Raw genomic sequence first — 45,315 nt, forward strand, 5'->3', positions numbered from 1 at the left:
AGCCCTGCGCGGCTGGTGTTTGCCGATTCGAGGGAAGGGGAGCGTTGGTTGGCGGCGATGTCTTCCCGATTGGCACGTTTCATTCCCGATGAGGGCGAGCGCCGCCGCCTGTTGGTTAATATTCAATATGAAAGCAGTCGTGCCGGACTCAATACTCAAGTGATTTTGGGCTTGATTGAAGTGGAAAGTGCGTTTCGCCAATATGCCATCAGCGGCGTGGGTGCGCGCGGTTTGATGCAGGTGATGCCGTTTTGGAAAAACTATATCGGCAATCCGTCGCACAACCTTTTCGATATCCGCACCAATCTGCGCTATGGCTGCACCATTCTGCGCCATTACAATAATATCGAAAAAGGCAATATTGTCCGCTCTTTGGCAAGGTTTAACGGCAGCTTGGGCAGTAATAAATATCCGAACGCCGTGTTAGGCGCGTGGCGAAATAGATGGCAGTGGGGTTGATTAGGGATAAATGGGATAGGGCAGATCTTGCGTGACGTTGTTTTTTGTTAAAACCGTTTTATACCGATGAAGCAGGTTTGCGATAAACAGCTTGCGATTTGACCCCATGCAATTCCTTTGAATCCTGTATAATCAGAAAATCTGTTAATTCACACTTTCAGACGGCCTTTCGCAAACTTAAGGCCGTCTGAAACATTATTTATGGCAAGAGATAACCGCATTCAAATGTTTCCGCACGAGTGGCGTGCCAGTACCACACTTTCCGGTGTTTACGCACTGCGTATGTTGGGGATGTTTTTGGTGTTGCCTGTCTTGGCGATGTATGCCGCTTCGTTGCCCGGCGCAGAAAACAATAAAGCGCTGGTCGGTATGGCGATGGGTATTTACGGGCTGACACAGGCTTTGCTGCAGCTGCCTTTGGGTATGGCTTCCGACAAGTTCGGTCGTAAAAAAGTGATTTATGCCGGCTTGATTGTGTTTGCGGCAGGTAGTTTTTTGGCCGCAGTTGCCGATAGCCTGCAGATGTTGGTTGCCGCGCGTGCCATTCAAGGCGCAGGTGCCGTCAGCGCGGCGGTAACGGCTTTGCTAGCAGATTTGACCCGTAACGAAGTGCGGACGCGTGCGATGGCGATGATCGGTCTGAGTATCGGCTTGACCTTTTCCGTCAGCCTAGTGCTTGCGCCGATGATTGCCGGCTTTATCGGCGTATCCGGCCTGTTTGCGCTGACCGGTATTCTGACGGTAATCAGTATCGGCGTGGTTGCCTGGATGACGCCTGATCCGGAAGTGTCAAAAATGCACGAAGACACGCAGGCGCAGCCTTCTCGTATGGGCGAGGTATTGAAAAACCGCCAACTGCTCAATCTCGACTTCGGTATTTTTGCCTTGCATGCGGCGCAAATGGCTTTATTTACCGCATTGCCGTTTGCCATGACGCAGTTGGGTTTGGAAAAAATCCATCACTGGCGAGTCTATCTGCCTTCAACCATTACCGGCCTGATTATTATGGTGCCGCTGATTATCGTCGGCGAAACGCGCAACAAACTCAAACAAGTGTTTATCCTGGGTATCGTCTGCATTGCCGCGGCGCAAATCGGCTTGCTGTTTGGCATGCACTCGGTGTGGTTGATTACCGCTTATCTGATTGTTTACTTTATTGGTTTTAATGTATTGGAAGCCAGCCTGCCGTCTATGGTGTCGAAAATCGCTCCGTCCGATTTGAAAGGCACCGCTATGGGCGTGTATAACACCATGCAGTCGGTCGGCTTGTTTGTCGGCGGCGCAACCGGTGGTTTATTGTTCCAAAAATACGGTTTTGTAGGCGTATTTGCCTTTTGTAGCGTATTGATGTTGCTGTGGCTGGTATTGGCAGTCATTTCGCCTGCACCGAAACCCGTCAAAAACCTCAGCTACCCGCTTAACGCCGAATGGCAACAAAATCCGGATTTGCTCTACCAAAAATTGACCGAAATTGAAGGCGTTGAAAGCATTAGCTTTAGCGCAGACAAACAAACCATTTATATCAAGGCCTTGCAAAAAGGATTTGACCAAGAGGCCGCCGAAAAAATTATCACAGGAGTGTAAAATGTCATTGAATAAAGTTATCCTCATCGGCCGTCTCGGCCGCGACCCGGAAGTCCGCTATATGCCCAACGGTGAGGCCGTCTGTAACTTCAGCATTGCCACCAGCGAAACGTGGAACGACCGCAACGGCCAACGCGTAGAACGTACCGAATGGCACAACATCACCATGTACCGCAAACTCGCCGAGATCGCCGGTCAATACCTGCGTAAAGGCAGCCAAGTGTATCTGGAAGGCCGTATCCAAAGCCGCAAATACCAAGGCAAAGACGGCATCGAGCGCACCGCTTACGACATCATTGCCAATGAGATGAAAATGCTCGGCAGCCGCAACGACAACAGCGGCGGCGCACCATACGATGACGGCTATAATCAAGGCGGTCATTCAAGCCAAAGCAGCTACCAACAAGCGCCACAGCAGCAATACCAATCTGCCCCGGCTCAAGAACCCCCAGCCGCCCCGGCCCGTCGTCCTGCTCCGGCACAACCGACCGCTCCGGTTGATGATATCGACGACGATATTCCGTTCTAATTATTGGGCAAATAAAAAAGCCGTCTGAAAAATATACTTTCAGACGGCCTTTAAAATGATTTAAAAGAAAATCCTACATTTGCACCGAGCCGCTGACGGTCAGGCTGATCTCTTCCGAACCGGGGGAGGCAGGTATGCCATCTTCTATTCCTGCCGCCATCTCTGCGGCGGGGATTGCACGCAGCATTTTGGCGTGTGCAAAGTCGCCGCCGACTTGGCGGTTGCCGATATGGCCCAAGTTGAGTTTAACGATTTTGTAGCTGGAGAAGCCGAGTGTTTGGGCGAGGTTTTGGGCGCGGTCTTTGAAGCGCAGGATGACGGCTTTGCTCAGTTGGTCGACGGTGTCTTCGCGTTTTTCTTTGGATACGGAAAATGAGGAGCTTTCCAAAACGGCGATATTGATGCTGTCGGCAATCAGGCGGTTGAGTGCTTCAAAGTCTTTGCTTTCTACTTTGAAGTAGGCGTGTTCTTCCCAGCCGGTTTGGGTGCGTTTGCCGTTGGTGTATTGATAGCGCGGGGATGCGTTGCGCTCCATCAGCTTGGCTTTAAATTTGCTGTTTTGTGAGATTTTGTTGAACTGGTTGAATTTTTTCATGAAGGCTTGGTTGACGGCTTGACGGTCTTTACCTTCTGCGTTGACGCTGAAATGCGCGGTCATGGTGTCCCGCGGCACTTCCATATTCGCGGATTCGGAAAATTCAACGATGTTGTAGTTGAGGCTTTCTGCTGCAACGGGCAGGGAGGCGGCTAGGAGTAGGGCGGTAAGGGTTGGGCGGAGCATTTTGTTTTCCTTGTTATGCGGATTTTAAAAAAGTAATTTAGCATGAAAGATGGAAACGTTGGCTTTGGCAAGCGTAAGGATTTGTCTGGGTTGAGGCCGTCTGAAAAGAAGTTATTTTGTATCCATCAAGCCGACTTCATGGGGATTGGGGCGGGCTTTTTCTTCTTGACCTAAGCCGACCAATTTCCGCAAGCGGGTCATGTAGGCGTTGACATCAAGGCCCCGTTCGTAGCGTTGTGCTTCCCAGATGGTTTCTGCCAAGGCTTCCATCATATCGTGTTCGGCTTTGACCCAGTCGCCGTTGTAACGGGCGCAAAGTTGTTGGTGGATGGCACGGATGCCCGGTGGCTGGTCGATGGCGCTTTGCTCTTGTAGGGAAAGGTGTAGAGACATGTGCAGGAATGGGTTGCTTTCGCCGTCTTCGGGCAACCATTCTTTATCTAAATATTGTTCGATGTCTTCGAGATAGTGTCCGTATTCGGGATGGGCTTCGATGATGCGCAAAGCTTTTTGTTGCAGGCCGTCCAATTGGAGCGGTGCGAGCCTGTGTTGCCAGACGTGGGCAAAGAATCGGCGGACATCGTGGGTGTTTACGTCATACATGATGGGTGTGATTTGATTTTGGGATATGTGATTATATAGCGATTGCGATAAAAAAGGCCGTCTGAAAAATATGTTTTCAGACGGCCTTTGTTTTGCAGGATTTAGCGGCGGTCGATGATTCGGTAATACACTTCGCCGTCTTGGACATAGCCCAATTCGACGCGGGCAATTTCGGCGATAGCCTCTTGTCCGTGTGCCAAGTCTTCAACTTCTGCATTAAGGAAATTGTTGCGCAAAGTGAGCGTTTGGTTTTTTTCCTCCTGACGGACGAGCTGCTCCTGCAATTCTTCCGTATGCCCGACGCTGCCTTTACCAAACCAAAGGCTGTACTGACAGCACAAAAGTGCGAAGGTTAAAACAAAAGTCACCCACTTCATACAATCAATATCCTATATTCTGCTTATTTGCCCAGTTGGTAGAATGCGGCTTTGCCAGGGTAGTAAGCGGCTTCAGCCAATTCTTCTTCAATGCGCAGCAATTGGTTGTATTTCGCCATGCGGTCGGAGCGGGACAGGGAGCCGGTTTTGATTTGCATACAGTTGGTGGCAACGGCCAAGTCGGCAATGGTGCTGTCTTCGGTTTCACCGGAACGGTGGCTCATTACGCTGGCGTAGCGGTTGCGTTTGGCCAAGTCGACGGCTTGCAGGGTTTCGCTCAATGTACCGATTTGGTTGACTTTGACCAGCAATGCGTTTGCCACGCCTTTTTCGATGCCTTCAGCCAAGATTTTTGGATTGGTTACGAACAAGTCGTCGCCGACCAATTGAACTCGGCCGCCCAATTTTTCGGTCAACAGTTTCCAGCCTTCCCAGTCGTTTTCGTCCATGCCGTCTTCGATGGAAACGATTGGGAATTCGTTAACCAGGCCTTCCAAGTATTCGGCAAATTCTGCGCTGGTGTAAGAGCGGCCTTCGGCTTCCAGATGGTATTGGCCGTCTTTGTAGAACTCGCTGGATGCGCAGTCCAGGGCGAACAATACGTCTTCGCCTGCTTTGTAGCCTGCGGCTTCGGTTGCTTCGACGATCAGTTGCAGGGCTTCTTTGTGGCTGTTCAGGTTAGGTGCGAAACCGCCTTCGTCGCCCACGGTAGTTGGGAAGCCTTTGGCATCACACAGTTTTTTCAGTGCGTGGAAAATTTCGGCGCCGCAACGCAGAGCTTCGCGGAAAGATTTTGCGCCGACAGGCATGATCATGAATTCTTGGATGTTCAGGCTGTTGTTGGCATGTTCGCCGCCGTTGATAACGTTCATCATCGGAACAGGCAGAGCCATTGGGCCTGCGCCGCCCAAGTAGCGATATAGAGGCAGGCCTGCATCTTCGGCAGCTGCGCGTGCTACGGCCATAGAAACGGCCAAAGTAGCGTTGGCACCCAAGTTGCCTTTGTTTTCAGTACCGTCCAATTCGATCATGATTTGGTCGATATAAGATTGTTCGTTGGCATCGATACCGATGAGGGCTTGTGCGATTTGGTTGTTGACGTGGTCAACGGCTTTCAATACGCCTTTGCCCAAGTAACGGGATTTGTCGCCGTCACGCAGTTCCAAAGCTTCTTTTTGGCCGGTTGATGCGCCGCTAGGTACAGCTGCGCGTCCCATGACGCCGGATTCCAACAATACGTCACACTCTACGGTAGGGTTGCCGCGGGAGTCCAAAATTTCGCGTGCAAAAATATCAACGATTGCGCTCATGAATATCTCCAAATAGGATGGTAAAAGAAAAGTAGCTTTGTTACGTTTCAGACGGCCTTAAGGATGATTGCCAAAGTCTGATGAATGCAGACATTATACCGTCTTTGCCAAGTATGGTATCGGAGTCGGTATGAAACTGACTGTAAGTTTGTTTCACGTCAATATCGCTCAAACAAACATAAGCCGTATAGTGTAACATTTTTTACCCTTTTTAGGGTGAAAAGCTGATTAAATAAGGCATAAGGCCGTCTGAATAGCGGATTAGTCTTCGCCCAAAATCATTGAGCCTACGCCGTCATCGGTCAGCACTTCCAAAAGCAGGGCGTTGGGAACGCGACCGTCTATGATATGCGTGGCTTTGACACCGCTTTTGGCAGCTTCGACGGCAGAGGCAATTTTAGGCAGCATACCGCCGTACAGCGTACCGTCTTCAATCAGTTCGTCAATGCGGCTTGGCGTCAGGGTAGTCAGTAATTTGCCTTCTTTATCCAGTACGCCGGGGATATTGGTCATCATCAGCAGTTTTTCGGCCTGAAGTTTTTCCGCCAGTTTGCCGGCAACCAAATCGGCATTGATGTTGAACGCTTCGCCGTTTTGACCTACGCCGATGGGTGCGATGACAGGAATACAGCCGCGCTCGACCAGGCCTTCCACCAAACGGGTATCGATGTCGGCCACTGTGCCGACTTGACCGATGTCCACGCCTTTTTGTTCGGGCGTGTCGATCAGGAGTTTTTCCGCTTTGATGAAGTGGTTGTCCCGGCCGGTAATACCGACGGCGCGACCGCCGAAGGTGGTAATCATGGAAACGATTTCTTTATTGACGTGTCCGCCCAAAACCATTTCTACGATGTCCATGGTTTCGCTGTCGGTAACGCGCATGCCTTGAACAAACTCTCCTTTTTTGCCGACTTTTTCCAACATTTCATTGATTTGCGGGCCGCCGCCGTGAACGATAACGGGATGCAGGCCGATTAGTTTGAGCAGGACGACATCGCGTGCGAAACCCTCTTTTAAGGCAGGTTCGGTCATGGCGTTGCCGCCGTATTTGATGACGATGATGGAGCCGGAAAAACGGCGGATATAAGGTAAAGATTCGGCAAGGACGCGTGCCTTGATGGCAGGGGAGACAGATTGTTGCTGAGTCATGGTTTCAACCTTGTTTCATGATTTCGGCCTTTATCTTAATCCCAAAGGCCGTCTGAAACAATATTTCCAAGCGCTTGAAATCCTGTTAAATCAGTTAAATGGTTGAAACCAGCCTCATGCAAACGGTAAAATGACGGTTTGCTTCGGCCTCTTCGCCGATTACTAAGGATACCCATGATGAAAATCAGCACCCAATTCGATGCCGGCTCGGTCGTTGTCAAAGACTTGAGTAACCCTGCCGATATCCGCCTCGCCCTGCGTCCCGACAATGCTTCGGAGTTTGCCCAATGGTTTTACTTCCGTTTGCAAGGTGCGGCCTATCAAAACTGCGTGATGCATTTTGAAAATGCGGCGGACGCTGCGTATCCTTTGGGCTGGGAGGACTATCAGGCTTGCGCCTCTTACGATCGCCAAAATTGGTTCCGCGTGCCGACAAGCTATGAAAATGGCGTATTGACCATCAACCATACGCCTTTGTCCAACAGCGTTTACTACGCTTATTTCGAGCCTTATTCCTACGAGCAGCATTTGAACCTTTTGGGCGATGCGCAGGGCAGCGGCTTGTGCCGTATCGACGATTTGGGCAGTACCGTTCAAGGCCGCGATATCAATCTTCTGACCATCGGCAACCAAGTCGAAAGCGACATGAAAGTCTGGATTATCGCCCGTCAACATCCGGGCGAAACCATGGCGGAATGGTTTGTCGAAGGTTTGCTGGGCCGCTTGCTTGATCCGCAAGATCCGACCGCGCGCATGCTACTTGACCGCGCGACTTTCTACATTGTGCCGAATATGAATCCGGACGGCTCGGTTTTGGGTAATCTGCGCACCAATGCCGCCGGCGCCAACCTCAACCGCGAATGGGAAACCCCGACTTTGGAGCGAAGCCCCGAAGTCTTTACCGTCCGCGAAAAAATGATGGAAACCGGTGTGGATTTGTTCTTGGATATTCACGGCGATGAAGGTCTGCCGTTTGTCTTTGTGGCCGGTACCGAAGGCGTGCCGAACTACAACGAGCGCATCGAAGCTTTGGAAGACCAATTCAAACTTGCGTTGCTCAATGCCAGCCCCGATTTCCAAGACGATTACGGCTATGACAAAGATGCGCCGGGTCAGGCAAACATGACTTTGGCGACCAACTGGGTCGGCAATCATTTCAACTGCCTTGCCTATACTTTGGAAATGCCGTTTAAAGACAATGCCAACCTGCCGGACGACGATTTCGGCTGGAACGGCCAACGCTCGCTGCGCTTGGGCGAGGCAATGTTATCTGCGATTTTGAATGTGGTTGGCGATTTGCGTTAAACCATCCGACACCGCATACAGGCCGTCTGAAAGTTCAGGCTTTCAGACGGCCTTTGAGATAAGGAACACACATCATGATGATACATCCCCAGTTTGATCCGGTGCTGATCAGCATCGGCCCGCTTGCCATCCGCTGGTATGCCTTGAGCTATATTGTCGGCTTTATCCTGTTTACGATTTTGGGCCGCCGCCGTATCGCGCAGGGCAATTCTGTGTTTACCAAAGAAACACTCGACGATTTCCTGACTTGGGGTATCTTGGGCGTCATCTTGGGCGGCCGTATCGGCTACGTTTTGTTTTATAAATTTTCAGATTATCTTGCCAACCCGTTGGATATTTTCAAAGTTTGGGAAGGCGGCATGTCGTTTCACGGCGGCTTCTTGGGCGTGGTCGTTGCCATGTGGCTGTTTGGCCGCAAGCACAACATCAGTATCTTGAAACTGATGGATACCGTTGCGCCGCTCGTACCGCTAGGCTTGGCTTCCGGCCGTATCGGCAACTTTATCAACGGCGAACTTTGGGGACGTGTGACTGAACTCAATGCTTTCTGGGCGATGGGTTTCCCGCAAGCGCGTTATGAAGATGCAGAAGCTGCGGCGCACAATCCTTTGTGGGCCGAATGGCTGCAACAATACGGTATGCTGCCGCGCCATCCGTCTCAGCTTTACCAGTTTGCCCTTGAAGGCATTTGCCTGTTTGTCATCGTTTGGATTTTTTCGAAAAAACCGCGCCCGGCCGGTCAAACGGCGGCATTGTTCTTGGGTGGTTACGGTTTGTTCCGCTTTATTGCCGAATTTGCCCGCCAGCCTGACGACTATCTCGGCCTGTTGACTTTGGGTTTGTCCATGGGTCAATGGTTGAGCGTGCCGATGATTGTATTGGGCGTGATTGGTTTTGTTTGGTTTGGCCGTAAAAACAGTGTTGCCAAAGCGTAAATAAAACAAGAATAAAGGCCGTCTGAAAAGGTTTTCAGACGGCCTTTTTATCGCTTCAAGCAAACGGATTTTGGATTTAACCGAAAAAGCCCATTTTGACTTGAATGAGTTTTTCCAACTCCGGCAGGACGCGGCGGCGTGAGACGAAGAAGATAATGTGGTCGCCGTCTTGGAGGATGGTTTCGGTGTGGTGTCCCATGATGACTTCGCCGGTTGCGCCGCGGACGATGGCGGCGATGTAGCAGTCGCTTGGCCATTTGATGCCGCTGATGCGGCGGCCGACGATGGCGGAAGTGTTTTTATCGCCGTGTACTACCACTTCGATGGCTTCGGCCGTGCCGCGGCGCAAAGGATGGACGGCAACGATGTCACCGCGGCGGATGTGGGCGAGAATGGAGCCGATGGTAATCAGATGGGGGGAAACAACGATATCGATTTTGTTGCCTTCGAGCAAATCGACGTAGCTTGAGCGGTTGACGATGGTAATCACGCGTTTGGCGCCAAGGTTTTTTGCCAACAGACTGGACATGATGTTGTTTTCGTCATCGTTGGTCAGCGCGCAGAAGACGTCGATTTCGTCGATGTACTCTTCGTCCAGCAGAGTTTCGTCGGTGGCGGAACCTTGCAGGACGAGGGTGTTGTCCAGATTCTCGGCAAGCCATTCGGCGCGGTGGGGTTTGTATTCGATGATTTTGATGTCGTATTTGGACTCGAGCTGCTTGGCGAGGCGGTAGCCGATGTTGCCGCCGCCGGCAATCATGATGCGGCGGGTACGCGCTTCTTTCGGACGCAATTCGCGCATGATGGCTTCAACGCTGTTGATGTCGGCGGCAAACAGGACTTCATCGCCTTCGATGATGACGGTTTGCGGGGTGGGGACGATCAGGCGGTTGTTGCGGTAAACGGCGCAGATTTGGCAGTCCACACCTTCGGGCAGGTGCTGGTTGATGTCGGTAATTTCGCGGCCGATCAGTAAACCGCCTTTGCGTGCTTGAACAATCACCATGCGGACTTGGTCGTTGGCAAAGCTGAGTACCTGCAATGAGCTGGTGTAGTTGAGCAGGCCGACGAGTTGTTCGGTAACTAGCTGTTCGGGGCTGATGGTTTCGGTAATGCCGAAGATGTTGAGGCTGCCTTCTTCGGGTTTGTCGCTGCCGGCAACCGGATATTCGAGGTATTCGCTTGAGCGTACGCGTGCAATACGGCTGGGGATGTTGAACAGGTCGGCGGCGATTTTGGAGGCAACGATGTTGGTTTCGTCGCTGCGGGTCAGGGCAAGCAGGAGGTCGGAGTCCGCCGCACCTGCCTGTTCGAGGGTAAAGGGCGATGCGCCGTTGCCGACGATGGTTTGGACATCGAGACGGCTGCTGATACGGTTGAGCGCTTTTTCGTCGATGTCGATAATAGTGACGTCGTTGCTGGGAACGGAGGCAAGGTTTTGGGCGACGGTCGAGCCGACTTGGCCGCTGCCGAGGATAAGTATTTTCACGGTAATTGAGTGTGTCCGGTAAAAATGAAATTGTAACAAAAGGCCGTCTGAAATTGGAGTTTTCAGACGGCCTGAGGTTTAAATAAGTCAGAAGGTTACCAGTAGCCCAAAACTTTCCACCACAAGATACCGACAGTGCCGAAAATCAGGATTTCGACCACGCTCATGATGAAGCCTGCTTTCCACCATTCGGTCATGCTGACATAGTTCGAACCGTAGATGACGGGGGATGAACCGGAAGCGTAGTGGGTCAGCGACATCATGATGCCGGTGGCGGACGCCATAACCAGGGCGAACAGCATGGGCGGTGCACCCAAGGCTAAGCCTGCGCCGTAGAATGCGCCGAACATGGCGGTAACGTGTGCCGTGCCGCTGGCGAAAACGTAGTGGGCGTAGAGATAGGCAAGCATCAACAGGGCACAACCGGCTTCCCAACCCAAGCCCATGTGGGCGATACCGCTTTGCATGGAGTCGGACAACCAGCTGATGAGGCCCAGTTTGTTGAGGAAGTTTGCCATCATAACCAAGGCCGCAAACCAAACGATGGTGTCCCACGCGCTTTTTTCTTTCAGCGCATCTTCCCAAGTCAGTACGCCGGTCAAAAGGCACAGGCTCAAGCCGAGGAAGGTGGTGGCGGTAGCATCAACTTTCACTCCGAACAGCATCTCGGGAATACCCGCCCACAACAGCAGCAGAACCAGGAAAATGCCGAGCATGATTTTTTCTTCACGCTTCATCGGCCCCATAGCAGCCAAATGCTCTTTTGCCAATGCAGTAGCGTTAGGGGTTTGTTTGATTTCAGGCGGATACAGGAAATACAGCACCAGCGGCATCAGCAGCATGGCAAGCAGGCCGGGTACGACCATCGCCAGGAACCAAGTACCCCAAGAGAGTTGGATTTGCGAATTGGTGGCTTTGGCAACCAATTCGACTACCAGCGGATTAGGTGCGGTAGCAGTGATAAAAATCAGACAGGTAATTACGTTGGAGTGGAAGTTGACCAGTGAAAGGTATTTACCGATTTTGCCTTCCGTGCCTTTTTCAGGGTCGGAGTCGAAGCTCAGTGCGATGGATTTCATAATCGGATGCACGATCGCACCGCCGCGCGCGGTATTACTCGGCGTTACCGGACCGATGACCAAGTCGGCAAGCGCTAAGCTGTAACCTACGCCCAGCGTGCGTTTGCCGAAGAGGGAGATCAAGAGATAGCCGATACGCATACCCAAGCCGGTTTTCAACAGGCCGCGCGAGATGATGATGGCGATACCGATCATCCAGATGAGTGAGTTGTTGAGGCTGCTCAAAGCGTCTTTGGTTGCGTCGGCGGCTTTTTCGTTGGTTACGCCGGTCAGTGCAACCAAGGTAATGCCCAAAATCGCCATTGCGCCGATGGGCATGGCTTTGCCGATGATGCCGGCGATGATGCCGACGAACAACGCCAAAAGGTGCCATGCGTCGGGCGATACGCCCTGCGGCACGGGTATGACGAACCAGATAATCAGCGTCAGCGCGAGCGCAACCGCCGCAGGAATTGGCTTGAAGCCCATGTTGAGTCTCCTAGTTTGAGGTATCGGGGAAATCGGGTTTCAGACGACGTGTGCCTGATTTTGGTGGGAACAGGTCGTCTGAAACGTATTTGGCAGTAGTTGTTTTTTATGTTTTTCTTTTGGTGGTTTGGGTAATGCGTATTTTTTGTTGCCAACTTTTTCAGACGACGTTTTTTTAGGTTATTGCGTTTTGCCCTCTCCCTAACCCTCTCCCACGGGGAGAGGGGATAATGGCGCTGAAAATCAACCGTTATCAGATTTTCTGCAATCTGTCCCCTCTACCTGCGGGAGAGGGGATAATGGCGCTGAAAATCAACCTTTATCAGATTTTCTGCAATCCGTCCCCTCTCCCCGTGGGAGAGGGTTAGGGAGAGGGCAAAACTTCAGTTTTAGTAGCAACTGTATTTTTGTCTGACGGGGGAAAAATACAGTTGCTACAGGTATTTTTCAGACGACCTCCCATAATACAAAAGGTCGTCTGAAACCTCGTATCGGATTAATCCTGCTCTGCAGGCAGGCCGTACTCTTCGGGGAAGGTGCGCAGCGAGCTTTGCAACACGGTAACCGCGCCGTCGATCAGGCCGCAGCGGCCGCTTCGGGGCAGCAGTTGGCACAGGCTTTGCAGGGCGCGGAGATCGTCTGAAGTGCCGATGCCGGTATCCACGCGGTTGAGCAAGCGTGAAAGTTGGAACGTGCCGCCTTTGCACGGCGGGCATTGTCCGCATGAGTTGGAGGCAAAAAATTCCACATACTCGGACACTTTGCGCACGACGCTGGTGCCTTCGGAAATCACAATCATCGCACCCGTACCGAGGCTGGATTTGCGTTCGCGCACGGACACGAAGTCCAAAGGTACGTCCAAATCTTTCGCGGTCAGAAGCGTGTTTGACGGGCCGCCGGTGAAGACGGCTTTAAACGTGCGGCCCTCGAGCATACCGCCGCCGTGGTGGAAAATCAGCGATTGCAAGGTTGTGCCCATCGGCAGTTCGTACAGACCCGGATTCAATACGTCGCCGGAAAGCGAGTAGAGTTTCGTGCCTGCGGCATCGCCCAAACCCAGCGATTTGTACCATTCCGCGCCTTTGGCAAGGATTTGCGGGATGTTGGCGAAGGTTTCGGTGTTGTTGATTAAGGTCGGTTCGCCTTCTACGCCGCTTTCGGCGGGGAACGGCGGCTTGCGGCGCGGGAACGGGAAACCGCCTTCCAACCATGAAATCACGGCGGTTTCTTCGCCGCCGATGTAGCGGCCTGAAGTTTCGACCAATTTCAGGTCTAAAGGTTTGCCCAGATAGTTTTCGATGCGGATGAACAAATCGCTTTTTTTCCATTGCTCGATGGCGGGCACGATGGCGGCGACAGATTCGGTCTGGTGCGGGTTGACATACATAATCGCTTTGTTGGCGCGGCAGGCGACGGAGGCAATCAGAACGCCTTCGATGACTTGGTGCGGCGTTTTCGCCAGCAATACGCGGTCTTTGAACGTACCCGGTTCGTCTTCGTTGGCGTTACAGACGACGTATTTGTCGCCGTGTTTGCTTTGGGCTGCGACGGCCGCCTCCCATTTGTGCCAGGTCGGGAAACCAGCGCCGCCCATGCCGCAGAGGTTGGCGTCTTGCAGCTTGGAAACGATGCTTTGAGGATCGGCAAGCGCTGCCAGCAGGCCTTCGCCGCCGCCGACTTTGCGCCACGCGGCCAAATCCGCGCCGACTTGGCGGGACGGGTGCAGTAAGTTTTGATTGGCTTGGTTCATGATTGTTGCTCCTGCAAACCGGCGTGTTCGCGCAAATCGAATTTGCCGTAGTCGGGATATAAAACGGGGGCTTTGATGTCGCTGGTCAGTCCGGCGCGGGTCATTTCGCGTTGCAGATCGTGGACGTGTCCGACACCGCCGCGCACTTTTTTCAGCGGCAGGCCGCAACCGGCGGCGGCTTTACCCGCGCGGCGGCCAAAGCTGATGATGTCCAGAAGCGCGTTGCCCATCAGGCGGTTGCGGCCGTGAATACCGCCGGTTACTTCGCCGGCGCAATATAGGCCTTCGACGCAGGTTGCGCCGTCGCCGTTGATTTCGACGCCGCCGTTTTGATAGTGCAGGGTCGGATGAATCATCACGGGTTCGACGGCGGGGTCGATGCCGCATTTGTGGGCAACGTGGCCGAGCGTAACCAAACGGTTCAACACATCAGGATCGTTTTCAATCAGGCGCGGGGTATCGAGGAACACGCCGACTTGTCCGTCGCGCACCACGCCGCGGCCTTCGCGGCACTCGCGCAAGATGGCAGCGGCAACGACGTCGCGCGGCTGTAATTCGTCAACGAAACGTTCGCCCAAACCGTTGACCAGTTTGGTGCCTGCGGAGCGCACGGCTTCGGAAATCAGTGCGCCTGCCAAGTGCGGCGGATGGGCGACGCCGGTCGGATGGTATTGGAAGGAATCGATGTCGCGCAGTTTCGCGCCGATGCGGTATGCCATCACCAGACCGTCGGCGGTTGCGCCGTAGTGGTTGGAAGTGGCGAAACCCTGTAAATGCAGCCGTCCGCTGCCGCCGGTTGCCAAGACCACGGCTTTGGCGTGAACCAATACCAAAGAGCGTTTTTCCAAATCGTACAAAATCGCGCCGACGCAGCGACCGTGTTCGTCCGACAATAATTCGATGGCGGGGTGGCGGTTGAGCTGGGTGATGTTTTCGTCAAGTTCGACCGCCTCGCGCAGTACGCGCATCATTTCGAGGCCGGTAAAGTCGCGGTAGCTCAGGATGCGCGGCACGGTCGTACCGCCTGCGCGCTTGCGGCTCAACATGCCGTTGCTGTCCGCGCCTTTGGTGAGGTCGAAAGTCATGCCCAAACCAATCAGCCAGCGGATGGCGGACGGTGCGTCGGTAACCATTTGCGCCACCAATTCTTTTTTGCCTGCGTTGTGTCCGCCTTTGATGGTGTCGTCAAATGCTGCTGCAAGCTGTCTTCTGCGCCGACTGCCGCCTGAATGCCGCCTTCGGCCATCACGGTATTGCTGTCGCCGATACGCAGCTTGTTCGCCATAATCACGCGCGCGCCTGCTTCGGTTGCAGACAATGCCGCCGCCGCACCGGCACCGCCGCCGCCGATAACCAGCACGTCGGTGTTCAAGTGTTCCGCACCCGACAAATCATAGTCGTCAATCAGAGGATGACTGATCAGCAGTTTTGCCAAATCAGGATGGCAGTAATCGCCCGTGTTCGGGCCGATAGGCAGTTTGACGCGCGCATTGGCTTGATAGTCGGTGTGAAACTGACTCAACAATTCGTTTTTTTCCGGCAGGTCGCCGCGCAGTTCCAATGAGGAAGCGCGCAGGTTGGCAAGGGCGGTTTCATAGTCTATGCCTTGGATTTCGTTCGCCATCACATTGCCTCCTCTTCAAATTCGACTTTCATTTTGCCGCTGTCGATTTCGCGCAGGCGGCGCATCAAATCCACCGGACGCAGCGTACGCGCCGCTTTCATGCGGCGGGCGAACAGGCCTAAGTGGTTCGGACGGATGTGTTCGGGGCAGGAAAGGGTGCAGAGGTTGCACATCACGCATTGGTCGAAGGTCAGCGCAGCCGCGCCGAAATCGCCGGATACCACTTGCGCCACGCCGTTTTCCACTTCCAAACCTTTGGGGCAGGCGCGGTTGCAGCCGCCGCAATGACGGCAGTGTTGCGCTTCGGGGAAGGCTTTGGCGGTGTCGTCCAGCCAGTTCCAGCCGTCGCCGACCTCGCTCACGTCGTAATATTGGATATGCTCGGGAATGAAGTAGTCCAAGAAGCTGACCTGCATCCCTTCTTCGACTTTGGTTTCACACGCCAACGCAGTCGTTACCTCACGCTCGCCTTCCTTGCGGATCATGCAGCGGCACGAACCGCACACGCCTTGCCCCATACAGCCGACGTTGGCGGTAATCGCGCTGCCGGCACGGGCATAGGCTTGGATGATTGACGAGTCGGCGGAAGCTTTGACTTCATGGCCGTCTATGGTCAGGGTTAACAAATTTTCACTCATGGTTTGTTCCTGTGAAATTGGAAGTTGGAATAGTGGATAATTTAATTAATTGTATTTTTATTACATTTATTGCGTGTGAGGAAATATCCAAGTTATTTACTCAGAAATTCTTTTAAAATCAATATTTATCTGTATGAGTTGAAGTGTATTAGAATTTAGTGGTTTTGATGATAGGGATAACCTAAGGTTTTATAGAGGAATGATTGTAAACAAAATATGCCTATTATTTAGACAAATTTATTTCAATTATTTGATTTTAAATATAAAATAAAATTACTTTTTTAGTATAAATTTTAAAATATTCGTCTATTTGCTAGTAAAAATCATTGTTATATATTAGATAATTTTGCATAGATTGTTGTATATATTGAATAATATTTTGTTGCGTAAGCAAGTGAAAAGACTGTTATAAAATTTCATAAAATCAAACAAGTTTGATATCAGTCAAGAAGATTGAGGGAGAAAATGACACGGATTTTACAATTGTGTATTGTATTGGAAAATAAGAAAGGCTGTCTGAAATTTTGGTAGTTTCCTTTTAAATACAAGCTACTAAATTTCTTTCTCAGATACTTAAGGCAAATATTTTCAGACGGCCTTGCAATAAGATTATCATTTAAAAACAATGTAATTTTACTTCTATTTAAGTGAATGGCTAGTGGATATAGATTATCAATAACCAAGTAATTTAATGCGATATTAAATTTCACTTAAATCAATAAGGTATGAAAATGATATTGTCTGGGTCATTCATTTGAAAGCACTATTACACTATTGAAGGCCGTCTGAAAAAATCGGTCTCTTAAAGAAATAAACAAATCCTCCCTACCATGACTCCGAAAAGGAACACAATCATGACCGTCATCAAGCAAGAAGACTTTATCCAAAGTATTTTTGACGCTTTCCAATTCATCAGCTACTACCATCCTAAAGACTACATTCAGGCTTTGTATAAGGCTTATCAAAAAGAAGAAAACCCTGCCGCCAAAGATGCGATGGCGCAAATTTTGGTCAATAGCCGTATGTGTGCTGAAGGCCATCGTCCGATTTGTCAGGATACCGGTATTGCGACCGTATTCTTGAAAGTGGGTATGGATGTGCAGTGGGATGCCGAGATGAGCGTACAGGAAATGGTTAACGAAGGCGTACGCCGTGCATACACCTATCCTGACAACAAACTGCGTGCCTCTGTATTGGCCGACCCGGCTGGCAAACGTCAAAATACCAAAGACAACACCCCTGCCGTTGTACACATGGAAATCGTAAAAGGCGATAAAGTTGAAGTCACTTGCGCAGCCAAAGGCGGCGGTTCTGAAAACAAAGCCAAAGTTGCCATGCTCAACCCTTCAGACAATATCGTTGATTGGGTATTGAAAACCGTTCCACAAATGGGTGCAGGCTGGTGTCCTCCGGGTATCTTGGGTATCGGCATCGGCGGTACGCCAGAAAAAGCAGTGTTGATGGCAAAAGAGAGCCTGATGAGCCATATCGATATTCAGGAACTCAAAGAAAAAGCCGATTCCGGTGCAGAATTGTCTACTACCGAAGCCCTGCGCTTGGAACTTTACAAAAAAGTAAATGCCTTGGGCATCGGCGCACAAGGTTTGGGCGGTTTGAGCACCGTGTTGGATGTCAAAATCCTTGACTACCCAACCCACGCGGCTTCCAAACCGATTGCCATGATTCCAAACTGCGCGGCAACCCGCCACATCGAATTTGAATTGGACGGCTCAGGCCCGGCTAAATTGGAAGCCCCATCTCTGGAAGATTGGCCGGATCTGACTTACAGCCCTGACAACGGTAAACGTGTCGATGTCAACAACCTGACCAAAGAAGAAGTGGCCACATGGAAAACCGGCGACGTATTGTTGCTAAACGGTAAAATCCTGACCGGCCGCGATGCCGCACACAAACGTTTGGTTGATATGCTCAACAAAGGCGAAGAATTGCCGGTAGATTTCACCAACAAACTGATTTACTACGTCGGTCCGGTTGATCCAGTCCGTGACGAAGTTGTTGGCCCGGCCGGTCCGACTACTTCCACTCGTATGGATAAATTTACCCGCCAAATGCTGGAACAAACCGGCCTCCTGGGTATGATCGGTAAATCCGAACGCGGCGCAGCGACTTGTCAAGCCATTGCCGATAACAAAGCTGTTTACCTGATGGCTGTCGGCGGCGCGGCATATTTGGTTGCCAAAGCCATTAAAGCATCTAAAGTCTTGGCGTTCCCAGAATTAGGTATGGAAGCGATTTACGAATTTGAAGTCAAAGACATGCCTGTTACCGTTGCGGTGGATAGCAACGGCGAATCGGTTCACGCCATTGCGCCAAAACAATGGCAGGCAAAAATCGGTATTATTCCGGTCGAAGCTTGATATTTGACTGAATAATCAAAGGCCGTCTGAACGATTTCAGACGGCCTTTTTTTGTTTACAAATAATTCAAATGTTTTCAAACGAGTAAATTTCCCTTTTTAAAAAGCACTTGTCAAAATCAGCGTTTGAAACTAAAATTCACGGCTTATCGAGTCGGAGTGTGGCGCAGTCTGGTAGCGCACTTGCATGGGGTGCAAGGGGTCGAAGGTTCGAATCCTTTCACTCCGACCAAAGAATTGGAAAGAGCCGTTTTAAAAACGGTTCTTTTTTCGTTTGGATGATTTATCTGAATAATGTATCCGAATGGATTTTAAAACTTAATACCAATGCCGTCTGAAACAAAACCTGCTTTCTCAAAGCAGGTTTTGTTGTTTATTATAAAGCAGGGCTATTTGGTACTATCTTTCAGCGTGTCTTTATAGGTATAAAGATAAGATGCGCCGACAAAGGATGCGCCACCGACGACATTGCCCAAGAATACGGGAATCATATTGAAGAAAAATTGTCCCCATGTGATGTTTGCGCTTGCCAAAATACCTGCGGGGATAACGAACATATTGGCGACAAGGTGTTGGAAGCCGTTTAATACGAAAATCATGACGGGGAACCAAATAGCCAGCATTCGTCCGGTTGTGTTTTTAGCAGCAAAGTGCAGCCACGCGCTCATGCAGACCATCCAGTTACATGAGACCGCCGATACAAAAGCGCGACCGAAATCCATATGGACTTTTGCTTCCGCGACGACAATGGTTTTTTTTGCTACGCTGCCTTCAATCATGCCGACATAGTATCCGAGGAAAAACGCCATCGCCAGCGTACCCACCAAATTGCCCATGCAGACGATAACCCAGTTGCGCAGCAGCATTTTGGAGGAAATCCGTCCGGCCAATCTGCCTAAAGACATGATCATCATGTTACTGGTTACCAGCTCGCCGCCGCCAAGTAGGATACGAATCAAGGCGATAGGGAACACGGCTGCGCCGAGTAAAGTGGCAAAACCACTCCATTCATGAGGTATGCCGCTGACTACTTTTAAATAGGCAAGATATCCAAAGCCGATGTATCCGCCGGCTAAAACGCTCACGATTGCCAGTGTGGGAATGCTGGATTGTGCTTTGGCGCAGCTTTTGTCGAGAACAACCTGTAAAATTTCCTGTGGGTATAAATCGCGCGAAGCCATGATGTTCCTTAAAGTGGGTTGAAGAGGAAACGCCGTTTCAAAAGTGGCGCAAACTGTCGCGGTAGGGCAGTGTTATAAGGAGCCGGTGTACGGTCTTTGTTTTATCAATCAGCCTGAATTAAATCTAAAAAACAGATACGTCGCCCTGCTTTAGCTCAAAAGAAATATTATTACATTTTGCTTCTGTATTAAAAAAGGCCGTCTGAACGTTGAGGTTTCAGACGGCCTTGTTTTGAATTTTTAAACTTACAAATGTGCCAGCTTTGCATTGCCTTCGCGAGGAATAGGGCGCGGATTGCCTTGTGCATCGATGGCGACGTAAGTGAACACGGCTTCGGTGACCAGTTGGCGGTTTTCCGTTACCATATCGTTCATCAAAGTCTTCACCCATACTTCGATTTTTAGTTGCAAAGAAGTATTGCCTACGCGGACGCAATGACCGTAGCAGCATACAACGTTGCCGACCTTTACCGGTCTGATGAAATTCATTTCTTGAACGGCTACGGTTACAATTCGTCCCTGTGCGATTTCTGCCGCCAAAATACCGCCGCCCAGATCCATTTGCGACATAATCCAGCCGCCGAAGATATCCTGATTAGGATTGGTATCGCGCGGCATGGCTACCGTACGCAATAAAAGTTGTCCTTCTGGTGCAGCATGTGTTTGTTTGTTGTCAGACATAAATAATCCTGTCAAAAAAGTGCTATTTTACGCCATTTGTAGCAATAAACCTATGTAGGCCGTCTGAAAAATCAGCAGGCAAAGTGTTACAATCAACATATTCATCAGACAAAGGAGAAAGCTCATGCATCCGATTCAAGAACCACGAAATAGCGGCCTTTTGCGCGTATCCGACATTCACGAAATCTACTGGGAAGAATCAGGCAATCCTGATGGCCATCCTGTGATTTTCCTGCATGGCGGCCCCGGAGCAGGCGCATCACCTGCCTGTCGCGGCTTTTTCAATCCAGAACATTTCCGCATCGTCATTATCGATCAGCGCGGTTGCGGACGCTCCAAACCCTATGCCTGTATCGAAGACAACACCACTTGGGACTTGGTTGCCGATATTGAAAAAGTACGCGAAATGCTCGGTATTCAAAAATGGTTAGTTTTCGGCGGCTCATGGGGCAGCACCTTGTCGCTGACTTATGCCGAAACCCATCCCGAACGCGTCAGCGGCTTAGTTTTGCGCGGTATTTTCCTGTGTAGGCCGTCTGAAATGGCATGGTTGAACGAAGCAGGCGGCGTCAGCCAAATTTATCCGGCGCAATGGCAAAAATTCATTGCCCCCGTGGCCGAAAACAAACGCCAAGCCCTAATTAAAGCCTACCATGAAATGCTGTTTAGCGAAGATGAAGCCACACGCCTCAAAGCGGCCAAATCATGGGCAGATTGGGAAAGCTACCTTATTCAGTTTGAACCTAAAGACGTGGATGAAGATCCGCAAGCCTCCCTTGCTATTGCAAGAATGGAAAACCATTACTTCGTGAACGAAGGCTGGTTGCAGGGCGATAAAGCCATTTTGGCAAACATCGATAAAATCCGCCATATCCCAACCATCATCGTTCAAGGCCGCTACGACCTATGCACCCCGATGCAAAGCGCGTGGGAACTCTCGCAAGCCTTCCCTGAAGCGGAATTGAGAATCGTCCAAGCAGGCCACTCTTCTTTTGATCCCTCGCTTTCCGAAGCATTAGTGAAAGCAGTGGAGGATATTAGAAACAAGTTATAAAGCTTAATAAATAACAATGCCGTCTGAAAAAGTTTCAGACGGCATTTTTTCTATTTACATATTAAATTTAATATCATATTATCATTGCATGATATCAGTCTGAATTTTTTAGAATTTCAATATGAAATCCCTAATTTACTACGCCCATTCCGCGCAAGACAAACTCGGCAATCTCTTACCTTACGAACATTGGCAAACCTTGCAAAGCCATTCGGTAAATGTTGGTGAAATGGCGGCGGAGTTTGCTCGGGTATTTGGTACGCAGGAGATTGCCTGCCAGACGGGGAAATTGCATGATTTGGGGAAATATTCAGAAGCCTTTAATCACCGATTGCATGGCGGCCCTCCAGTCGATCACGCTACCGCCGGAGCAAAAATTGCTGTCAAGCGTTGGGGGGATGTTATCGGCAAGCTGATGGCGTTTTGCATTGCGGGGCATCATGCGGGGCTTGCAAATGGCAATGGCGAAGGTGATAACCGCCGTACGTTAAAGCAGCGTTTAGCATTGCAATTCGGCGCAGATATTCCCGCCCTCGATAACCTGTGGCAACAAGAAATCAAACTCCCTCAAAACCTGTTAGCACCGCCACTCAAAGCCGACGCGCATCATCCTTTTTTCTCCTACGCCTTCTTTACCCGAATGCTCTATTCTTGCTTGGTGGATGCCGATTATCTTGATACTGAAGCCTTTTATTCAAGCCTAGAAAACAAAGCCAGCGAGCGCGGCGGTTATCCCGATCTAAACGCCCTACAACACAATTTCAATCAATTTATCAACGATTTCAGACGACGTATCGCCCAAGCTCCAGAGAAAACTGAAGCTGAAAAACGCAATGCCGCCTTAAACCGCTTGCGCAGTGAAATTCTCGATCATGCCGTAGAACAAGCGGCACAACCGCAAGGGCTGTTCACGCTTACCGTGCCGACCGGCGGCGGCAAAACTTTCACTTCCATGGCGTTCGCGCTGGAACACGCCAAACAGCACGATATGCGGCGCGTAATTTACGTCATCCCGTTCACCAGCATCATCGAACAAAATGCCGCCGAATTCCGCAAAGCCTTTGGCGAATTGGGCGAACAAGCCGTGTTGGAACACCACAGCACCTTCAACGACGGCAAACTGCAAAATGAGGCTACCAAAGACAAATTGCGCCTTTCCTCGGAAAACTGGGACGCGCCGATTGTCGTGACCACCGCCGTGCAATTCTTCGAATCCCTCTTTGCCGACCGCTCCTCGCGCTGCCGCAAACTGCACAACATCGCAGGTTCCGTCATCATCCTCGACGAAGCGCAAATGCTGCCGCTCAATCTGTTGCTGCCCATCATGCAAGCCATCAAAGAATTGGCGCAAAACTATCATTGCTCTGTTGTCATGTGCACCGCCACCCAGCCAGCCGTGCAAGCCGAAAACGGCTTCTATCGCGGCTTTGAAAACGTGCGCGAAATCGCCCCGAAACCGACCGCACTTTTCGACAAACTGCGCCGCACCACCGTGCAGCATATCGGTACACAAACCGACGCCGACTTGCTCGCCAAACTTGCCGAACACCCGCAAATGCTCGTTATCGTCAATAACCGCCGCCATGCCCGTAGCCTCTACGACCAAGCCAAACACCTTGATGGCACATTCCACCTGACCACCTTAATGTGTGCCAAACACCGCAGCCAAAAGCTCGATGAAATCCGAGGCCGTCTGAAAAACGGCGAACCCTGCCGCGTCATCGCCACCTCCTTAATCGAAGCTGGCGTTGATGTCGATTTTCCGCTGGTGATGCGCGCCGAAGCAGGTTTAGACAGCGTTGGACAAGCCGCCGGACGTTGCAACCGTGAAGGCAAAAGGCCGTCTGAAAACAGCTTTGTCTGGATATTCGCGCCCGAAGAACAATGGAAAGCCCCGCCCGAACTTGCCACCCAAGCCGCCGTTATGCGCCTGACTGCCGACAGCTTTTCAGACGACCTCTTATCCACCCAAGCCGTTGCCGCCTACTTCGCCGAGCTTTATCAATTAAAAGGCAGCGAACTGGACAATAAAAAAATTCTGAAAATGCATAACGATACAGGGCAAAGCCTCGATTTCCCATTCCAAACCATCGCCGACAAATTCCGCATGATAGAAAGCCACATGCAGCCGCTGATTATTCCGTTCGATGGTGAGGCCGAAAACCTCATTAGCAGCCTGCACCACGCCGACCACATCGGCGGACTCTTACGCAAACTACAACCCTACACCGTCCAAATCCCCAAAAAACCCCTCGCCGCTTTGTATAAAGCAGGGCGTATTGAACCGATTAACGAGAAAAACTTTGGCAAACAGTTTTATAGGCTGATTGGACTGGATTTGTATGATGACGTGGCGGGTTTGAGTTGGGAGGATACGGCGTTTTTGAAGGGGGAGAGTTTAGTGTTTTGAGGTTGGTTATTTAATTTAAATTCTTTAGAAGTTGATTTTTATAAAATGCGAGAGTAATATATTCCACAATATTATTTATAAACTTAAGGAAAACATTATGAGTCCAATTTTGTTGGATATTAAAAGTAAATTAAATGACATTATTAATCAATTGGAATCTTCTATCTCTAGTGATGAGGCTTTAAATTACGCTAGAGGTCATTGGGCTTTTCCTGGAATAACAAAAGCTGAGCTAATTACAGAAACGAAGAGTTTAATTTCTCTCATTGAGGATAAAGGTAATGATGAAGTTGATGATAAAGATGGAACCTTATCACGTTATTTACAAGCACTAGAGTTTTTAAAATCTCATACTGTACCTGAAATTTGGAGAAATGCGAATGAAGCTGTTCCAGCTTACATCATTACAATTAATGCTTTAAAGACAGCCCTAGAACCTTTTTTGATTAAAGACGATAGTAAAGAGTTAGCTATTCAGTTAAAGAACCAAAGAAAAAGAGTTAGGAGTTTAGAGGCAACATTAAATGATCTTGAGCCTAGAACATCTCCATTAAAGGATATGGTTTCCAGTATAGAACAGGCACATGAGACAGCAGAGCAATTACCTACAGATTTGGAATCGTTAAGGGAAGCCAGGAAGACTATAGGTCAATTAGTAACTGAATCTACTGCAGATAAAACGGCAGTTTCAAATACAAAAACAAAAATAGAGGAACTTCAAGAAGAATTGAATGGTGTTTCTGAAGAGGCTCAAAAAGTATTAAAACAATGTGAAAGTGCCTATTCCGCAGCTACAAGTGTAGGATTAGCAGCGGCTTTTTCTGAGCGTTCTGATAACTTATCTAAGTCCATGTGGATATGGGTTGTTGGGTTGGTTTTATCGCTTAGTGCAGGCGGTTACTTTGGTTCAGCTCAATTACAAAAGTTACTAGAGTTAATGGCACAGAAGGATATTTCTAGTTTAAGTATGTCTATCAATTTCATTATGGCAATTTTGTCAATTGGTGCACCAGTATGGTTCTCTTGGCTGGCAACCAAACAAATTGGGCAACGGTTTAAATTATCGGAAGATTATGCCTTTAAAGCCTCTGTTTCTCGCGCTTATGAAGGTTTCCGTAGAGAAACTGCACGATTTGATAAAGAAATGGAAGCTAAATTGCTTAGTTCTGCTTTAACTCGATTAGATGAATTACCTTTACGCTTGGTTGAAGCTGAAAGTCATGGGAGCCCTTGGCATGAATTAGCCTCATCAAGTATTGTTAAACAAGCCATGTCTAAAATTCCAAGTTTTCCAGATAAAGTGAAAGAACTAGCTGGAAATGTCATAAGCAAGGAACAGGAATTAACTAAGGTTGCTCAGGTAAAAAATAAAAACGCGTCAAGAAAAAATGATGACTCATTAGATGAGGACGATGTTTAATTGATAACAGAAAAGTGCGGTCAGTTTTTCCGTTGTTTTTTAGGTTATCTGAAAACTTTTCGCACTTAACCGTGCGTGGATTGAAACTAAAGTAGTTAGATTAGTCAGCTAATCCGCCCCTTCCTTGCGAAGGGGCGTGTGTACAACCAAAAGGAGAACCAAATGAACCAAATCCGCCTACACATTTGGGGCGATTATGCCTGTTTTACCCGTCCGGAGATGAAGGTGGAGCGGGTGTCTTATGATGTCATCACGCCGTCGGCGGCGCGCGGGATTTTGGCAGCGGTGCATTGGAAGCCGGCGATTCGGTGGGTGATTGACCGGATTTATGTGTTGAAACCGATTCGGTTTGAGTCGGTGCGGCGCAATGAGTTGGGCGGCAAGATTTCGGCGGGCAAGGTCAGCGGCGCGATGAAGCGTAAGAGCGTTGCCGATTTATATACGCTGATTGAAGACGACCGCCAGCAGCGCGCGGCGACGGTGCTTAAAGATGTGGCGTATGTGATTGAAGCCCATGCGGTGCTGACGGCAAAAGCGGGGGCGGATGAAACCGTTACCAAGCATATCGAGATGTTCAAACGCCGTGCGAAAAAGGGGCAATGCTTTCAGCAGCCTTGTTTGGGCGTGCGTGAATTCCCTGCCGATTTTACTTTGATTGATGAGGGTGATCCGCTACCGCCGTCGGCGTTATCGGAAAGCGAGGCAAACCGCGATTTAGGCTGGATGCTGCACGATATTGATTTTGACCACGGCAACACGCCGCATTTTTTCCGCGCACAAATAAAAGACGGCGTGATTGATGTGCCGCCGTTTTACGCCGAGGAGGTGAAAGCATGATTCTTGCGTCCCTTGCCCACTATTACCGCCGTTTGGCAGCAGAAACCGATGAAATGGGCAACCCGAAAGTGCCGCCTTATGGCTTTAGCGAGGAAAAAATCGGCTGGATTTTGGTGTTGGATAAAGAAGGCCGTCTGAAAACCGTTGTGCCGAATCTGACTGCCGATAAAAAGCCGCAGCCGAAGCTGATGAGCGTGCCGCGCCCTGAAAAACGCACGTCGGGCATCAAGCCAAATTTTTTGTGGGATAAAACCGCATACGCGCTTGGCGTGGAAGCCAATAAAAACAAAGCTGAAGCCAAAGAAAAACCGTTTACGTCGTCTGAAAAAACCTTTGACGCCTTCAAGCAATACCATCTTGATTTACTGCAAAACAGCGACGATGAAGGCTTGCAAGCCTTGTGCCGTTTTCTGCAAAACTGGCAGCCTGCACATTTTGCTGTCGAAAATCTGCCTGCCGAAATGCTCGATGTCAACATCGCATTTTCTCTTGAAAAACCGACCGCACTTATCCATAAACGCGCAGCCGCGCAAAGCTTGTGGGCAGGCTGCCTGAAAAGCGACGAAGCGCTTGAGGGCTTGTGCCTGATTAGCGGCGACACCGCTCCGATTGCACGGCTACATCCGGCGATTAAAGGCGTATTTGGCGGGCAAAGCTCCGGCGGTTCGATTATCTCGTTTAACAAAGAAGCTTTTGCTTCGTTTGGCAAGGAGCAAGGCGCAAATGCGCCGGTTTCCGAACAATCCGCCTTTGCCTACACCACCGCGCTAAACTATCTCTTGCGCCGCGAAAATAATCACTGTTTGACCATCGGCGATGCCAGTACGGTCTTTTGGGCGGAAGCGGATGATAACGCGACCGCGCAGGCTGCCGAAGGCTTCTTCGCGCACGTGTTCACGCCGCCGGATGACGAACAAGAAAGTGCCAAAATTTTTAACGTGTTGGAACAAATCGGCAAGGGTCGTCCGCTACAAGAAATTGCGCCCGAACTCTCTGCCAATACCCGTTTTTATATCTTAGGGCTTGCCCCTAATGCCGCGCGGATTTCTGTTCGGTTTTGGCTGGACACCACGTTTGGGCAGCTGGCGGAAAATTTGGCGCAGCATTGGCAAGATTTAGCCATTGAGCCTTGCGCATGGAAAACGCCGCCGTCTATTTGGCGACTTTTATTGCAAACTGCCGTATTGGGCAAAAGCGAAAACATCTCGCCTGTGTTGGCAGGCGAAATGACCCGCGCCGTGATTTGCGGCACGCCGTATCCCTTGAGTTTGCTGTCGCAACTGATTACCCGAATCCGCGCCGACGGCGACGTGAACGGTCTGCGCGTGGCAATGATGAAAGCCGTATTAGAGCGGCGTTTTAGAAAAGGTTTTATCGAAGAAGGAGTTCCTATGAGTTTGAACAATGAAAGCCCAAATCGCGCCTATCTTTTAGGGCGGCTGTTTGCCGTGTTGGAGCGCATTCAATATCAGGCGTTGGGCGAATTAAACGCCGGCATTGCCGACCGCTATTACGGCTCTGCCTCCGCCGTGCCGTTTTCGGTTTTTCCGCGCCTTTTGTCGGGTGCAAAACACCATTTGTCGCGCTTGCGTAAAGACAAAGCCGGCATGGCGGTGAATTTGGATAAAGATTTGGGCGAAATCATTGCCAAACTGCCCGAGACCTTTCCACGCCATTTGAGCATTGACGAGCAAGGCCGCTTCGCCATCGGCTATTACCATCAAAAACAAAGCTATTTTGCTAAAAAAGAAACTGCTGAAACTATTGAAAACTAAGGAGCCAGAAAATGTCTGCCATTCAAAACCGCTATGAATTTGTTTACTTTTTTGATGTAACCAACGGCAACCCCAACGGCGATCCCGATGCGGGCAATATGCCGCGTCTTGACCCCGAATCCAGTAAAGGTTTGGTAACCGATGTCTGCTTAAAACGCAAAATCCGTAATTTTGTCGAAATCAGCAGCGAAAACGAAGCCGGTTACGAAATCTACGTCAAAGAAAAAAGCGTGTTAAACCTGCAAAACAAACGCGCTTATGAAGCGCTTGGCATTGAGTCGGAAGCCAAAAAACTACCCAAAGACGAAGCCAAAGCCCGCGACATTACCGCGTGGATGTGCAAAAACTTCTTTGATATCCGTACCTTTGGCGCCGTGATGACCACCGAAGTCAACAGCGGACAAGTGCGCGGCCCGGTACAACTGGCGTTTGCCCAATCCATCGACCCGATTGTGCCGCTGGAAGTTTCCATCACCCGCATGGCGGTAACCAACGAAAAAGACTTGGAAAAAGAACGCACTATGGGGCGCAAATACATCGTTCCTTACGCGCTCTACCGCGTGCACGGCTTTATCTCCGCCAACCTTGCCGCCAAAACCGGTTTTTCAGATGACGACTTAGCCAAACTCTGGCAAGCCCTGACGCTGATGTTTGAACACGACCGCTCCGCCGCCCGTGGCGAAATGGCAGCGCGCAAACTGATTGTTTTCAAACACGACAGCACACTCGGCAGCCAGCCTGCACATAAATTGTTTGACGCCGTGAAAGTTGAACGTGTCAGCGGCGAAAGCGGCACCCCGGCCAGCGGTTTTGGCGATTATAAAATCAGCGTGGTTTCAGACGGCTTAAATGGCGTGAGTGTGGAAGAGTTGCTGTAAAAACACTTAAAAAGATGACCGCACTTTTAACCGAAACCCAAGGGGAAAATCAGGACACGCGCCTGATTCCCCTTTCCGCTCTGCAACACTACGCCTTCTGCCCGCGTCAATGCGCCTTGATTCACAACGAGCAGGCGTGGGCGGAGAATTATTTAACCGCGCAGGGCAAGGCGTTGCATGAGCGAGTTGATTCTGGCGAGCCGGAAACGCGCAAGGGCGTGCGCTTCGAGCGGACGGTGCATGTGTCGGCGGAGAAACTGGGCATCAGCGGCGTGTTGGATTTGGTGGAAGTGGACACAAAAACAGGCCGTCTGAAACCCGTCGAATACAAACGCGGCAAGCCCAAACCCGACCTGATGGACGAAATCCAGCTTTGCGCCCAAGGCTTGTGCTTGGAAGAAATGAAGGGGCAAACCGTTAACGAAGGCGCGCTGTGGTATATGCAAACCCGCCACCGCGTCCCCGTCGTGTTTTCAGACGACCTACGTGCCCAAACACTCGCCACCATCGCTGCCGTGGGCGATCTCCTAAACAGCGGACAAACGCCGCCGCCCGACTACGGCAAACGCTGCAAAGCCTGTTCGCTGGTGGAGATTTGCCAGCCGGAGTTGTTGGGGAAACGGGATAGGAGTGTGGGGTATGTGAAGGGGTTGTTTGGGGAAGATTAAAAAATACACAATAGATGTGTAAGTACTTTTATGATGGGATAAACAATAAATGAGTCGAAAAAGTATTTTAGAATTGAACGCTAATGAAGCAAGACAATTTTTTTTGAAACATGAAAGCTATTGCAATATTGATTTACCTAAATATTTTTCATTCTCTGAATTATTAGAGAAAATATCTAATGAATATTCAGGGAAATCGTTGGGAGATTTTTCAGACAAAAAGAAAATGACGAATTTAGATGATGTGAATTATCTTTTATATGCCAATAAAGATGGGAAATTATCATGGAGACCATTGCAGATTATAAATCCTTTAGTATATGTGGCATTGGTACATAAAATTACCGAACAGGAAAATTGGGAAAAGCTACAAGCAAGATTTAAGAAATTTAGTAAAAATGAAAAAATAAAATGCTTAAGCATACCCGTTCAATCAGAAAGTAAACAATCTGACAAAGCTCAGCAAATTTCAAATTGGTGGGAACAAGTAGAACAGCAGTCTATTTTGCTCTCCTTAGAGTATGACTACGTTTTTGATACAGATGTGGCAGATTGTTATGGTTCAATATATACGCATTCGATTGCATGGGCGGTAGAAGGCAAGAAAATCGCTAAAGAAAATAGAAAAAATGGTTTGTTAGGTAACTTTATTGATAAAAGCATTCAAAATGCGCAAAACCAGCAAACAAACGGTATTCCACAAGGTTCTGTTTTAATGGATTTTATCGCTGAAATCATATTGGGTTACATTGACAGGATTCTAGGTGCTTTCTTAAAGAAGCAAAAAATAACGAATTATCAAATCTTACGTTATCGTGATTATTATCGAATTTTTGTTTGTAATCATAATGATGGTGAAAGAATTCTAAAAATACTGTCTGGCATTATGATGCCGTTTGGATTTAAGCTAAATGCAAGTAAAACAAAAGGAAGCCAAGATGTTATTACTCAATCGATAAAAAAGGACAAACTGGCTTGGTTAGCTATTCCTCAAAATAATCGAATCAGTTTACAAAAGCAACTTTTGCTTATTAGACAGCATAGTATTAATCATGCTAATTCTGGTAGTTTAAATACCGCATTGAATAAATTCGATAAACAGATAGAGAGAATTAGAAATAAAAAAGGAAAAGTGCGTAATATAGAGCAACTTATTAGTATTGCAACAGATATTGCATACCATAATCCGAAGGTAATACCAGTGTGCTGCGCAATTATTAGTAAATTACTTTCAGAATTGGACGATAGCAAGCACATATCTTTATTAGTTCATGCAAAATTAAGCAAAATGCCTAACTCAGGATTTGCACAAATTTGGCTGCAAAGGATGTTGAAAGATAATTTAAGTTATTTTAAATTTTCAGAAAAAATATGTGAATTGAATAATGGTCAGATAAGTTTGTGGAATTACGACTGGGTAAATAGTCCGAATATGTTAAATATATTGAAGAACACATCTATTTTCTTGCAAGCTGAATTTGATAAATTGGATAGTATTATTCCTAATAATGAAATTGACCTTTTTGATTATTAGCAAATAAATGCAGATACCTAATTTTCAGCTAATCCCCCAACAAAAGCAGAATTGAACCCCAAGGAGTTTTCCCCATGCGCAAACTGCAAAACACGCTCTATATCACCACCCAAGGCAGCTATCTGCATAAGGAGCGGGAGACGCTGGTGGTGGAGCAGGAGCGCAAGAAGGTGGCGCAATTGCCGGTGCATTCTATCGGGCATATTTTCTGTTTTGGGAATGTGCTGGTGTCGCCGTTTTTGTTGGGGTTTTGCGGCGAAAATAATGTGAATTTGGCGTTTTTTACCGAAAACGGACGTTTCTTGGGGCGACTTCAGGGGCGGCAGAGCGGTAATGTGCTGTTGCGTCGGGCGCAGTATCGGGTGTCGGAGCAAAATCCTGTGCCGATTGCGCGCAATATCATTGCGGCGAAGATTCAGGCGGGTAAGCGGGTGCTTCAGCGGCAGATTCGCAATTACGGTGAGAATGCGGCGATTCAAAGTGCGGTCGATGCTTTGAACATTTCGCTGCGGCAGTTGAAGGGCGCGGCGGAGCTGGACGTGGTGCGCGGTATTGAAGGCGACGCGGCGGCGCGTTATTTCGGCGTATTCGGGCAGCTTTTGAGCGAAAAAAGCGGCTTTACTTTTGACGGGCGCAACCGCCGTCCGCCCAGAGACGGGGTGAATGCGCTGTTGTCGTTCGTGTACAGTCTGTTGGGCAAGGACATCAGCGGCGCGCTGCAAGGCGTGGGGCTGGATCCGCAAGTGGGTTTTCTACACGCCGACCGGCCAGGGCGCGACAGTTTGGCGCAGGATATTTTGGAAGAATTCCGCGCGTGGTGGGCGGACAGGTTGGTGTTGTCGCTGATTAACCGCGGGCAAATCAAACCACAGGATTTCGTTACCGAGGCAAGCGGCGCGGTAAGCTTAAAAGCCGATGCGCGTAAGCTGCTGTTCCAAGCCTTGCAGGCGAAAAAGCAAGAGAAAATTGTCCATCCGTTTTTAGGCGAAGAAGTGGAAATCGGTTTGCTGCCGTATATTCAGGCCATGCTGTTGGCGCGGCACTTGCGCGGAGATTTAGCGGAATATCCGCCGTTTTTGATGAGATAGGTTTGCAGGTCGTCTGAAAACGGGTTGGACATTTTCAGACGACCTCTAAAGCAGCCTGCACATGGGAATACACAATGCTGATGCTGATTACTTACGATATTTCGCTGGAAGATGCCGAAGGACAGGCAAGGCTGAGACGCGTGGCGAAATTGTGTCTGGACTACGGGGTGCGCGTGCAATATTCAGTGTTCGAATGCGACATTGCGCCCGACCAGTGGGTTGTTTTAAAGGACAAACTTTTGAAAACCTACAACCCCGAAACCGACAGCCTGCGCTTTTACCATCTGGGCAGCAAATGGCGGCGCAAAGTGGAACACCACGGCGCAAAACCGGCGGTGGATGTGTTTAAGGATACGTTGATTGTGTGAATCGCCAACCTACGGTTCTCATGAAAATGCGGCAGGGTTGGCGAATGGGGATTGTTCTTTAACAATCAGGATATTGCGAATGTGGGTGTAACGGAAAAGGCTGTGTTATACTCGCGTTCGCGCTTTTCTTGTGAGCTTAGCGAAATCGGGGCTGCGAAACCTGATGGGGCAAGGCTTTTGAGAGAGGCTCAGCCGCCTTCAGGCGGCTGTGTGTTGAAACTAGTTTGCGCCTTACGCCTAGTTCGGTCTTGCTCACCAGCCGCCTTCAGGCGGCTGTGTGTTGAAACGGCCTTGGGATTATTGTTCGGAAGGGAGTTTGAGCAGCCGCCTTCAGGCGGCTGTGTGTTGAAACGTGTTGGACGAGCCGGCAGAGAGTTGGCTGCTGTTCAGCCGCCTTCAGGCGGCTGTGTGTTGAAACGCTCACCGCCGATAAAGAACATATCGCCCTGCACCAGCCGCCTTCAGGCGGCTGTGTGTTGAAACATGCAGTACGAATTTGGGGCGTTCGGCATCGCCGCAGCCGCCTTCAGGCGGCTGTGTGTTGAAACGCCATTGCCGCGATGATTTCAGAAGTTGCCGCCCCAGCCGCCTTCAGGCGGCTGTGTGTTGAAACCGCTCAATACGCCGATTTTTGCGACATCCGCCTACCAGCCGCCTTCAGGCGGCTGTGTGTTGAAACCAATGTATTCATTTTTAATCCTTTCTTTTAAATAACCAGCCGCCTTCAGGCGGCTGTGTGTTGAAACTCGACAAAAGCGAGCGTCAATGCGATTGAGAAAGGCCAGCCGCCTTCAGGCGGCTGTGTGTTGAAACTCTAATGGCGGCACCCATGTGAACTCGTAGCTGATCCAGCCGCCTTCAGGCGGCTGTGTGTTGAAACATATAACTTCTTTCAACTTTGGTTTAATCTATGGCCCAGCCGCCTTCAGGCGGCTGTGTGTTGAAACGGCTGTATTGGTTGAAAGGTATAGTCCGCATCAGCCAGCCGCCTTCAGGCGGCTGTGTGTTGAAACTAGATTATATGATGTTGATTATCATGAAGACGAACAGCCGCCTTCAGGCGGCTGTGTGTTGAAACCTGATAATACTGAGTCTCAGACACAGGGTTCGCCTCCAGCCGCCTTCAGGCGGCTGTGTGTTGAAACAATTTTCCGATAGTTTTTGTGTTGACAATGTGACCCCAGCCGCCTTCAGGCGGCTGTGTGTTGAAACGCCGCCGGGATTGGTGCGGACATTGTGGTAGATGCCGGAACCAGCCGCCTTCAGGCGGCTGTGTGTTGAAACTTGGGTTTGCTGCTGATGACCCTGCTGCTTCCCCAGCCGCCTTCAGGCGGCTGTGTGTTGAAACTTGCCCGATTCGCGCAGGATGGCTTCTTGGCGGCCCAGCCGCCTTCAGGCGGCTGTGTGTTGAAACCCATATGGTAGTTTTTGCAGTTTTTGCAGCTTTTCCAGCCGCCTTCAGGCGGCTGTGTGTTGAAACAAAGACATTGAAAACCTTGCCACTCGCTTGGGCGACCCAGCCGCCTTCAGGCGGCTGTGTGTTGAAACAATAGTAATCTACAACATAGACATCAATCGATTAACCCAGCCGCCTTCAGGCGGCTGTGTGTTGAAACATTTTGGACTGGCGAGCAATTTAATGAGGGGCGCCCAGCCGCCTTCAGGCGGCTGTGTGTTGAAACGATTTGTACGGTGTATTCTTTGCGGTCATGCGGCCCAGCCGCCTTCAGGCGGCTGTGTGTTGAAACTCATCCTTTTTAGTCTTCATCAGGCGGTATTTCCCCAGCCGCCTTCAGGCGGCTGTGTGTTGAAACCCGCTCAATACGCCGATTTTTGCGACATCAGCCTATCCAGCCGCCTTCAGGCGGCTGTGTGTTGAAACGCTTTCTTTAGGGCTGCGGCTTTTAATACGTTTTCCAGCCGCCTTCAGGCGGCTGTGTGTTGAAACTTTCATAAATGTAAACCAATGCGTTGCCGTTTGACCAGCCGCCTTCAGGCGGCTGTGTGTTGAAACAAACCATCCAGCCCAAACAGGCATTTCTAACGGACCAGCCGCCTTCAGGCGGCTGTGTGTTGAAACCCCCGTTTCAAGCTCGACGACGCCGCGCAGAATCGCCAGCCGCCTTCAGGCGGCTGTGTGTTGAAACTTTGTTAACTTGGTTGACAAAGTCATCACATTCGCCCCAGCCGCCTTCAGGCGGCTGTGTGTTGAAACCCGATTCTCGCTGCCCAATCAGCGATTTCTTTCTCCCAGCCGCCTTCAGGCGGCTGTGTGTTGAAACCATGCCTGGCTGCGACTGTATTGATGGAATGGGATCCAGCCGCCTTCAGGCGGCTGTGTGTTGAAACCAGTTTGCCAGCAGCGCAATGAGCCAGCCGATTGGCCAGCCGCCTTCAGGCGGCTGTGTGTTGAAACGCTGACGGTTTTTTTATTGGGGTAGGCGTTGTCTCCAGCCGCCTTCAGGCGGCTGTGTGTTGAAACTCGTTAACGTCGCCGATCCATTTGGTCAGGTCTTTCCAGCCGCCTTCAGGCGGCTGTGTGTTGAAACAATCATCGTATTCAGGGCTTGGAGCGTCTCGGCATCCAGCCGCCTTCAGGCGGCTGTGTGTTGAAACCTGATGCGGTAAATTCGGAAACGAGGTATTCGCCTCCAGCCGCCTTCAGGCGGCTGTGTGTTGAAACAAAGTCGCCCTGACCAGCGAAACAGGCGAGCCGTCCAGCCGCCTTCAGGCGGCTGTGTGTTGAAACATCTCTATCGTCCGTTGTCGAAGTCAAGTCTGACCAGCCGCCTTCAGGCGGCTGTGTGTTGAAACCTAAAACTTTTATGCAATATAAAACAAGGCGTTACCAGCCGCCTTCAGGCGGCTGTGTGTTGAAACAACAACATGGCTTCTGATGTTAATCTCATACTCATACCAGCCGCCTTCAGGCGGCTGTGTGTTGAAACTAAAAAAGGAATGCTAATGAGGTATGTACTACATCCCCAGCCGCCTTCAGGCGGCTGTGTGTTGAAACAAGTTCTATCAAGTATGGATTTTCCCAATCGCAGCCCAGCCGCCTTCAGGCGGCTGTGTGTTGAAACTATCGAATTGGATTTGATGGACGAGTATGGAATGGCCAGCCGCCTTCAGGCGGCTGTGTGTTGAAACCATAGGCTCAGTCGCAGAACCTCTCATATCGGGATCCAGCCGCCTTCAGGCGGCTGTGTGTTGAAACTAATTACTCAAATGCCTGGACGAATTGATAAGCAACCAGCCGCCTTCAGGCGGCTGTGTGTTGAAACCGGCCATCATGGCGTTTTTGTGCGCCATCAGCGGCCCAGCCGCCTTCAGGCGGCTGTGTGTTGAAACGACCATCGCGCGGCGGCTCAAACCCGAGCTGATCGCCAGCCGCCTTCAGGCGGCTGTGTGTTGAAACACTTAAATGTCCACTATTGCGATGAAATCATCCGCCAGCCGCCTTCAGGCGGCTGTGTGTTGAAACCAGCCGGTTCAGACGACATCAGCAGAAAACTGGCTCCAGCCGCCTTCAGGCGGCTGTGTGTTGAAACACGCACCGTCGTCAGCGGCTCGGTATCCGAAATCACCAGCCGCCTTCAGGCGGCTGTGTGTTGAAACTTTCCTGTCCGAAAACAATTTACAAAAGGCATGCTCCAGCCGCCTTCAGGCGGCTGTGTGTTGAAACACCTAGACATCCGAAACCACCTACACCAGTCCCTGTCCAGCCGCCTTCAGGCGGCTGTGTGTTGAAACTAATCCAGCGATACCAAGCCGAAATCATCGTCTCCCAGCCGCCTTCAGGCGGCTGTGTGTTGAAACAACCCGAGGCAGTCATCGGCAGTACAAACACCCCCCAGCCGCCTTCAGGCGGCTGTGTGTTGAAACATCTACGCGGTCAAGCAGATATTGCGGCCAACTGACCAGCCGCCTTCAGGCGGCTGTGTGTTGAAACCAGGGATTTGTTCGTGTGGGATTTGAAGGTCTGCCAGCCGCCTTCAGGCGGCTGTGTGTTGAAACGTTGCCGTCATCGCTTACAACCTGATAAAGACAGGCCAGCCGCCTTCAGGCGGCTGTGTGTTGAAACATCTTCTCATGAGATGGCTAGAAAACTTGGTTGGAGCCAGCCGCCTTCAGGCGGCTGTGTGTTGAAACAAGTGGGCGCCGACTGGCGCAATCATCGTAGTTGATCCAGCCGCCTTCAGGCGGCTGTGTGTTGAAACGGCCAAGTAGTCGGCGGCGGCTTCATAATATTTGCCTGCCAGCCGCCTTCAGGCGGCTGTGTGTTGAAACCATATTTAGATAATATTCATACATAAAATATGGATCCAGCCGCCTTCAGGCGGCTGTGTGTTGAAACGACTGTAAATCAAAATGTTAATGTCGGTAGAGTACCAGCCGCCTTCAGGCGGCTGTGTGTTGAAACAAAGGCTTCTTGGAATGCGCCGGCGTCTTCGGATTCCAGCCGCCTTCAGGCGGCTGTGTGTTGAAACAGGAAAGGCATTGCAACGGTATGCGACAACGGCAGCCAGCCGCCTTCAGGCGGCTGTGTGTTGAAACGTATGCGTTATTTTTGGGATTATTGTGAAAGCAACCCAGCCGCCTTCAGGCGGCTGTGTGTTGAAACATGGTATTCCTGATTTGACTATTCCGACTGAGCCTCCAGCCGCCTTCAGGCGGCTGTGTGTTGAAACCATCGTTTCCTTAATTTATTTTTCCGCCCACATTGCCAGCCGCCTTCAGGCGGCTGTGTGTTGAAACCTTTCTATTTTGGTCTTGTTGTTGCGCTTTTTGTCCAGCCGCCTTCAGGCGGCTGTGTGTTGAAACAGGAAGTCGCCGCAAACCAAGCAGGGCGTGCTGCCAGCCGCCTTCAGGCGGCTGTGTGTTGAAACTACAGGTGTTGGAGAATGATTAAAGGCGTTGAGTCCAGCCGCCTTCAGGCGGCTGTGTGTTGAAACTACATAGCCATCGTACATCAGATTTTGAGGACTTTCCAGCCGCCTTCAGGCGGCTGTGTGTTGAAACACAAGTTGCTGCTCCATTTTTAACGATTTTTGTATCCAGCCGCCTTCAGGCGGCTGTGTGTTGAAACACATCATCAGACTTGACATCGACAACGGACGATAACCAGCCGCCTTCAGGCGGCTGTGTGTTGAAACCCCCTTGACACCCAAAATTTCAATTCCTTAAAATCCCAGCCGCCTTCAGGCGGCTGTGTGTTGAAACTCTTTTGTCGGGTTTGGGGTCGTCTGAAAAAGATCCAGCCGCCTTCAGGCGGCTGTGTGTTGAAACTCAAGGCACTGTTATAAAAGAGATAGACAAAAAAACCAGCCGCCTTCAGGCGGCTGTGTGTTGAAACATGGAAAGCGAGCAGTTTGAAAAACTGTCGCCAACCCAGCCGCCTTCAGGCGGCTGTGTGTTGAAACATCAAGAACCTCACTTCCTGACTTGTTTATACGTCCAGCCGCCTTCAGGCGGCTGTGTGTTGAAACTGTCGAAGTCGCAGTCTATCGCAAATTCATGATGCCAGCCGCCTTCAGGCGGCTGTGTGTTGAAACCATGTAGGTTATAATAAAAAAACCGCCTGAAATCGTCCAGCCGCCTTCAGGCGGCTGTGTGTTGAAACCCCCTGTAACTGAAAAGAAGATGCAAGAGAAAAGCCAGCCGCCTTCAGGCGGCTGTGTGTTGAAACCTGATGGAGCAATGGAGTTTGAGATTAAAGGGGTACCAGCCGCCTTCAGGCGGCTGTGTGTTGAAACTTTCCGTGAAGATGGTTATCTCAATGCCACTCAAACCAGCCGCCTTCAGGCGGCTGTGTGTTGAAACAGCGAAATAATGTAGGTCGATTTAGATTGAGATACCCAGCCGCCTTCAGGCGGCTGTGTGTTGAAACATCCTCAAAGTACCAAGACTTTGCCGCACCGGTGCCAGCCGCCTTCAGGCGGCTGTGTGTTGAAACAAAACCAACTGAACCAGTTTCACAAGGATAATCCCCAGCCGCCTTCAGGCGGCTGTGTGTTGAAACCTGCTAAGTGTATTGTAAAGCATCCCAATAGTGTGCCCAGCCGCCTTCAGGCGGCTGTGTGTTGAAACGAGCTTGTCTAGCGTCTGCCCCAATACATCGCCTGCCAGCCGCCTTCAGGCGGCTGTGTGTTGAAACTTACTTTCGGCAACGCGCACGATGACGACTTGCGCCAGCCGCCTTCAGGCGGCTGTGTGTTGAAACGGGCAGTGGGATTGTACCGCCGTCCGAAATCATCCAGCCGCCTTCAGGCGGCTGTGTGTTGAAACTGTAATCTTGGCAGTCACGCCGAATGGCTTGAGCCAGCCGCCTTCAGGCGGCTGTGTGTTGAAACCGCCAAGCAAATGATGGCGGCGAAGCGCGAGGGTCCAGCCGCCTTCAGGCGGCTGTGTGTTGAAACATATCGCATCAATACCTATCGGAAAGGCGTTTTGCCAGCCGCCTTCAGGCGGCTGTGTGTTGAAACTAACACGGCGGTCGGAACAATAAACGCCGCCAATCCCAGCCGCCTTCAGGCGGCTGTGTGTTGAAACAACCGATACCCTGCCATCATCCACGGCGAGGCGACCAGCCGCCTTCAGGCGGCTGTGTGTTGAAACACAAAACGTTTGGCTTAAGCACAAACATTCAGTTCCAGCCGCCTTCAGGCGGCTGTGTGTTGAAACCGAGAAGAAGCAATGGGTATTTGAAGGCATGAAGCCAGCCGCCTTCAGGCGGCTGTGTGTTGAAACCTGCGCGCCTACGCGGCAGCAAAGACAGACGTCCCAGCCGCCTTCGGGCGGCTGTGTGTTGAAACTACTCAAAATGGAGATTGTGGCATTGGCTCTAATCCAGCCGCCTTCGGGCGGCTGTGTGTTGAAACCATCGCCGCGCGCACATTGGCATGGCGATCAAACCAGCCGCCTTCGGGCGGCTGTGTGTTGAAACGTTTGCTGTCAGGTTTGGCAGCCCCAGCCCGTAGGCCAGCCGCCTTCGGGCGGCTGTGTGTTGAAACCAGCGAAATATCAGCCGTCTGAGCATCAGGAATATCCAGCCGCCTTCGGGCGGCTGTGTGTTGAAACAGATTGTGTTGCCATGATAAGCCCCTTTCCGGGGCCCAGCCGCCTTCGGGCGGCTGTGTGTTGAAACCTGAAGGTCATGACATTAAAGATATGAATGTTTGGCCAGCCGCCTTCGGGCGGCTGTGTGTTGAAACTTCGTCATTCAGAATGGTACATATCTAACAAAGGATCCAGCCGCCTTCGGGCGGCTGTGTGTTGAAACTTCGTGGGGTATTTTTAGGTCAGGTATGCCGTCCCAGCCGCCTTCGGGCGGCTGTGTGTTGAAACCTGCTCCAATCCGAATCTTTATTTCTATTATTTCCAGCCGCCTTCGGGCGGCTGTGTGTTGAAACCCACGCGCATTTAAAGACAACATCTATTTTTCAGCCAGCCGCCTTCGGGCGGCTGTGTGTTGAAACCGCTGTCGGTGCCGCGTCAAACCCCTGTCGCGCAGTCCAGCCGCCTTCGGGCGGCTGTGTGTTGAAACTTGGCCAACCATGATTTTTTTCCTGCGCGCACCAAACCAGCCGCCTTCGGGCGGCTGTGTGTTGAAACCACGATACGCGACACAAGGCACTGACGCGCATGGCCCAGCCGCCTTCGGGCGGCTGTGTGTTGAAACACAAAACACCGCTTGGGGTGCGTATGCGTTATTTTCCAGCCGCCTTCGGGCGGCTGTGTGTTGAAACTGCTAATGAATTCGGTTTCGATTTGATCCAGTGTCCAGCCGCCTTCGGGCGGCTGTGTGTTGAAACTTGAACAGAATCAAAAACACCGCTAACTTTGTTAGCCAGCCGCCTTCGGGCGGCTGTGTGTTGAAACTATTGGTGCGGTTGTAATCGGCGTTGCTGCTGCTACCAGCCGCCTTCGGGCGGCTGTGTGTTGAAACATGTCATTTATAGTATGACCCTCAGGAATTTTTTCCCAGCCGCCTTCGGGCGGCTGTGTGTTGAAACTTAGGCTTTTGGACTATAAACACACATCAAGCGACCCAGCCGCCTTCGGGCGGCTGTGTGTTGAAACTTCAGCAAGCATGGACGCGGCACGGATGAAATCTTCGTCCCAGCCGCCTTCGGGCGGCTGTGTGTTGAAACGGGCGTACCGGCGCGACCATCAGCGCAGCAGGCGGTGCCAGCCGCCTTCGGGCGGCTGTGTGCTGAAATTCTAGTAACTACGAACTCTATGACGACCTATTCCGTCAGCCGCCTTTGGGTGGCTGTATGTTCAAATATCGTCCAAGCAGGCTACTCTTCTTCGGTGCGCAGGAAATTGCCTGCCAAACGGGACAGCTTCATGACTTAGGGAAACATTCGGAAGCCTTTAACCGCCGATTGTATGGTGGCCCATCAGTCGATCATGCTACCGCCGGAGCGAAAATTGCAAAAATGCTTGCTTTATAGTTAATTCCAAAGTATAAGCTGTTGTTCTCTTTCTTAGGCTAGATAACTTTAATTAATGAATTAAAAGGAAAAAATAATGGAAAATAAACAAACCAATTCGACCATCAAATCTCGTGCGGCGGTAGCATTTGCCCCAAATCAACCCTTACAAATTGTGGAAATCGACGTAGAAATGCCTCGAAAAGGCGAGGTGTTAATTCGTAACACTCACACGGGCGTGTGCCATACAGATGCATTTACGTTATCAGGAAGCGATCCTGAAGGTGTATTTCCTGTGGTGCTTGGACATGAAGGTGCGGGTGTAGTCGTTGCTGTGGGTGAAGGTGTGTCGAGCGTAAAACCAGGTGATCACGTCATTCCTCTTTATACCGCTGAATGTGGCGAATGTGAGTTTTGTCGTTCAGGTAAAACCAACTTATGTGTCTCAGTACGTGATACGCAAGGTAAAGGCTTAATGCCAGATGGTACAACGCGTTTTTCTTATCAAGGTCAGCCGATCTATCACTATATGGGCTGTTCGACTTTCAGTGAATACTCTGTTGTTGCAGAAGTTTCACTGGCAAAAATCAACCCAGAAGCAAACCACGAACAAGTATGCTTACTCGGCTGCGGCGTTACCACAGGTATTGGTGCGGTACATAATACGGCAAAAGTGCAAGAAGGCGACTCTGTTGCCGTGTTTGGCTTGGGGGCGATTGGTTTGGCTGTCGTGCAAGGTGCGCGTCAAGCCAAAGCGGGGCGCATTATCGCTATTGATACTAATTCAGCAAAATTCGAGTTGGCAAAACAGTTCGGTGCAACGGATTGTTTAAACCCGAACGATTACGATAAACCGATTAAAGATGTGTTGTTAGACATCAATAAATGGGGCATTGACCATACCTTTGAATGTATTGGCAATGTAAATGTAATGCGTCAGGCATTAGAAAGTGCGCACCGTGGTTGGGGGCAATCCATTATCATAGGCGTAGCGGGTGCAGGACAAGAAATTTCAACTCGTCCGTTCCAGTTGGTGACCGGTCGCGTTTGGAAAGGTACGGCGTTTGGTGGTGTGAAAGGTCGCTCTGAACTGCCGAAAATGGTGGAAGATTCAATGAAAGGCGACATTGAGTTAGAACCGTTTGTGACCCATACAATGACACTCGATCAAATCAATGAAGCCTTTGAGTTGATGCACGAAGGTAAATCGATCCGCGCTGTTATTCATTACTAAGGCCCGAGATGAAACTGATTGAACAACATCAAATTTTTGGTGGTTCGCAACAAGTTTGGGCACACCATGCCCAAACGCTTCAATGCGAAATGAAATTTGCTGTCTATTTGCCGGATAATCAGGAGAATCGATCGCTTGGTGTGATTTATTGGCTTTCCGGCTTGACGTGTACGGAACAAAATTTCATTACCAAATCAGGCTTTCAACGTTATGCGGCAGAACATCAAGTGATTGTGGTTGCTCCCGATACCAGCCCTCGCGGAGAGCAAGTGCCGAACGATGCTGCTTACGATTTAGGGCAAGGTGCGGGCTTTTATCTTAATGCAACCGAGCAGCCTTGGGCGACGAATTATCAAATGTATGATTATATTTTGAATGAGTTGCCCCGTCTGATTGAGGAAAATTTTCCTACCAACGGTAAATGTTCCATTATGGGACATTCAATGGGCGGACACGGTGCATTGGTATTGGCATTGCGAAACCGGGAACGTTATCAAAGTGTTTCTGCCTTTTCGCCCATTTTGTCGCCCAGTCTCGTGCCTTGGGGGGAGAAAGCCTTTTCTGCTTATTTAGGAAAAGATCGTGAAAAATGGCAGCAATATGATGCTGGCTCGCTCATTCAACAAGGCTATAAAGTGCAAGGTATGCGCATTGATCAGGGCTTGGAAGATGAGTTTTTGCCAACACAATTGCGTACCGAAGATTTTATTGAAACCTGTCGTGCGGCAAATCAGCCGATCAATGTGCGCTTCCATAAAGGCTACGATCATAGCTATTATTTCATCGCCAGTTTTATTGGTGAGCATATTGCCTATCATGCGGCATTTTTGAAGTAAGTCGAAGAAGTGATTTGTGAATCGATCAAACGTTGGAGTGAGCGTTAATTTTTATGTTAACGAAAATAATGCTATCAAAATGAGCTAGCTTGCCTACTCTACTTAAATATCTCCCCATTCTAATCCGAATCGCTGTAAATATTTCCTCAATCGGTCGCTGTCATTGACTTTTGCCCTTTCTGTTCGGGAGACGTTGAACAATGCACGGCCGGCGGTGGCCATATTGGGATGTTTGCGGCATTCGTCGATAACGTGTTGCAGTTGTAGCTTGTCGAATAAATCCAATGTATCCCAATCGACTTTATCGGGGTAGTCTTGTGTTTTTTCAGACGGCCTTTTATGTAGGAGGCCGTCTGAAAAGGGTTCTTCCGACCATAACCATTTGAGGCGTTCAATTTCAGCTTTGACTTGTTCTACCTGTATCCTGCCTTGTGGCGCGAGTGTGGCCAGGCGTATGATGCTGGCGGCGAGGTCGCGGAAGTTGCCGCGCCATGGTGCTTGGTTAGAGTGGGCAAAGTCAAGGTAGGCGGCTAGGGCTTCTTTGTTGAAGCGGGTGGTTCGGCCGAGTTCTTGCGAGGCTAGGGCGAGCTGGTGTTCGACGTTGGGCTCGATGTCTTCGCGGCGGTTGGCGAGTGCGGGTAGTGGGTAATTCCAGATGTTGATGCGGGCGAACAGGTCTTCGCGGAAGCGTCCGGCGCGGATTTCGTGGCGTAGATCGCGGTTGGTGCCGGCGATGAGTTGGAAGTCGCTTTTGACTTCGCTGTCGCTGCCGACGGGATAAAAGTGTTTTTCTTCAATGGCTTTGAGCAACATGGCTTGCTCGTCTAAGCCTAATTCTCCGATTTCGTCTAAAAACAATACGCCGCCGTCGGCAGTTTTCAGATAGCCTTCACGTTTTTCTGCGGCGCCGGTAAAGGCGCCTTTTTTGTGGCCGAACAGGGCAGATGCTGCGCCGTCGCTGCGAAGAGTGGCGCAGTTTACATCGACAAATGTGCCTTTAATCAGATGGCGCGCTTTTTTCAATTCAAAAATCCTGCGTGCCAGCATGGATTTGAGACCTTTGCAAAATTCCCCAAAATCCCCTAAATTCCCACCAAGACATTTAGGGGATTTTCCATGAGCACCTTCTTCCAGCAAACCGCACAAGCCATGATCGCCAAACACATCGACCGCTTCCCACTATTGAAGTTGGATCAAGTGATTGATTGGCAGCCGATCGAACAGTACCTGAATCGTCAAAGAACCCGTTACCTTAGAGACCACCGCGGCCGTCCCGCCTATCCCCTGTTGTCCATGTTCAAAGCCGTCCTGCTCGGACAATGGCACAGCCTCTCCGATCCCGAACTAGAACACAGCCTCATCACCCGCATCGATTTCAACCTGTTTTGCCGTTTTGAAGAACTGAGCATCCCCGATTACAGCACCTTATGCCGCTACCGCAATTGGCTGGCGCAAGACGACACCCTGTCCGAATTGCTGGAACTGATTAACCGCCAACTGACCGAAAAAAACCTAAAAGTAGAGAAGGCATCCGCCGCCGTCATTGACGCCACCATTATTCAAACTGCCGGCAGCAAACAGCGTCAGGCTATAGAAGTCGATGAAGAAGGACAAGTCAGCGGCCAAACCACACCGAGCAAAGACAGCGATGCCCGTTGGACAAAGAAAAACGGTCTCTACAAACTCGGTTACAAACAACATACCCGTACCGATGAGGAAGGCTATATCGAGAAACTGCACATCACCCCCGCCAATACCCATGAGTGCAACCACCTGTCCCCTTTGTTGGAGGGTATTGCCGAAGGCACGACCGTCTATGCCGACAAAGGCTATGACAGTACGGAAAACCGGCAACATCTGAAAGATCGCCGCGTAACCGGTATTTGTCGAAGACCCGTTATGTGGTCGAACAGAGCTTCGGGACGCTGCACCGTAAATTCCGCTACGCCCGGGCAGCCTATTTCGGACTGATTAAAGTGAGTGCGCAAAGCCATCTGAAGGCGATGTGTTTGAACCTGTTGAAAGCGGCTAACAGGCTAAGTGTGTCTGTTGCCGCCTAAAAGGCGGCCCGGATGCCTGATTATCAGGTATCCGGGGAGGATTAAGGGGGTATTTGGGTAGAATTAGGAGTGATTTGGGGAGGGAAATAGCCGAAAACCTGTGTTTAGGTTTCGGCTGTTGGGGGAAGGACTTTTTTGCAAAGGTCTCTGCAAGACCTCAAACGGCGTATCGCCGTTCAAACTGCGGTGCGGCTTCACAGTGTTATAGAAATTAACAAAGCGGCACAACTCCTTTCGCCGGTGTTCCGGACTGTCAAACAACTGTTTCTCATGCCACGTCTCCATCAGGGTGCGGATAACCCGTTCCGCCTTACCGTTAGTCTGCGGACGGGCAACCCGGGTAAACTTTTGACCAATCCCGTTCTCATAACAGGCTACACCGAAAGCATGGTTGGC

Annotated in this window: 32 protein-coding genes, 1 tRNA gene, 2 pseudogenes and 1 CRISPR repeat array; of the genes and pseudogenes, 21 read left to right on the plus strand and 14 right to left on the minus strand. The window is 50.3% G+C overall.

The window, feature by feature from the left end:
* The 3 genes from ACTHSP_RS02365 to ACTHSP_RS02375 all read left to right on the plus strand — a co-directional run.
* The coding region (locus ACTHSP_RS02365; protein ID WP_440345562.1) for a transglycosylase SLT domain-containing protein at positions 1 to 459 on the plus strand (459 nt) is incomplete at its 5' end.
* Positions 460 to 660: 201 nt separating this feature from the next.
* The gene (locus ACTHSP_RS02370) at positions 661 to 2,043 is read left to right on the plus strand and encodes an MFS transporter (RefSeq protein WP_049351630.1); all 1,383 of its coding nucleotides are present in this window, start codon (positions 661 to 663) and stop codon (positions 2,041 to 2,043) included.
* Position 2,044: 1 nt separating this feature from the next.
* On the plus strand, positions 2,045 to 2,572 hold the full coding sequence (locus tag ACTHSP_RS02375) for a single-stranded DNA-binding protein (RefSeq protein WP_003685741.1): 528 nt from the start codon (positions 2,045 to 2,047) through the stop codon (positions 2,570 to 2,572).
* Positions 2,573 to 2,645: 73 nt separating this feature from the next.
* On the opposite strand, the gene ACTHSP_RS02380 is transcribed toward ACTHSP_RS02375, so the two are convergent.
* From ACTHSP_RS02380 to argB, 5 genes are all read right to left on the minus strand, one after another.
* Complete coding sequence (locus ACTHSP_RS02380; protein ID WP_440345563.1) at positions 2,646 to 3,353, minus strand: SIMPL domain-containing protein; 708 nt, start codon at positions 3,351 to 3,353, stop codon at positions 2,646 to 2,648.
* Positions 3,354 to 3,464: 111 nt separating this feature from the next.
* Positions 3,465 to 3,956 carry a DUF1841 family protein gene (locus tag ACTHSP_RS02385; RefSeq protein ID WP_308186364.1) on the minus strand — a complete coding sequence of 164 codons (492 nt, stop codon included), beginning with the start codon at positions 3,954 to 3,956 and terminating at the stop codon, positions 3,465 to 3,467.
* A gap of 101 nt (positions 3,957 to 4,057) precedes the next feature.
* Positions 4,058 to 4,333 carry a cell division protein FtsB gene (gene ftsB, locus ACTHSP_RS02390; RefSeq protein ID WP_003679613.1) on the minus strand — a complete coding sequence of 92 codons (276 nt, stop codon included), beginning with the start codon at positions 4,331 to 4,333 and terminating at the stop codon, positions 4,058 to 4,060.
* Positions 4,334 to 4,356: 23 nt separating this feature from the next.
* Entirely contained in the window at positions 4,357 to 5,643 is a 1,287-nt protein-coding gene (gene eno, locus ACTHSP_RS02395) for a phosphopyruvate hydratase (protein WP_440345564.1), read from the minus strand.
* A 261-nt stretch (positions 5,644 to 5,904) separates the two neighbouring features.
* Entirely contained in the window at positions 5,905 to 6,792 is an 888-nt protein-coding gene (gene argB, locus ACTHSP_RS02400; RefSeq protein ID WP_440345565.1) for an acetylglutamate kinase, read from the minus strand.
* A gap of 174 nt (positions 6,793 to 6,966) precedes the next feature.
* Here argB and ACTHSP_RS02405 point away from each other — a divergent pair, with 174 nt between their 5' ends.
* Together ACTHSP_RS02405 and lgt are read left to right on the plus strand one after the other, a co-directional pair.
* On the plus strand, positions 6,967 to 8,097 hold the full coding sequence (locus ACTHSP_RS02405; protein ID WP_283121800.1) for a M14 family metallopeptidase: 1,131 nt from the start codon (positions 6,967 to 6,969) through the stop codon (positions 8,095 to 8,097).
* Positions 8,098 to 8,171: 74 nt separating this feature from the next.
* Positions 8,172 to 9,032, plus strand: coding sequence for a prolipoprotein diacylglyceryl transferase (gene lgt, locus ACTHSP_RS02410; RefSeq protein WP_003746206.1), 861 nt, complete (start codon positions 8,172 to 8,174; stop codon positions 9,030 to 9,032).
* Between the two features lie 76 nt (positions 9,033 to 9,108).
* On the opposite strand, the gene trkA is transcribed toward lgt, so the two are convergent.
* The 5 genes and pseudogenes from trkA to ACTHSP_RS02435 form a co-directional block, all read right to left on the minus strand.
* The gene (gene trkA / locus ACTHSP_RS02415) at positions 9,109 to 10,521 is read right to left on the minus strand and encodes a Trk system potassium transporter TrkA (RefSeq protein WP_440345566.1); all 1,413 of its coding nucleotides are present in this window, start codon (positions 10,519 to 10,521) and stop codon (positions 9,109 to 9,111) included.
* Positions 10,522 to 10,616: 95 nt separating this feature from the next.
* Positions 10,617 to 12,068, minus strand: a complete 1,452-nt coding sequence (locus ACTHSP_RS02420; RefSeq protein ID WP_440345567.1) for a DASS family sodium-coupled anion symporter — start codon at positions 12,066 to 12,068, stop codon at positions 10,617 to 10,619.
* A gap of 496 nt (positions 12,069 to 12,564) precedes the next feature.
* Positions 12,565 to 13,818 carry a complex I 51 kDa subunit family protein gene (locus ACTHSP_RS02425; protein ID WP_440345568.1) on the minus strand — a complete coding sequence of 418 codons (1,254 nt, stop codon included), beginning with the start codon at positions 13,816 to 13,818 and terminating at the stop codon, positions 12,565 to 12,567.
* Positions 13,815 to 15,442, minus strand: a pseudogene (locus tag ACTHSP_RS02430) (FAD-binding protein). The gene ACTHSP_RS02425 and the pseudogene ACTHSP_RS02430 overlap by 4 nt, the downstream one beginning before the upstream one ends.
* Positions 15,442 to 16,080, minus strand: coding sequence for a 2Fe-2S iron-sulfur cluster-binding protein (locus tag ACTHSP_RS02435; RefSeq protein WP_003761810.1), 639 nt, complete (start codon positions 16,078 to 16,080; stop codon positions 15,442 to 15,444). The pseudogene ACTHSP_RS02430 and the gene ACTHSP_RS02435 overlap by 1 nt, the downstream one beginning before the upstream one ends.
* Positions 16,081 to 16,934: 854 nt before the next feature.
* On the opposite strand from ACTHSP_RS02435, the gene ACTHSP_RS02440 reads away from it, so the two are divergent.
* Together ACTHSP_RS02440 and ACTHSP_RS02445 are read left to right on the plus strand one after the other, a co-directional pair.
* Entirely contained in the window at positions 16,935 to 18,458 is a 1,524-nt protein-coding gene (locus ACTHSP_RS02440; RefSeq protein ID WP_440345569.1) for a fumarate hydratase, read from the plus strand.
* A 154-nt stretch (positions 18,459 to 18,612) separates the two neighbouring features.
* Positions 18,613 to 18,689 (plus strand) — tRNA-Pro (locus ACTHSP_RS02445).
* A 157-nt stretch (positions 18,690 to 18,846) separates the two neighbouring features.
* On the opposite strand, the gene ACTHSP_RS02450 is transcribed toward ACTHSP_RS02445, so the two are convergent.
* Both ACTHSP_RS02450 and yciA read right to left on the minus strand, forming a co-directional pair.
* The gene (locus ACTHSP_RS02450) at positions 18,847 to 19,638 is read right to left on the minus strand and encodes a formate/nitrite transporter family protein (RefSeq protein WP_440345570.1); all 792 of its coding nucleotides are present in this window, start codon (positions 19,636 to 19,638) and stop codon (positions 18,847 to 18,849) included.
* A 246-nt stretch (positions 19,639 to 19,884) separates the two neighbouring features.
* Positions 19,885 to 20,319, minus strand: coding sequence for an acyl-CoA thioester hydrolase YciA (gene yciA, locus ACTHSP_RS02455; RefSeq protein ID WP_049328688.1), 435 nt, complete (start codon positions 20,317 to 20,319; stop codon positions 19,885 to 19,887).
* A 124-nt stretch (positions 20,320 to 20,443) separates the two neighbouring features.
* On the opposite strand from yciA, the gene pip reads away from it, so the two are divergent.
* The 13 genes from pip (at position 20,444) to fghA (ending at position 42,859) form a co-directional block, all read left to right on the plus strand.
* Positions 20,444 to 21,373, plus strand: coding sequence for a prolyl aminopeptidase (gene pip, locus ACTHSP_RS02460; RefSeq protein WP_049328689.1), 930 nt, complete (start codon positions 20,444 to 20,446; stop codon positions 21,371 to 21,373).
* 121 nt (positions 21,374 to 21,494) lie between these two features.
* Positions 21,495 to 23,783, plus strand: a complete 2,289-nt coding sequence (gene cas3 / locus ACTHSP_RS02465) for a CRISPR-associated helicase Cas3' (RefSeq protein WP_440345571.1) — start codon at positions 21,495 to 21,497, stop codon at positions 23,781 to 23,783.
* Positions 23,784 to 23,880: 97 nt separating this feature from the next.
* The gene (locus ACTHSP_RS02470) at positions 23,881 to 25,203 is read left to right on the plus strand and encodes a hypothetical protein (protein WP_440345572.1); all 1,323 of its coding nucleotides are present in this window, start codon (positions 23,881 to 23,883) and stop codon (positions 25,201 to 25,203) included.
* Between the two features lie 162 nt (positions 25,204 to 25,365).
* Positions 25,366 to 26,040, plus strand: coding sequence for a type I-C CRISPR-associated protein Cas5c (cas5c, locus tag ACTHSP_RS02475; protein ID WP_440345573.1), 675 nt, complete (start codon positions 25,366 to 25,368; stop codon positions 26,038 to 26,040).
* Positions 26,037 to 27,815, plus strand: a complete 1,779-nt coding sequence (gene cas8c, locus ACTHSP_RS02480) for a type I-C CRISPR-associated protein Cas8c/Csd1 (protein ID WP_440345574.1) — start codon at positions 26,037 to 26,039, stop codon at positions 27,813 to 27,815. The genes cas5c and cas8c overlap by 4 nt, the downstream gene beginning before the upstream one ends.
* An 11-nt stretch (positions 27,816 to 27,826) precedes the next feature.
* On the plus strand, positions 27,827 to 28,693 hold the full coding sequence (gene cas7c, locus ACTHSP_RS02485; protein WP_440345575.1) for a type I-C CRISPR-associated protein Cas7/Csd2: 867 nt from the start codon (positions 27,827 to 27,829) through the stop codon (positions 28,691 to 28,693).
* A gap of 14 nt (positions 28,694 to 28,707) precedes the next feature.
* Positions 28,708 to 29,361 carry a CRISPR-associated protein Cas4 gene (cas4, locus tag ACTHSP_RS02490; protein ID WP_440345576.1) on the plus strand — a complete coding sequence of 218 codons (654 nt, stop codon included), beginning with the start codon at positions 28,708 to 28,710 and terminating at the stop codon, positions 29,359 to 29,361.
* Positions 29,362 to 29,410: 49 nt separating this feature from the next.
* The gene (locus tag ACTHSP_RS02495; RefSeq protein ID WP_440345577.1) at positions 29,411 to 30,895 is read left to right on the plus strand and encodes an RNA-directed DNA polymerase; all 1,485 of its coding nucleotides are present in this window, start codon (positions 29,411 to 29,413) and stop codon (positions 30,893 to 30,895) included.
* A gap of 74 nt (positions 30,896 to 30,969) precedes the next feature.
* Positions 30,970 to 31,983 (plus strand): type I-C CRISPR-associated endonuclease Cas1c, encoded by a 1,014-nt coding sequence (gene cas1c / locus ACTHSP_RS02500; RefSeq protein ID WP_440345578.1) that lies wholly within the window; start codon positions 30,970 to 30,972, stop codon positions 31,981 to 31,983.
* A 74-nt stretch (positions 31,984 to 32,057) separates the two neighbouring features.
* Positions 32,058 to 32,351 carry a CRISPR-associated endonuclease Cas2 gene (gene cas2 / locus ACTHSP_RS02505; RefSeq protein WP_003685729.1) on the plus strand — a complete coding sequence of 98 codons (294 nt, stop codon included), beginning with the start codon at positions 32,058 to 32,060 and terminating at the stop codon, positions 32,349 to 32,351.
* Between the two features lie 188 nt (positions 32,352 to 32,539).
* Positions 32,540 to 40,573: direct repeats of the CRISPR family, unit length 32 nt; unit sequence CCAGCCGCCTTCAGGCGGCTGTGTGTTGAAAC.
* 57 nt (positions 40,574 to 40,630) lie between these two features.
* Entirely contained in the window at positions 40,631 to 40,810 is a 180-nt protein-coding gene (locus ACTHSP_RS02510) for a hypothetical protein (protein ID WP_003685447.1), read from the plus strand.
* 76 nt (positions 40,811 to 40,886) lie between these two features.
* Complete coding sequence (locus ACTHSP_RS02515) at positions 40,887 to 42,023, plus strand: S-(hydroxymethyl)glutathione dehydrogenase/class III alcohol dehydrogenase (protein ID WP_049351737.1); 1,137 nt, start codon at positions 40,887 to 40,889, stop codon at positions 42,021 to 42,023.
* Positions 42,024 to 42,031: 8 nt separating this feature from the next.
* Positions 42,032 to 42,859 carry an S-formylglutathione hydrolase gene (gene fghA, locus ACTHSP_RS02520; protein WP_049351734.1) on the plus strand — a complete coding sequence of 276 codons (828 nt, stop codon included), beginning with the start codon at positions 42,032 to 42,034 and terminating at the stop codon, positions 42,857 to 42,859.
* A 102-nt stretch (positions 42,860 to 42,961) separates the two neighbouring features.
* Here fghA and ACTHSP_RS02525 read toward each other — a convergent pair.
* Positions 42,962 to 43,912 (minus strand): annotated as a pseudogene (locus tag ACTHSP_RS02525) (sigma 54-interacting transcriptional regulator); the annotation flags it as partial.
* A 96-nt stretch (positions 43,913 to 44,008) separates the two neighbouring features.
* Here ACTHSP_RS02525 and ACTHSP_RS02530 point away from each other — a divergent pair.
* Positions 44,009 to 44,830: an IS5 family transposase gene (locus tag ACTHSP_RS02530; protein WP_440345580.1), complete on the plus strand. Its 822-nt coding sequence runs from the start codon at positions 44,009 to 44,011 to the stop codon at positions 44,828 to 44,830.
* A 152-nt stretch (positions 44,831 to 44,982) separates the two neighbouring features.
* Here the strand turns inward: ACTHSP_RS02530 and ACTHSP_RS02535 are convergent.
* Positions 44,983 to 45,315 (minus strand): integrase core domain-containing protein (locus tag ACTHSP_RS02535; RefSeq protein ID WP_440345579.1); only part of this gene is annotated, 333 nt, incomplete at its 5' end.

It is taken from the genome of Neisseria sp. P0001.S005 (genome assembly GCF_051963715.1).

What these genes read in the sequence shown, in the direction of transcription:
- ACTHSP_RS02530 (WP_440345580.1), top strand. Translation starts at nt 44,009, where the DNA reads ATGATCGCCAAACACATCGACCGCTTCCCACTATTGAAGTTGGATCAA.
- ACTHSP_RS02425 (WP_440345568.1), bottom strand. Translation starts at nt 13,818, where the DNA reads ATGAACCAAGCCAATCAAAACTTACTGCACCCGTCCCGCCAAGTCGGC.
- ACTHSP_RS02405 (WP_283121800.1), top strand. Translation starts at nt 6,967, where the DNA reads ATGATGAAAATCAGCACCCAATTCGATGCCGGCTCGGTCGTTGTCAAA.
- argB (WP_440345565.1), bottom strand. Translation starts at nt 6,792, where the DNA reads ATGACTCAGCAACAATCTGTCTCCCCTGCCATCAAGGCACGCGTCCTT.
- ftsB (WP_003679613.1), bottom strand. Translation starts at nt 4,333, where the DNA reads ATGAAGTGGGTGACTTTTGTTTTAACCTTCGCACTTTTGTGCTGTCAG.
- cas5c (WP_440345573.1), top strand. Translation starts at nt 25,366, where the DNA reads ATGAACCAAATCCGCCTACACATTTGGGGCGATTATGCCTGTTTTACC.
- ACTHSP_RS02440 (WP_440345569.1), top strand. Translation starts at nt 16,935, where the DNA reads ATGACCGTCATCAAGCAAGAAGACTTTATCCAAAGTATTTTTGACGCT.
- ACTHSP_RS02380 (WP_440345563.1), bottom strand. Translation starts at nt 3,353, where the DNA reads ATGCTCCGCCCAACCCTTACCGCCCTACTCCTAGCCGCCTCCCTGCCC.
- ACTHSP_RS02385 (WP_308186364.1), bottom strand. Translation starts at nt 3,956, where the DNA reads ATGTATGACGTAAACACCCACGATGTCCGCCGATTCTTTGCCCACGTC.
- ACTHSP_RS02450 (WP_440345570.1), bottom strand. Translation starts at nt 19,638, where the DNA reads ATGGCTTCGCGCGATTTATACCCACAGGAAATTTTACAGGTTGTTCTC.
- eno (WP_440345564.1), bottom strand. Translation starts at nt 5,643, where the DNA reads ATGAGCGCAATCGTTGATATTTTTGCACGCGAAATTTTGGACTCCCGC.
- yciA (WP_049328688.1), bottom strand. Translation starts at nt 20,319, where the DNA reads ATGTCTGACAACAAACAAACACATGCTGCACCAGAAGGACAACTTTTA.
- ACTHSP_RS02510 (WP_003685447.1), top strand. Translation starts at nt 40,631, where the DNA reads ATGTTCAAATATCGTCCAAGCAGGCTACTCTTCTTCGGTGCGCAGGAA.
- cas7c (WP_440345575.1), top strand. Translation starts at nt 27,827, where the DNA reads ATGTCTGCCATTCAAAACCGCTATGAATTTGTTTACTTTTTTGATGTA.
- cas3 (WP_440345571.1), top strand. Translation starts at nt 21,495, where the DNA reads ATGAAATCCCTAATTTACTACGCCCATTCCGCGCAAGACAAACTCGGC.
- ACTHSP_RS02470 (WP_440345572.1), top strand. Translation starts at nt 23,881, where the DNA reads ATGAGTCCAATTTTGTTGGATATTAAAAGTAAATTAAATGACATTATT.
- pip (WP_049328689.1), top strand. Translation starts at nt 20,444, where the DNA reads ATGCATCCGATTCAAGAACCACGAAATAGCGGCCTTTTGCGCGTATCC.
- ACTHSP_RS02370 (WP_049351630.1), top strand. Translation starts at nt 661, where the DNA reads ATGGCAAGAGATAACCGCATTCAAATGTTTCCGCACGAGTGGCGTGCC.
- cas8c (WP_440345574.1), top strand. Translation starts at nt 26,037, where the DNA reads ATGATTCTTGCGTCCCTTGCCCACTATTACCGCCGTTTGGCAGCAGAA.
- cas2 (WP_003685729.1), top strand. Translation starts at nt 32,058, where the DNA reads ATGCTGATGCTGATTACTTACGATATTTCGCTGGAAGATGCCGAAGGA.
- lgt (WP_003746206.1), top strand. Translation starts at nt 8,172, where the DNA reads ATGATGATACATCCCCAGTTTGATCCGGTGCTGATCAGCATCGGCCCG.
- ACTHSP_RS02515 (WP_049351737.1), top strand. Translation starts at nt 40,887, where the DNA reads ATGGAAAATAAACAAACCAATTCGACCATCAAATCTCGTGCGGCGGTA.
- ACTHSP_RS02375 (WP_003685741.1), top strand. Translation starts at nt 2,045, where the DNA reads ATGTCATTGAATAAAGTTATCCTCATCGGCCGTCTCGGCCGCGACCCG.
- ACTHSP_RS02420 (WP_440345567.1), bottom strand. Translation starts at nt 12,068, where the DNA reads ATGGGCTTCAAGCCAATTCCTGCGGCGGTTGCGCTCGCGCTGACGCTG.
- cas1c (WP_440345578.1), top strand. Translation starts at nt 30,970, where the DNA reads ATGCGCAAACTGCAAAACACGCTCTATATCACCACCCAAGGCAGCTAT.
- cas4 (WP_440345576.1), top strand. Translation starts at nt 28,708, where the DNA reads ATGACCGCACTTTTAACCGAAACCCAAGGGGAAAATCAGGACACGCGC.
- fghA (WP_049351734.1), top strand. Translation starts at nt 42,032, where the DNA reads ATGAAACTGATTGAACAACATCAAATTTTTGGTGGTTCGCAACAAGTT.
- ACTHSP_RS02495 (WP_440345577.1), top strand. Translation starts at nt 29,411, where the DNA reads ATGAGTCGAAAAAGTATTTTAGAATTGAACGCTAATGAAGCAAGACAA.
- ACTHSP_RS02435 (WP_003761810.1), bottom strand. Translation starts at nt 16,080, where the DNA reads ATGAGTGAAAATTTGTTAACCCTGACCATAGACGGCCATGAAGTCAAA.